General features: G+C 75.4%; 41 protein-coding genes. 17 read left to right on the top strand and 24 right to left on the bottom strand.

The genetic code is table 11. The features are described from left to right. Window positions 1-223: 223 nt before the first annotated feature. Window positions 224-667 carry an ASCH domain-containing protein gene (locus ACH4J0_RS25485; RefSeq protein WP_396242871.1) on the bottom strand — a complete coding sequence of 148 codons (444 nt, stop codon included), beginning with the start codon at window positions 665-667 and terminating at the stop codon, window positions 224-226. A gap of 571 nt (window positions 668-1238) precedes the next feature. On the opposite strand from ACH4J0_RS25485, the gene ACH4J0_RS25480 reads away from it, so the two are divergent. After that, window positions 1239-1769, top strand: coding sequence for a GNAT family N-acetyltransferase (locus tag ACH4J0_RS25480; protein WP_396242870.1), 531 nt, complete (start codon window positions 1239-1241; stop codon window positions 1767-1769). Here ACH4J0_RS25480 and ACH4J0_RS25475 read toward each other — a convergent pair. After that, window positions 1706-2284, bottom strand: a complete 579-nt coding sequence (locus ACH4J0_RS25475; RefSeq protein WP_396242869.1) for a hypothetical protein — start codon at window positions 2282-2284, stop codon at window positions 1706-1708. The genes ACH4J0_RS25480 and ACH4J0_RS25475 overlap by 64 nt on opposite strands. Window positions 2285-2810: 526 nt before the next feature. Here ACH4J0_RS25475 and tpx point away from each other — a divergent pair. From tpx to ACH4J0_RS25460, 3 genes are all read left to right on the top strand, one after another. Further along, window positions 2811-3311, top strand: a complete 501-nt coding sequence (tpx, locus tag ACH4J0_RS25470) for a thiol peroxidase (RefSeq protein ID WP_396242868.1) — start codon at window positions 2811-2813, stop codon at window positions 3309-3311. 190 nt (window positions 3312-3501) lie between these two features. Next, window positions 3502-3693 (top strand): hypothetical protein, encoded by a 192-nt coding sequence (locus ACH4J0_RS25465; protein WP_396242867.1) that lies wholly within the window; start codon window positions 3502-3504, stop codon window positions 3691-3693. Then, window positions 3660-3860 carry an anthrone oxygenase family protein gene (locus ACH4J0_RS25460; RefSeq protein ID WP_396242924.1) on the top strand — a complete coding sequence of 67 codons (201 nt, stop codon included), beginning with the start codon at window positions 3660-3662 and terminating at the stop codon, window positions 3858-3860. The genes ACH4J0_RS25465 and ACH4J0_RS25460 overlap by 34 nt, the downstream gene beginning before the upstream one ends. An 84-nt stretch (window positions 3861-3944) precedes the next feature. Here the strand turns inward: ACH4J0_RS25460 and ACH4J0_RS25455 are convergent, their stop codons facing one another. Continuing rightward, window positions 3945-4598, bottom strand: coding sequence for a polysaccharide deacetylase family protein (locus ACH4J0_RS25455; RefSeq protein ID WP_396242866.1), 654 nt, complete (start codon window positions 4596-4598; stop codon window positions 3945-3947). Between the two features lie 476 nt (window positions 4599-5074). Between ACH4J0_RS25455 and ACH4J0_RS25450 the strand changes: the two genes are divergently transcribed. The 3 genes from ACH4J0_RS25450 to ACH4J0_RS25440 are packed head-to-tail and all read left to right on the top strand — an operon-like array spanning window position 5075 to window position 9147. Next, on the top strand, window positions 5075-6481 hold the full coding sequence (locus ACH4J0_RS25450; protein ID WP_396242865.1) for a hypothetical protein: 1407 nt from the start codon (window positions 5075-5077) through the stop codon (window positions 6479-6481). A gap of 42 nt (window positions 6482-6523) precedes the next feature. Continuing rightward, window positions 6524-7759 carry an AAA family ATPase gene (locus ACH4J0_RS25445; protein ID WP_396242864.1) on the top strand — a complete coding sequence of 412 codons (1236 nt, stop codon included), beginning with the start codon at window positions 6524-6526 and terminating at the stop codon, window positions 7757-7759. Then, window positions 7756-9147: a VWA-like domain-containing protein gene (locus ACH4J0_RS25440; RefSeq protein ID WP_396242863.1), complete on the top strand. Its 1392-nt coding sequence runs from the start codon at window positions 7756-7758 to the stop codon at window positions 9145-9147. The genes ACH4J0_RS25445 and ACH4J0_RS25440 overlap by 4 nt, the downstream gene beginning before the upstream one ends. Before the next feature lie 90 nt (window positions 9148-9237). Here the strand turns inward: ACH4J0_RS25440 and ACH4J0_RS25435 are convergent, their stop codons facing one another. The 9 genes from ACH4J0_RS25435 to ACH4J0_RS25395 form a co-directional block, all read right to left on the bottom strand. After that, window positions 9238-12066 carry a condensation domain-containing protein gene (locus ACH4J0_RS25435; protein ID WP_396242862.1) on the bottom strand — a complete coding sequence of 943 codons (2829 nt, stop codon included), beginning with the start codon at window positions 12064-12066 and terminating at the stop codon, window positions 9238-9240. Further along, on the bottom strand, window positions 12063-13850 hold the full coding sequence (locus tag ACH4J0_RS25430; RefSeq protein ID WP_396242861.1) for an amino acid adenylation domain-containing protein: 1788 nt from the start codon (window positions 13848-13850) through the stop codon (window positions 12063-12065). Before ACH4J0_RS25430 ends, ACH4J0_RS25435 begins: the two co-directional genes overlap by 4 nt. A gap of 71 nt (window positions 13851-13921) precedes the next feature. Beyond that, window positions 13922-15727 (bottom strand): amino acid adenylation domain-containing protein, encoded by a 1806-nt coding sequence (locus tag ACH4J0_RS25425; RefSeq protein WP_396242860.1) that lies wholly within the window; start codon window positions 15725-15727, stop codon window positions 13922-13924. 14 nt (window positions 15728-15741) lie between these two features. Continuing rightward, a complete protein-coding gene (locus ACH4J0_RS25420) occupies window positions 15742-16917 on the bottom strand; it encodes an acyl-CoA dehydrogenase family protein (protein WP_396242859.1) in 1176 nt (391 codons plus the stop codon). 73 nt (window positions 16918-16990) lie between these two features. Further along, window positions 16991-20083, bottom strand: a complete 3093-nt coding sequence (locus ACH4J0_RS25415) for an amino acid adenylation domain-containing protein (RefSeq protein WP_396242857.1) — start codon at window positions 20081-20083, stop codon at window positions 16991-16993. Between the two features lie 168 nt (window positions 20084-20251). Continuing rightward, window positions 20252-21508, bottom strand: a complete 1257-nt coding sequence (locus ACH4J0_RS25410; RefSeq protein WP_396242856.1) for a non-ribosomal peptide synthetase — start codon at window positions 21506-21508, stop codon at window positions 20252-20254. A gap of 33 nt (window positions 21509-21541) precedes the next feature. Then, window positions 21542-23023: an MFS transporter gene (locus ACH4J0_RS25405; protein ID WP_396242855.1), complete on the bottom strand. Its 1482-nt coding sequence runs from the start codon at window positions 23021-23023 to the stop codon at window positions 21542-21544. Between the two features lie 465 nt (window positions 23024-23488). After that, the gene (locus tag ACH4J0_RS25400; protein ID WP_396242854.1) at window positions 23489-24652 is read right to left on the bottom strand and encodes a PP2C family protein-serine/threonine phosphatase; all 1164 of its coding nucleotides are present in this window, start codon (window positions 24650-24652) and stop codon (window positions 23489-23491) included. 205 nt (window positions 24653-24857) lie between these two features. Beyond that, window positions 24858-25505 (bottom strand): maleylpyruvate isomerase family mycothiol-dependent enzyme, encoded by a 648-nt coding sequence (locus ACH4J0_RS25395; RefSeq protein WP_396242853.1) that lies wholly within the window; start codon window positions 25503-25505, stop codon window positions 24858-24860. Window positions 25506-25577: 72 nt separating this feature from the next. On the opposite strand from ACH4J0_RS25395, the gene ACH4J0_RS25390 reads away from it, so the two are divergent. Next, on the top strand, window positions 25578-26522 hold the full coding sequence (locus ACH4J0_RS25390) for a LysR family transcriptional regulator (RefSeq protein WP_396242852.1): 945 nt from the start codon (window positions 25578-25580) through the stop codon (window positions 26520-26522). A gap of 22 nt (window positions 26523-26544) precedes the next feature. On the opposite strand, the gene ACH4J0_RS25385 is transcribed toward ACH4J0_RS25390, so the two are convergent. Then, window positions 26545-27693 carry an erythromycin esterase family protein gene (locus ACH4J0_RS25385; protein WP_396242851.1) on the bottom strand — a complete coding sequence of 383 codons (1149 nt, stop codon included), beginning with the start codon at window positions 27691-27693 and terminating at the stop codon, window positions 26545-26547. A gap of 54 nt (window positions 27694-27747) precedes the next feature. On the opposite strand from ACH4J0_RS25385, the gene ACH4J0_RS25380 reads away from it, so the two are divergent. Continuing rightward, complete coding sequence (locus ACH4J0_RS25380) at window positions 27748-28503, top strand: TioE family transcriptional regulator (protein WP_396242850.1); 756 nt, start codon at window positions 27748-27750, stop codon at window positions 28501-28503. 190 nt (window positions 28504-28693) lie between these two features. On the opposite strand, the gene ACH4J0_RS25375 is transcribed toward ACH4J0_RS25380, so the two are convergent. From ACH4J0_RS25375 to ACH4J0_RS25365, 3 genes are all read right to left on the bottom strand, one after another. Then, a complete protein-coding gene (locus tag ACH4J0_RS25375) occupies window positions 28694-28879 on the bottom strand; it encodes a hypothetical protein (RefSeq protein ID WP_396242849.1) in 186 nt (61 codons plus the stop codon). A 150-nt stretch (window positions 28880-29029) separates the two neighbouring features. Beyond that, on the bottom strand, window positions 29030-30457 hold the full coding sequence (locus ACH4J0_RS25370; RefSeq protein WP_396242848.1) for an MFS transporter: 1428 nt from the start codon (window positions 30455-30457) through the stop codon (window positions 29030-29032). Then, window positions 30454-30933, bottom strand: a complete 480-nt coding sequence (locus ACH4J0_RS25365; protein WP_396242923.1) for a MarR family winged helix-turn-helix transcriptional regulator — start codon at window positions 30931-30933, stop codon at window positions 30454-30456. The genes ACH4J0_RS25370 and ACH4J0_RS25365 overlap by 4 nt, the downstream gene beginning before the upstream one ends. 125 nt (window positions 30934-31058) lie before the next feature. Here ACH4J0_RS25365 and ACH4J0_RS25360 point away from each other — a divergent pair, with 125 nt between their 5' ends. Beyond that, the gene (locus ACH4J0_RS25360; protein ID WP_396242847.1) at window positions 31059-31724 is read left to right on the top strand and encodes a response regulator transcription factor; all 666 of its coding nucleotides are present in this window, start codon (window positions 31059-31061) and stop codon (window positions 31722-31724) included. Between the two features lie 163 nt (window positions 31725-31887). Here ACH4J0_RS25360 and ACH4J0_RS25355 read toward each other — a convergent pair whose 3' ends face one another. From ACH4J0_RS25355 to ACH4J0_RS25345, 3 genes are all read right to left on the bottom strand, one after another. After that, the gene (locus ACH4J0_RS25355) at window positions 31888-33195 is read right to left on the bottom strand and encodes a sensor histidine kinase (protein ID WP_396242846.1); all 1308 of its coding nucleotides are present in this window, start codon (window positions 33193-33195) and stop codon (window positions 31888-31890) included. A 129-nt stretch (window positions 33196-33324) separates the two neighbouring features. Then, the gene (locus ACH4J0_RS25350) at window positions 33325-34719 is read right to left on the bottom strand and encodes an FtsX-like permease family protein (protein WP_396242845.1); all 1395 of its coding nucleotides are present in this window, start codon (window positions 34717-34719) and stop codon (window positions 33325-33327) included. A gap of 2 nt (window positions 34720-34721) precedes the next feature. Then, window positions 34722-35495: an ABC transporter ATP-binding protein gene (locus ACH4J0_RS25345; RefSeq protein ID WP_396242844.1), complete on the bottom strand. Its 774-nt coding sequence runs from the start codon at window positions 35493-35495 to the stop codon at window positions 34722-34724. Between the two features lie 1579 nt (window positions 35496-37074). Between ACH4J0_RS25345 and ACH4J0_RS25340 the strand changes: the two genes are divergently transcribed. From ACH4J0_RS25340 to ACH4J0_RS25325, 4 genes are all read left to right on the top strand, one after another. After that, window positions 37075-37947, top strand: a complete 873-nt coding sequence (locus ACH4J0_RS25340; protein WP_396242843.1) for a ketopantoate reductase family protein — start codon at window positions 37075-37077, stop codon at window positions 37945-37947. Window positions 37948-38002: 55 nt separating this feature from the next. Then, the gene (locus ACH4J0_RS25335; RefSeq protein ID WP_396242842.1) at window positions 38003-38572 is read left to right on the top strand and encodes a DUF6817 domain-containing protein; all 570 of its coding nucleotides are present in this window, start codon (window positions 38003-38005) and stop codon (window positions 38570-38572) included. Between the two features lie 109 nt (window positions 38573-38681). Further along, window positions 38682-39080 carry a hypothetical protein gene (locus tag ACH4J0_RS25330; RefSeq protein ID WP_396242841.1) on the top strand — a complete coding sequence of 133 codons (399 nt, stop codon included), beginning with the start codon at window positions 38682-38684 and terminating at the stop codon, window positions 39078-39080. Between the two features lie 76 nt (window positions 39081-39156). Then, window positions 39157-39843 carry a transcriptional regulator gene (locus ACH4J0_RS25325; RefSeq protein WP_396242840.1) on the top strand — a complete coding sequence of 229 codons (687 nt, stop codon included), beginning with the start codon at window positions 39157-39159 and terminating at the stop codon, window positions 39841-39843. A 1-nt stretch (window position 39844) separates the two neighbouring features. On the opposite strand, the gene ACH4J0_RS25320 is transcribed toward ACH4J0_RS25325, so the two are convergent. Continuing rightward, the gene (locus tag ACH4J0_RS25320) at window positions 39845-40354 is read right to left on the bottom strand and encodes a hypothetical protein (RefSeq protein ID WP_396242839.1); all 510 of its coding nucleotides are present in this window, start codon (window positions 40352-40354) and stop codon (window positions 39845-39847) included. A 301-nt stretch (window positions 40355-40655) separates the two neighbouring features. On the opposite strand from ACH4J0_RS25320, the gene ACH4J0_RS25315 reads away from it, so the two are divergent. After that, complete coding sequence (locus tag ACH4J0_RS25315) at window positions 40656-41852, top strand: S1 family peptidase (RefSeq protein ID WP_396242838.1); 1197 nt, start codon at window positions 40656-40658, stop codon at window positions 41850-41852. Window positions 41853-41859: 7 nt separating this feature from the next. Here ACH4J0_RS25315 and ACH4J0_RS25310 read toward each other — a convergent pair whose 3' ends face one another. Together ACH4J0_RS25310 and ACH4J0_RS25305 are read right to left on the bottom strand one after the other, a co-directional pair. Next, the gene (locus ACH4J0_RS25310; RefSeq protein WP_396242837.1) at window positions 41860-43080 is read right to left on the bottom strand and encodes an ROK family protein; all 1221 of its coding nucleotides are present in this window, start codon (window positions 43078-43080) and stop codon (window positions 41860-41862) included. A gap of 195 nt (window positions 43081-43275) precedes the next feature. Then, a complete protein-coding gene (locus tag ACH4J0_RS25305; protein WP_396242836.1) occupies window positions 43276-44133 on the bottom strand; it encodes an SDR family oxidoreductase in 858 nt (285 codons plus the stop codon). A 186-nt stretch (window positions 44134-44319) separates the two neighbouring features. Here ACH4J0_RS25305 and ACH4J0_RS25300 point away from each other — a divergent pair, with 186 nt between their 5' ends. Then, complete coding sequence (locus tag ACH4J0_RS25300) at window positions 44320-46065, top strand: PP2C family protein-serine/threonine phosphatase (RefSeq protein WP_396242835.1); 1746 nt, start codon at window positions 44320-44322, stop codon at window positions 46063-46065. 303 nt (window positions 46066-46368) lie between these two features. Here ACH4J0_RS25300 and ACH4J0_RS25295 read toward each other — a convergent pair whose 3' ends face one another. Both ACH4J0_RS25295 and ACH4J0_RS25290 read right to left on the bottom strand, forming a co-directional pair. Continuing rightward, window positions 46369-46599, bottom strand: a complete 231-nt coding sequence (locus ACH4J0_RS25295) for a PLP-dependent transferase (protein WP_396242834.1) — start codon at window positions 46597-46599, stop codon at window positions 46369-46371. 83 nt (window positions 46600-46682) lie between these two features. Continuing rightward, entirely contained in the window at window positions 46683-47036 is a 354-nt protein-coding gene (locus ACH4J0_RS25290; RefSeq protein WP_396242833.1) for a hypothetical protein, read from the bottom strand. Window positions 47037-47280: 244 nt separating this feature from the next. Here ACH4J0_RS25290 and ACH4J0_RS25285 point away from each other — a divergent pair, with 244 nt between their 5' ends. Then, on the top strand, window positions 47281-48936 hold the full coding sequence (locus tag ACH4J0_RS25285) for an LCP family protein (RefSeq protein WP_396242832.1): 1656 nt from the start codon (window positions 47281-47283) through the stop codon (window positions 48934-48936). Window positions 48937-49127: the final 191 nt, after the last annotated feature.

The raw sequence follows: 49127 nt of genomic DNA, 5'->3' as shown, positions 1-49127 counted from the left end.
GGCGGTCGGGGGGGGGGGGGGGGGCGGGCGCGGGGGGGGGGGGGGGGCCCGGGGGGGGGGCGGGGGGGGGGGGGGGGGGGGGGGGCGGGGGGGGCCCCCCCCCCCCCACGCCCGGATGTCCGGCGTCGCAAGGGGTGTGCCGGTGCGAGGCGTTTGCGAACAGGGCCGGCTCCTTGGGGAGGAGGCCCGATCAGGAGGAGAAGTGGCGAGCGGGCCGCCAGGACTACTGAGGTCCTGCGGCGTTCGCGGTGGCGGCGTCGCTCACGCGGAAGCGTTGGGCGACGACGAGCGTGTCATCGCCGATGTCCGGAGTGTGGCCGAGGAAGTCGCTGACCCCCTCGCTGCGGAAGAACTCCTCATGGGCGGTGCGCCACTGCGCGGCGTCGGCGTAGCCGCGCCCCTCGGCGCGCGCGAAGTCGTCGTCGATCTCCTTCATGGCCACGACGCGTACCTCGAGGAGTTCGATCGTGACGGCCGCCCGGCCCGCGGAGTCGAGTACCGAGAACCGCTGCCCGGCCGTCGGCAGCGCCTCGCGGGCGTGCTCGTAGATCTCCAGCAGGCCCGTGAGCGCGGTCTTCTCGCCGCTCAGGATCGCCGCCACGCCCCGGTCGCGTTCCGGTCCGGGAAAGGCGAGTTCGAGTGTCGGAAGGTCGTCGTCATGCCCCATCCGGCGAGGGTACTCAACCAGGCCCGCGCTGATCAACACCGCGCCGCTCGGCACCGCGGCCGGGCCGGACCCCGGGCCCAGTCGCTGGGCAGGTGACGGCCGAACTCGCCTCTGCGCACGGTGGTGACAAAGGGCTGCCAGGCCTCGGGGGGAGGCGGAGAGAAGGACGGCTGCGGCCCGTGGGGGTTGGAGCCCCGGCCCCGGTCGGGATGGGCGCCGTCGACCTCGACACAGTGTTGCCATGGTTGCCTGCCGGTATGCGCCGGGGAACCTCTCGTTCTCGTCCGGCCGGCAGATGCGGGACGAGGGGCCGTCGGTGCCGAGCGCCGCGTCCAGTGCCCTGGGGAAGGTTCGGCGGGGAAGCATCGACTCGGCGCGGCCGATCCGCCCGGGGCGACCACTGGGAGATGTTCACGGGTCGTTCCCGCGCGGTGGTGGCGGGCGCGCGGCTGGGGGCTGCGGGCCGTGCCCTGTACGGCCCGACCGGGGGCAGCCGGGGCCGGACGGGAAGGGGCCCGGGCGGGGGAAATGCGGATGCGGGGTGGGGTTGGACGTGGTACGACAACGAGCCATGGACGACCTGGTCACCGAGCGCCTCATCCTCCGCCCACTGACTCCGCGCCAGGCCCGGCGCATCCTGGACGGCGACCCGGGCCACGACGGGCCGTGGGCCTCGGACTACCCCACCGACGGCGACCTCGCAGGCGCCCGCCGCTACCTGCGCGTGTGCGCGCAGGACGGCGACCCCCAGCCGTTCGGCGCCTACGAGATACGCCTGCGCGAGGACGGGCGGGCCATCGGCGGCGCCGGCTTCCACGCGGCCCCCGACCCGTCAGGCACCGTCACCGTCGGCTACGGCCTCGTCCCCGCGGCCCGGGGCCGCGGCTACGCCTCGGAGGCGCTGCGGGCCCTGCTGGAGTTGGCCCGGGCCCGCGGGGTGCGCGTCGTGGGCGACACCGACCTGGACAACACCGCCTCCCAGCACGTCATGACCGCCGCCGGCATGCGCCCCACCGGCCGGGACCAGCGCCTGGCGTACTACGAGAGCCCCTGGCCGCCCGACGACCCCGGGGCGTCGGCGCCCAGCACCCACGCCGGGTAGTGCCGCGCCTCGATCACCGGCGAGGGCGCCGCGCCCGGATGGAGCGCACCGGCGGGGAAGAACGCCGCCTGACAGGCCCGGCACCACCAACCGCGCCGCCAGCGGTCCACCAGATGCCGCCAGCGCTGGAGTTGCACCTCCAGGCGCTCACCCTCACGCCGCTCGCCGCGCCGTCGGGCCACGCGCCGCACCACCAGGGCCGCCGCCGTCAGCAGCGCGGGCCCGGCGACGGCGCCCAGCACGTAGCCCGCCCGGTAGGCCGCGCCCCCGTAGCCCTGCGGCTGCGGGCGCAGCAGGGACAACATCCCCACCAGCAGCCCCAGCGCGGCCAGCACCACCAACACGGCCGCCGCCGCGCTCGCCTCCACCGGCCGGGGCACGGGCCTGGGCGGTGGGGCCAGGTGGACGGCCACCGGCCCTGCCAGGACGGCCCCGGTCGATGCCGCGCCCTCCACGGCCTCGGGCACCGGCAGGGCGTGTTCCACGGCGGCGCAGCCCGGGCATACGGCGGTCATCGAACAGTCCACTCCCTGCGGCCAGTTGTGCGCGAACGACTACCAGGGATGCAGTAGACCACGGCGAGTTGACGTCACGTCACCTATTTTTTGCGGAGGCCGCCGCCCGCGCGGCGGCGCAGGCCGGTGCGGTGGGGCGGTGCCGGGCCTGCGCGCACGGCCGGGGCTGCGGCATCCCGGGTCCCGGGGAGGCTCGGCGGGTTCGTACGCGCGATCTGGCACCCGGACACGGGAGGGCTTAGGGGCACGATCTCGGCGGCGGGTCGCCCCGACAGCGTCGCGCAGGCCCCCACCCCGACGGCTCAGCGGGCGGACGGCGCCACCCGGGGCCGGGGGCGGGACGCGGCCGGGCGGCCGTACCGTGCGTCGTGCGTGTCCGCCCCGTCGTGCCGGGCCCGTACCCGGGCCGGGGTGGCCCAGCACGGGTGCCGACTGCCCGCTCCCCGGTCACCCGGCACCGGCGGTGGCGGGCGGGCAGTAGGATCGGCGGCGTTGTCACCCGTACACCGCTGGTAGGAGGCTTTTCATGGCTCAGGTCACGCTGAAGGGGAACCCGGTCGAGATCGGCGGCGCACTGCCGGCCGCGGGCAGCCAGGCCCCGGCGTTCACGCTGGTCGGCGAGGGCCTCGCGGACACCTCGCTCAAGGACTTCGCCGGGCGGCGCAAGGTCCTGAACATCTTCCCGAGCATCGACACCCCGACCTGTGCGACCTCGGTGCGCACCTTCAACGCCAAGGCCGGCGCGCTGGAGAACACCGTGGTGCTCTGCATCTCGGCGGACCTGCCGTTCGCGCAGGCCCGGTTCTGCGGTGCGGAGGGCCTGGAGAACGTCAAGACCCTCTCCACCCTGCGCGGACGCGACTTCCACGACGCCTACGGCGTGTCGATCCTCAACGGCCCGCTGGCCGGCCTGACCGCCCGCGCCGTGGTCGTCCTCGACGAGAACGACACCGTGCTGCACACCGAGCTGGTCTCCGAGATCGCCGAGGAACCGAACTACGAGGCCGCCCTCGCCGCTCTGAACTGAGCCCCGTCGGCACCCCGGCCGGCACCCCGCGGCCGGCACCCGGGCCACGGGTGCCGCCGCACCGCCGCAGCATCCGGACCCGCCTCGAACCCCCTCCCGGGGTGCGAGGCGGGTCCGCCGCGTTCCACGGCCCGGGCAAACACCACCGCCCGGACACCGGCACCGCGGCTGGTCCGCGAGAATCGAGGTGATGCGGCGCATCAACGTGGCGATCCTGAACGGCTGGTTCGTGCTCGGCTTCGTCGGCGCCCTGCTCACCACGGCGGCCGCGGTCGCCGTGCACCTGCCCCCGGAGGGGCATCTCGCGATGCCCGCGACGGTGGCCGCCGTGGTGCTGTACTCGCGGCGATCGGGGTCACCCGCTCCGTCAACATCCCGCTGAACGACGAGCTGGAGAAGGCGGGTTCGCCTCAGCGGATCGCCGGTCCGGCGGCGCTGCGCGGACGCTTCGAGGCGCGGTGGGTGCGGTTCAACGTGCTGCGCGCGCTGCTGTGCACGGCCGCGCTGGGGTGCCTGAGCCGGGCGCTGGTTCTCAACGGGCAGGGCTGACAGCAGCGTCGGAGCGACGGCCCGGGCACGCCGCCCGGACCGGCTCCTTGCCCGGTGCGCGCACCGTTCGGCCCCGGCAGTTGATCAGCACAGGGTCGCGAAGGTGTAGCCGCGGGCCTTGAGGGTGGACAGGATCGTGGGCAGCGCCGCGACGGTCTGGCTGCGGTCGCCACCGCCGTCGTGCAGCAGGATGACCGAACCCGGACGGACGTTCCGCAGCACCCGCGACTGGATCGCCTCCGTCCCCGGCCGGGACCAGTCGGCCGGGTCGACGGACCAGAGCACGACCTGCTTGCCGAGCGCCGCGGCCCGCGAACGCACGGTGCCGTTGACCGCGCCGTACGGCGGGCGCAGGCACTTCGGAGTGCGGCCGGTCTGCGCACGGATGGCCCGATCGGTGTCACCCACCTGGGAGCTGAAGGAGGAGGCGGAGAGCCGGCGCAGGTCCGGGTGCGACCACGAGTGGTTCTGCACGCTGTGGCCCTGGCGGGCGACCTGCGCGGTGAGCGAGGGGTGGGCGGCGACGTTCTCGCCGATCTCGAAGAAGGTCGCGCGCACCCCGTAGCGGTTGAGCATCGAGAGGACCTTCGGGGTGTAGGCGGGGCTGGGGCCGTCGTCGAAGGTGAGGTAGACGACCTGTCCACTCCTGGCCCCCGCCGCTTCCGCCGTCTCGGTGGGCACCGCGACCACCGCCCCGGCCGCCAACGCGACGGCGAGGGCGCCGATCGCGGCGCGCACCCTTCCGACTCCCCTGCGCCTCACGGGTCGTACGGCCATGCCTGCACCCCTGACGTCGGAACTAACGTGTACCGGCCAGTCTGCGCCGACGACCGCCGAGGTCGCGACCCGCTCGGGGCGAAAGGGGGTGAAACCGGCCAGTCGGGCGGCGGATCGACCGGAGCGGGACGGCGAGGGCGCCGCCGCCGGGTGGGCTCGTTCCGACGAAGGCCTCAAATAGGCAGTGGCGCGTAAGAGTTCCGCGCGCGTCGCGTCCGCGCGGGACCCGGGAGCGGGTGAGCGCGAGAGGCCCGCACGGGTGAGCGCACAGGCCTCCACCGCCGACTTCGACCTGCCCTGCGGCAGCCCTTGAGGGGGCCGACGGCCGCGCGGGGGAAAGGTGTGGCGGAGCGGCGACGGCCGGGGCTATGCTCCCCCGCGATGAACACTTTCGCTGATCTCGGATCGGAGGTCCCGCTCGCAATAGGTGAGTGCTGATGCTCACCCACATCGCGAGCGGGGACGACTCCCGCCTCTCCTTCTGGCGGCGCGTGCGCGAGTACGCCGTGCCGCCCTCCATGATCGAAGCCGCCACCGCGCGTCGGCTGTCCGGCGACTGGGCCGGGGCCTGCGCCGCCGCCAACGTCGAGATCGACTTCCGGCTACCGCGCGTCGCCCGTACCCGCGGCCGGGAGTTCGCCGACCGACTACGCGGTGATCTGCGCTGCCTGGCACCGGACTTGCTGCGCTGGCACCTGCCGAGGGCCGCTCCCGACGGGCTGCTGCGCCCCGGGCTGACCGTGCCGCTGGTCCACTATCCGGGCGAGCGGCCGGTGCATCTGGTGGTCCGCACACCGCCCGCCTGGGCCGAGTTCGGACAGCGGATCAGCCTGGCGCTCTGGGACGGCTCCGATGCCGGTCCCGCCCCGCATCCGCACCCCGGCCCCAGCCGCCGGTTCCGGCTCGACCTGCACCGGCACCTCTGGGACGCGGCCCGCAGCGGGGAGTTGGCACTGCGCGCCGGCCTCGGACCATCAACCGTCGGACCACCCACCGGCGGACCACCCACCAGCGGGCCGCAGGACGGGGATGACCGGTACGGGCCGCACCACGCCGTCGACCGCTGGGCCGCCGAGGCCGAGGTCCTGCTGCGCGCCGAGGGGCGCCCGCCCGGACCGGTCGCGGTCCGCCTGGAACACGGCCGGCGGCTGCTCCTCACCCCGAACGGCCCGAACCAGCCGTCCGGACCCGAACAGGCCGTCGGCGACCTCCGCCGTCTCCCGCTGCTGCCCGACGCCGCGACCTGGGTCCTGCCCGACGTCGAGCTGCTGCGCAGCGGGGCGATCGAACCCGACCGCTTGCACCCGCTGGTGGCGGCCGCGCTGGCGCCCGGCCACCGGGCGGACCGGCGCCCTCAGCCGCCCGCGGGTCAAAGGCTGGTGGAGTGCCGTGGCGCCAGGCACCGGATCGCGGTGGTCGACGGGGTGCTGACCGCGCTCGACCACGACCCGGCCCAGTTGCGTCGCGAGGAACTGCTGGCCGCGCTGTCCGGCACCCCGCTGCCGTGCCTGCGCGCGATCGACCAGGCGCACCGTGACCCGGCCGAACTGATCGGTGTGCGCGAGCGGTTGAACCACGGCGACACCGCCGGGGCGCTGGCCGTCGTGGAGGGCCTGCTCGGCCCGCAGGCGGCGCTGCGCGACGGTCCGCTCCGGGACGAGCTCGCGGCGGCGGCGGAACGCCGGCTCGCCTACGGCCTCTACCGGGCCGGTCTGACCGTCGACCAGCGAACCAAGGCCGTACAGAGCGGGGTCTCCTACGCCCTCTATCGGACGGCGAACCTGACCCGCTACGGGATCAGCGCCTTCCCGTTCCCCCGACGGCCTCGCAACGCCACCCGCTGAACCCCCTTGCCTCACGACTTCCCAAGGTGATCACCCGTGCCCATGCCCACACCCGTGCCCACGCACGCCCGGCTTGACGTCGCCCGCCAACTGCTCGACCTGCTCGGCGACACCCGCACCGAACCCCGCCCGGACGACCAGCTGGAGGCCCTCACCCTCGCCGTGGCCGCCGACCTGCCCGTCCTGCTCTGGGGCGAGCCGGGCATCGGCAAGACCGCGGCCCTCAACCAGCTCGCCGAGGCGCTGGAGCTGCCACTGACCACCGTCATCGCCAGCGTCCACGAGCCGTCGGACTTCTCCGGGCTGCCCATCGTGGGCGACGACCCGGCGCAACAGGGCGTCCCGCTGGCCCCGCCGGACTGGGCGGTGCGCCTGGTCCGGGCCGGGCGCGGACTGCTGTTCCTGGACGAGCTGTCCACCGCGCCACCCGCCGTCCAGGCCGCACTGCTCCGGCTGGTCCTGGAGCGGCGCATCGGGGCGCTCCAGCTGCCCCCGGGCGTGAGGATCGTGGCGGCTGCCAATCCGCGTTCCTCGGCGGCCGACGGGTGGGAGCTGAGCCCGCCGCTGGCCAACCGGTTCGTCCACCTGCAGTGGGTGCACGACCACGAGGTGGTGGTGCGCGGTCTCGGTGGGGTGTGGCCGGTCGCCACCCTTCCACGGCTCGATCCGGCGGAGCTGTCGGCGGCGGTCGCCTTCGCGCGCCGGGCGGTCTGCGAACTGCTCACCGTGCGACCTGAGTTGGTGCACCGACTGCCCACCAGCGAGACCAAGCGCGGCGGTGCCTGGCCTTCCCCGCGCAGCTGGGACATGACGTTGCGGCTGATCGCCTTCGCCACCGCGGCCGGCTCGTCGCGGGAGGTGCTGTCGCTGCTGGTCCGGGGAACGGTCGGGGACGGGCCGGGGCTGGAGCTGATGGCGAGCATGGACCGGATGGACCTGCCGGACCCGGAGCAGCTGCTCGCCGACCCGGCGGGCGCGGTGCTGCCCGAGCGCGGGGACCTCCGCCAGGTGGTGCTGGACGGGGTGGTGGCCGCGGTGCGCAACCGGCCGGAGCGGGCCAGGTGGGACGCCGCCTGGGCGGTGCTGGTACGGGCGATGGAGACCGGCGCGCCGGACGTGCTGGTCGTCCCGGCGACCACGCTGGCCTCGCTGCGCCGGGAGGACTGGGAGGTCCCGGCGGCCATCGAGCACCTCGCCTCGACGGTGGCCCTGTCCCGGCGGGCGGAGCGCGCCGCCGTCCGCGTCGCCGCCCGCACCGACGTGTCGGCCGGCCGATGAGCGCGGGCGCGACGCAGCCGGGCACCAGCGGGACGACCGGACCCGCCCCCACGCCACGGGACCTCGCCCGCAGGGCCAGGCCCGTCGGCCCCACGCCGCCGGACGCCGGCGGGTGCAGCAGTCCGAGGACCGACGCGCCGAACGCCGTCTTCCCCGGCCCCGGACGCGGCCCCGGCACGCTCGACCTCGACAAGCTGTACGCCGCCCGGCTGCAGGCCGTCCGGGCCCGCCCCTACCTGGCGACGGCGCTGTTCGCCCTGCACCTGGTGGAGTCCCGGCAGGTGCCGACCATGGGCGTGGACCGCTACTGGCGCTGCTACGCCTCGCCGGCCTTCGTCGACCGCACCCCCGTGGAGGAGCTCGCCTCGATCTGGGTGCACGAGGTGTCCCACCTGCTGCGCGACCACCACGGGCGCAGCGACCGCCTGGCGCGCGACCTCGGGTTGCGGGGCCCGGCCGACCGGCTGCGGATGAACATCGCCGCCGACTGCGAGATCAACGACGACGCGTTCGGGGACGGTCTGGTCGAACCGGTGGGCGTGCTGACGCCCAAGCGCCTCCAGCTGCCGGTGGGGAAGCTCATGGAGGACTACCTGCGCGGGTTCGCCTTCGACCTGCGCCGCCCGGGCCTGGCCTGGCTGGACTGCGGCAGCGGCGCCGACGGCGTGGACCGCCGGTGGGAGCTCGGTCCGGACGGCGCCCACGGGCTGACCGCCCAGGAGCGGGACGCCGTCCGCTTCCGGGTCGCCGAGGCCATCCGGGGCCGCCCCGGGAACACCCCGGCGGGCTGGCGGCGCTGGGCCGAGGAGGTGTTCCACCCGCCGCAGCCGTGGCGGCAGCTGCTGGGCGCGGCGATGCGCTCGGCGGTCTCGGGGCCGGGCGCGGGCGGGGACTACAGTTACGGCCGCCCGGCGCGGCGCTCGGTCGGGCTGCCCGGCGTGGTGCTGCCGAGCCTGCGGCGGCGCCCGCCCCGGGTCTCGGTGGTGGTCGACACCTCCGGGTCGGTCTCCGACCAGGAGCTGGGCAGCGCGCTGCTGGAGGTGACGGCGATCGGCCAGGCGGTCGGCGGCCGTCACGACCACGTCACCGTGCTGTCCTGCGACGCGGCCGCCCAGTCCGTCAGCGCGCTCTGCCGGGCGGCGGGCATCCCGCTGGTCGGCGGCGGGGGGACGGACCTGCGGACGGGCTTCGCGGCGGCGCTGCGCACCCGGCTGCGGCCGGACGTCGTGGTGGTGCTGACGGACGGGCAGACGCCGTGGCCGGCGGTGGCGCCGTCCTGCCGCACGGTGGTCGGCCTGTTCCGGCGGCCGAGCCGGTACGACGAGAACGAGGGCGAGTACCGCCCGGACGCGCCGCCGGACTGGGCGCGCGTGGTCACGATCGGCTGAGCGGCCGCCGTGCACGGCGGAGGGAGAACGGGGCGGAGGAAGAACGGGGCGGAGGAGCCCGGAGGACCCCTCCGCCCGGTCGCACGCGGCTCAGCCCACCATGGCCGCCAGCACGCTGCGCCAGTCCTCCCCCGGCTCGGGCTGCAGCGCGGCCGCCAGGGTCTGCGCCCGGTAGTGCCAGGGGCGTCGCAGCTCCGGGTCGGCGTCGGGGCTCAGCTCCACCGTGCTGCTCGACCCGAGCAGCCGGATCAGCTCGGCACTGAACTCCGCCCAGGAGACGTGCCCGTTGATCGCGTTGACGATCCGGCCCGAGGCGGGGCCGTCGGGCAGGGCGCAGGCGGCGAGGGCGCGGGCCAGGGCGGCGGAGTGCACCCAGGCGGCGCCGTTCCACTCGCTGTCACCGTCGACTCCCGCGGCCGGCAGGACGATCGGCCGACCGGCCAGGGCCGCCTGGTAGAGCTCGCCGGTGGAACCCCAGCGGAGCTGGTCGCGCAGGCGCTGGTGCGGGCCCCAGACGATCGGGGCGCGCACCACGGTGGCCGGGCCGCGCCCGGTGGCCGCGGCGGTCTCGAACAGCATCCGCTCGCAGTCCAGCTTGGCCTGCCCGTACGCGGTGACCGGCGCGCCGCTGGGCCCGCCCTCGGCGACGTCGGTGCCGGACGGCCGTCCGTACGCGTCGATGCTGCTGACGAAGACGAACGGGCCGCCGGACCAGCCGTCCAGCAGGGTCCGCATGGCGGCCAGGTCGACCTCGTGCTCGGTGAAGGTGCAGGCGGCGTGGATGACGGCGTCCACGCCCTTGACGGCGCGCTGGAGGCTGTCCAGGTCGGCGAGGTCGCCCTCGGCGATCTCGGCTCCGTGCAGGGCGGGCAGGTGGGCCGACTCCGGGCGGACCAGGACGCGCACCGGCCGCCCCTGGGCCATCAGTTCCTGCAGCACCGCGGCGCCGACCCCGCCGGTGGCGCCGGTGAGCAGCACGGTGCCGGTGCGGGGCTCGGCGGTCGTGCGGTCGCCGGCCCGGGCGATGGCGGCGCGGCGCTCCTCCTCGCGGGCGGCGAGCAGGGCGGCGAGGGCGCGCGGGGTGCGGTGTTCCAGGACGTCGAGGCCGGTGAGCGGCAGCCCGACACGGGTGCGCAGGCGTTCGGCGAGCTGGACGGCGACCAGCGAGTGGCCGCCGAGGGCGAAGAAGTCGCCGTCGGCGGGCGGGACGCTGCCGAGCAGTTCACCGAAGGCGGTGCGGACCAGCTCGAGCGGGCCGGCCTCCTTGACGACGGACGCGGCGACCAGGGCGCCGGGCAGCCGGCCGCGGTCGAGGCCGCCGTCCGCGCCGCGCGGGATCCGGTCCAGCAGGGTGACGGCGAGCGGCAGTTGGGTGGCGGCGACCGAGTGCCGGAGCCGGGAGCGCAGGTCGGTGCCGGTGGGGGCGACCGCGCCGCGCACCACCGCGTAGGCGAGCGGCGGGCCGTCGACGGCCTCGACGACCGCCGCGTCGACCACCCCGGGGTCCGCCAACAGCGCCTCCACCACGGGGTGTTGCTTCTCGGCGGACACCAGGAGTTCGCCGGGCAGTCCGGCGAGCGGCAGCTCCGCGTCCTCGGCCACCGCCCGAAGCACCGCGGCGAAGGCCTCGACCAGCCGGGCGGCCGTGGCCCCGTCCAGCGCGTCCTGGTCGTGCTGGACCAGGCAGCGCGGCCGCGGGCCGTCCTCCAGCACCAGGGTGAGGTCGAACTTGGCCAGCCCGAGGTCGAGTTCGACGTCCTCGGCGTCGAGTCCGGGCAGGGTCAGCGGCGCCGAGGGCTGGAGGAGGTCGCAGCTGGCCGACAGCAGCGGGGTGCCGTCGGCGCCGCGCGCCGCGGCGCCGAGTCGCTCGACCACCAGGTCGAAGGGCACCTGGTGGTGCTGCTGGGCCTCCAGCAGGGCGCCGCGCACCAGGGCGAGCGCGTCGGCGAAGGACTCGCCGCCGGTGAGTTCGGCCCGCACCGCGAGGGTGTTGACGCCCAGGCCGACCGTGCGGCGCAGCTCGGGCCGGGCCCGCTGGCCGCTGGCACAGCCGAGGGTGAGGTCGTCCTGGCCCGCGGCGGTGCGCAGGGTGGCGAAGGCCGCGGCGAGGACGACGGCGAACAGGGTGGCGCCGTGCCGGGCGCCGAGCTGCCGCAGGCCTTCGACGGTGGCGGCGTCGAGCGGGGCGGCGTGCAGGGCGGCACGGCGGTCGCGGGCGCCGGGCGCAACGGGCCGCAGCAACGGCAGCGGGCGGGCCCCGGCCAGGTGGGCGGCGCGGGCGTCGGCGGCGGCGGTGAGTTCGGCGTCGCGGGCGCGCTCCTGGCGGGCGTACTCGGCGTACGGCATGCCCGGCGGCGGGAGTTGGGGCTCGGAGCCGTCGCGGGCGGCGGCGTACAGTTCGGCGAGGTCGGCGGCGATGACGGGCAAGGACCCGCCGTCCACCGCGATGTGATGCATCGTCAGCAGCAGGGTGTGGTCCTCGGGCCCGTGCCGCAGCAGCAGGGCGCGCAGCACCGGGCCGGTGGTGAGGTCGAACGGCCGGGCGGCCTCCGCGGCGAGCTGCCCGGCGCCGTCGCCGTCGGCGTCCACGACCGGCAGCGGCACCGGCGCGGCCGGCTCGATGTGCTGGTACGGCTGCTCGCCCCGGCGCGGGTAGCGGGTGCGCAGGGCGGCGTGGCGCTCAGTGAGGCCGGTGAGCGCGGTGGCGAGGGCCTCCGGGTCGAGCGGCCCGCGCAGCCGGGTGGCGAGCGGGACGTTGTAGAGGGCGCCGCCCTGGCCGAGCTGCTCCATCAGCCACATCCGCTGCTGGGCGTGGGAGAGCGGGGCCGGGCCGGTGTCCGCGGCGCTCGTTCGCTCCGGCGCCGGTGCGGTGCGGCGGTTGCGGGCGCGGCGCAGCAGGTCGTTCTGGTCGCTGGTCATCGCTGGGCTGCTCCTGGGGTGTCGTCGGCGGCCCGCAGGGCGCGCTCCAGTAGTTCGGCCTGCCCGGCCACGGTGGGGTGGTCGAGGAAGTCGGCGAGGGAGAGTTCGATGCCGAGGTCCTCGCGCAGGTCGTCGACGACCCACATGGCGAGCAGGGAGTGGCCGCCTTCGGCGAGGAAGTCGGCGGCCGGGTCGGTGATCGGGCGTTCCAGGGCGCGGCTCCACGCCTCGGCCACGACCTGCTGGATCGGGGTGAGTTCGGCGTCGGCGGGGGCGGGTCCGGCGGCCAAGGGGTCGGGGGCGTCGGCGAGCGCCCGCCGGTCGACCTTGCCGCTGCCGGTGAGCGGCAGCTTGCCGAGGACGGTCCAGGCGGTGGGCACCAGGTGGGCGGGCAGCCGCTCGGCGAGCCGGGTGCGCAGCGTCTCGACGGCGGTGCCGGCGCCGTCGGCGAGGACGAGGCAGGCGGTGAGCGCGGCATCGGCCTGTCCGGCGCGGCGGACCACCACGGCGACTTCGGCGATCTCGGGGAACTGCAGCAGGGCGTGCTCGACCTCGCCGGGCTCGATCCGGAAGCCGCGGACCTTGACCTGGTCGTCGGTGCGTCCGTGGAACTCCAGGACACCGTCGGGCCGTTGGCGCACCAGGTCGCCGCTGCGGTAGGCACGGCCGTGGTCCGGGAGGTCGCGGAAGCGCTCGGCGGTCAGCTCGGGCCGGTTGAGGTAGCCGTGGGCGAGCCGCTCGCCGCCGATCCACAGTTCGCCGACCGTGCCGGGCTCCACCGGCGCGAGCTGCTCGTCCAGGACGAGGACGCGGGCGCCGCCGAACGGCCGTCCGATCGGAAGGGCCCCGGCCTCGCAGTCGGCGAGCGTGACCCGGTGGGTGGTGGTGAAGGTGGTGGCTTCGGTGGGCCCGTAGACGTTGAGCAGCTCCAGCCAGGGGAAGGCCCGCAGCACCGCGCCGGCGTGCTCGGGGGCGAGCGTCTCACCGCCGACGGCCACGGTGCGCAGCACGCCGAAGATCCGGGACTGCCGGGCGGCCAGGTGGTGGAAGAGCGCGGTGGTGAGGAGCAGGACGGTGACGCCGAAGCGCTCGACGTCGCGGACGAGTTCCTCGGCGGTGGGCCGGTCGGCCGGCGAGACGGCCACGGCGGCGCCCTGGACGAGCGGGGCCCACAGTTCGAAGGTGGCGGCGTCGAAGGACGGGGTGGCGTGGAGCAGCACCCGGTCGCGCGGGCCGACGGCGATCGCGTCGGGGGCGGTGACCAGGTCGGTCACGGCGCGGTGCGGGACGACGACGCCCTTGGGGCGGCCGGTGGAGCCGGAGGTGTAGTAGAGCAGGGCGGCCGCGTCCGGCTCGACGGCGTCGGGGACGGCGCCTCCGGTGGTCTCGGTGCCGCGCTCGGTCAGGACGAGGGTGCGCTCCGCAGGCAGTCCGGCCTCGGCGAGCAGCGCCTTGTCGCCGAGGACGAGCCGCACGTCGGCGTCGGCGGTCATCTCGGCGATGCGCGGGCGCGGGTACGTCGGGTCGAGCGGGAGGACGAGGGCGCCGGCCCGCCAGACCGCGAGCTGGGCGACGACGTGCCGGGTGGAGCGGGCGCAGAGCAGGCCGACGGCACTGCCGGGGCCGATCCCGCGCGCGGCCAGCACGGCGGCCAACCGGCCGGAGGCGTCGAGCAGTTCGCGGTAGGTGAGGTAGGTGTCGCCGTCTGTCACGGCGAGGGCGGTGGGGTGCTGCTCGGCCTGCCGGGCGATCAGGGCGGGGAGCGTGAGCGGGGCGGGCGTCATGGCGGGTTCCCTTCCGGGCGCCCCGGCGGTGAGGCCGGGGCGCCGCTGTTCAGGACAGGAGGTACTGCGGGTCAGCTGAGCGAGGCGCTGGGCATCCGCTCCTCGATCAACCGCGCGATCGCCCGCAGGTCGGGCTGGCGCAGCACCAGGGGGGCGCGCAGCCGCACGCCGTACTCCCCTTCCAGGGCCTCCAGCAGTCGGGCGGCGGCGAGCGAGTTGCCGCCCGAGTGGAGGAAGTTGTCCTCCGGGCCGAGGTCGGCGCGGCCGATCAGCTCGCGGCAGAGCTTCAGCACGGTGCGCTCGACCGGGGTGTCCCCGTCCTCGACCGCCGCCACCGGGGCCGGCGGCTCGGCGGCGAGCAGCGCCGCCCGGTCCACCTTGCCGTTGGCGTCCAGCGGGTAGTGCTCGACCAGCCGCACGGTGGAGGGCACGGCCTGCTCGGGCAGCCAGGGCCGGACGGCGTCCAGCAGGCTCGCCGGCTCGGCGTCCTCCTCGGTCTGCACGAAGGCGAGCAGCCGTACGCCGCCGGCGGCGGCCGTCTCGGCGGCGACCACGGCCCGGCGCACCCGGGGGTCGCGTTCGAAGGCGGCCTCGACCTCGGCCGGTTCGATCCGCACCCCGCTGACCTTGACCTGGTCGTCCAGGCGCCCGTGGAACTCCAGCGCGCCGTCGGCGCGCATCACCACCCGGTCACCGGTGCGGTAGACCCGGTCGGTGCCGTCCACGCCGGGCGGCGCCTCGACGAAACGGCGGGCGGTCAGCTCGGGGTCGAGGTACCCGGCGGCCAGGCCCCGGCCGCCGATGCGCAGTTCGCCGGCCGTCCCTCTGGGCACCGGGCGGCCCTGCTCGTCGGTGACCAGCAGGACGGCGCCGGGGATCGGCAGTCCGATCGGCGGCGCGCCAGCGCCGTGGTCGCCGCCGGGGGCCATGGTGTGCACGGTGGTGACGACGGTCGCCTCCGCCGGGCCGTAGCCGTTGTGGACGGTGGCCGTGACGTCCGGCCCGGCCGCGCGGCGCAGCCGGTCGCCGCCGATCAACAGGTGGCGCAGCGCCAGCCCGGCGGGCCAGGGGCGGGCCAGGATCGGCTCGCCCAGCGGGGTGGGCAGCAGGCAGGTCGTGATGGCGGCCTCGCGCCACCAGTCGGTGAGCGCGCCGGAGTCCCAGCGGACGGCCTCGGGGGCGACGACCAGCACGGCGCCCGAGGTGAGGGTGGCCCACAGCTCCAGGACGTGGGGGTCGAAGGACACCCCGATCAGCATGCTGTGCCGCTCGCCGGGGCCGAGGCCGGTCAGCTCGCGGTACCACTGGAGCAGCGCGCCGAGCGCCGGTTCGGTGACGGCGACGGCCTTGGGGGTGCCGGTGGAGCCGGAGGTGAGGACGGCGTAGTGGGTGCCGACGGGCACGCCGACCTGATCGCCGGGCGTCAGGACGGCGAGCACGCCGCCGGCGGGCAGGTCCAGCTCCAGCCGCTCGCCGCCGGACGGCAGCACGGCGGCCTCGCCGACCAGGCAGACCGGGCGCAGCTGCTCGGCGACGGCCTGGAGGCGCTTCTCGCCGGGGCGCGGGCCGAGCGGCAGGTGGACGGCGCCGAGCTTGGCTATCGCCAGGGTGACGGCGACCAGTTCCACGGAGTGGCCGAGGCAGACGCCGACCAGGTCGCCCTCGCCGACCTTGCCGCGCAGGGCCTCGGCGACGGTGTCGGCGAGGCGGTCGAGCTCGGCGTAGCTGTGGGTGTGCTCGCCGTCGATCAGGGCGGGCGCCTGCGGGGTGCGGTGCGCCCAGCCGGTGAACAGGTCGAGGACCGCGCCGTCCTGGTGCGGACGGCCGTACCCGATGCTCAGGGATTCCATCATCGTCTCCAGATGCGTGCGTGACACGTGCGTCACAACCGTCAGTTCAGGCCCATGGAACGGGCGATGATCACTTTTTGGACCTCGGAGGTGCCTTCGATGATCGTGGTCATCCGGACGTAGCGGTACAGGAATTCCAGCGGGTGGCCGCGCACCCAGCCGGTGGCGCCGTGCACCTGGAGCGAGCGGTCCACGGCGCGCACGGCGGTCTCGGAGGCGGTGAGCTTGGCGAGCGCCGCGTTCTCGGGCGACTCGGTGCCCTCGTCCACCAGACGGGCGCAGGCGAGGGTGAGGAGCTTGGAGGACTCCACCTCGGCGCGGGTGGTCACCAGGTGCTCCTGGACGTGCTGGTACTCGCCGATCACCTTGCCGAAGGCGCGCCGCTCACGGGCGTACTCGACGCCGGCCTTCAGCGCGTACTCGGCGATGCCGTTGCACATCGCGGCGACCACCAGGCGGCCGCGGGAGAGGCTGTCCATGGCGAGGGCGGTGGCCGCCCCGATGCCTTCCTCGCCGCCGATGACGGCCTCCGGGCCGACGGTGACCTGGTCGAGCAGCAGCTCGAACAGCGGCTCGCCGGACATCCCCTCGTACCGCTGGCCGATCCGCAGCCCGGGCTGGTCCATCGGCAGCACGAAGGCGGTGGCCCCGGCGGTCGGCCCGGCGCCCTCGCCGAGGTCGGTGGCGGCGACCACCAGGGCGATCCCGGCGTGTTCGGCGTTGCTGACGAAGGTCTTGCGTCCGTTCAGCACCCAGGTGTCGCCGGTGCGCACGGCGGTGGTGGTGAGGTGGAACGCGTCCGAGCCGGCCTGGGGCTCGGTGAGGGCCAGACAGCGGGTCTGCTCGCCGCGCACCAGCGGTACGAGGTGGCGCTCGACCTGCTCGGGGGTGCCGTGCCGTAGCAGCGGGCTGGGGCCGTCGGAGCCGGCGAGCGCGTACGGGGCGAGCACGCAGCCGCTGCGCCCGGCGGCGTGGTGCAGCAGCACGACCGCGGTGAACGGCATGTCGGCGCCGCCGAGTTCCTCCGGGTAGTCGCCGGCGTAGAAGCCGAGCGCGGCGGAGCGCTTGCGGACGTAGGCCCGCAGGTCGGTCGGGACCTGGTCGGCGGTCTCGGGCAACTCGGCCGCGAGCGGCACGAGTTCGCGGCGGATGAAGCTCTCGAAGGCGTCGACGAGTTCGCGGTGGCCGTCCTCGAAGACGGCGGAGGGGGCGCTCATGCGCTCACCCCGCTGCGCTCGGCAGGGGCGTTCACCCGTACGCGGCTCCTGATGGTTCGCTCGCTCCGCTCGTTCACTTGGTGCCTCCGGCGAGGACGCGGGCCTGGTCGGCGAGCACGGCGTGGCGGAACAGGGTCCGCAGCGGGGGGCGGCTGCCCAGGTGCGGTTCGAGGTAGGCGGCGAGCTGGGCGGCGAGCAGCGAGTGGCCGCCGACCTCGAAGAAGTGCGAGTCCGCGGTGAAGCGGTCGTGGCCGAGCACCTCGCGCCAGGCGGCGGCGATCAGCTCCTGGCCGGGGTCGGCGAAGGCGAAGGCGCCGGGCGCGCTCTCCGGCTCCTCCGGGGTCGCCTCGGCCAGCCGCGCGAGGGCGGCGCGGTCGGGCTTGCCGCCGGGCAGGGTGGGCATCGCGGCGACGGCCGTCCAGCTGGCCGGGACGAGTCCGCCGGGCAGCCGGCGGGCGAGCGCGGCGTGCAGGGCGGCCTGGTCGGGGCGCTCGGCGCCCTCCAGGAAGCCGAGCAGGCGGGGGCCGGTCTGCGGGTCGGTGTGCAGCACCACCGCGCAGGATCGGCCGCCGAGTTCGGCGGAGGCGGCGGCCTCGATCTCCTCCAGCTCGATCCGATGGCCGCGCAGCTTGACCTGGTTGTCGGCGCGGCCGAGGAAGCGCAGCCGGCCCTCGGTGTCGCGGTAGCCGCGGTCGCCGGTGCGGTAGACCCGCAGACCGCCGAGCGCGGGGACGGTGGTGAAGCGGGCCGCGGTGGGCTCCGGCAGACCGGCGTACCCCTCCGCCAACAGGTCTCCGCTGATGGCGAGTTCGCCGACGCAGCCGTACGGGAGCGGGCGCAGCGTCTCGTCCAGGACGTGCAGGCGCACGCCGTCGAGTTCGGTGCCGAGCGGGATCTCGCCGTCCTCGGTGACGTCGTCCGCGGTGACCTGGTGGACGGTGGAGGTGACGGTGGCCTCGGTGACGCCGTACGCGTTGAGCACGGTGGTGGCCTCGGTCAGTCCGGCCAGCGCCCGGGCGGGCAGCCGTTCGCCGCCGAGGACGAGCAGCCGCGGCGTCCAGCGGCCGTCGCGCAGCGCCTCGCGCAGGTCCTCGCGGACGGCGAGCAGGTAGCTGGTGGGCAGGTTGGCGACGGTGACGCCGCGGGCGGCGAGCACGGCCACCAGCTCCGGGCCGGTGGGCACCTCGCGCTGCGGCACGACCAGGGCGGCGCCGGCTGCGAGGGCGGGCAGCACCTCCTCCAGTGCCACGTCGAAGGACGGCCGGGCGAACAGCAGGACCCGGTCGGCGGAGGTGAGTTCGTAGCGCGCGGCGATCGCGGCGACGTACCCGGCGAGGGCCTCGCGGCCGACCAGGACGGGCTTGGGCACGCCGGTGGAGCCGGAGGTGTGGATGATGTACGCGGCGCCGTCCAGGACGGCGGCGGGCTCGGCCTTCGGGAAGGCCGGGCCGTCCAGCAGCGCCGGGCTGACGCCCTCGACGGGCAGCGCGAGCGCGCTCTGCCGGGTCGCGAGGACGAGCGCGGGGGCGAGCCGCTCCAGCAGCAGGCCGAGCCGGGCGGCCGGGTCCTCGGTGGACAGCGGCGCGTAGACGGCGCCGAGGCGCAGGCAGGCCAGCAGGGTGACCACGCTGTCGGTGCCGCGCGGCAGCACGGCGGCCACCGGCTGGCCCGCGGTGACCCCGGCGGCGCGCATCCGGTCGACCAGCTCACCGACGCGGCGGTCGAGTTCGCCGTAGCTGATCCGCTCGGTGCCGGCCAGCAGGGCGAGCGCGGTCGGGTCATGGGCGGCGGCCGGGTCGAGCCCGGCCGGGGTGATCGCCGCGGCCGGCTCGGCCTGCGGCGCGGGGGCCAGCTCGGCGAGCACCGCCTCGGGCCGGTCGAGGTAGCCGCGCAGCAGCTCCAGCAGGCGCTCGGAGAGCAGCACGGCCTCGGTCTCGCCGAACAGGTCGGCGTCGTAGTCCCAGATCAGGGTCATCCCGGCGGCGCCGTGCTTCTCGCCGACCACCCGGCGGTCGTCGGGCAGCAGCACGAGGTCGAGGTCGAAGCGGGTGGTGCCGGTGTTGAAGCCCTCGTACAGCGAGACGTCGAGGTCGGGCGCCTGGACGTCCGGCAGCGAGGCGTCGTGGGCGCTGAACATCACGTTGAACAGCGGGTTGTCGGCGCCGCCGGTGTGCAGCCCGAGCCGGCGGGTCAGCTCCTGCACCGGCAGGTCCTGGTACGGCAGGGCGCGCATCAGGACGTCGGTCACCTCGTCCACGGCGTCGGTGCCGGAGGCGGCCGGGTCGAGCCGCAGGCGCAGCGGCACGGTGTTCACGAACATACCGACGGTGCCCTCGTAGCCCTCCGGGCGGTTGCCGACGGCGGTGCCGACGGTCACCTCGCGGTGGCCGCTGTGCCGGCGCAGCAGCTCGGCGAACAGGGCGAGCAGGGTGCTGAACGGGGTGTGGCCGTCGGCCTTGCTGCGCTCGCGCAGCCGCTCGGCGAGGTCGGCGCCGATCGACTGGCGCAGCTGCCCGCCGCGGTGGCGGCGCTCCACGCCCGGCCGGGCCAGCCCGGGCAGGGTGACCTCGCGCGGGGCGTCGGCCAGCTCCTTGGTCCAGAAGGCGAGGGCGCGCTCGCGGGCCTGCGGGTCGGCCTCGGTGCGGGCGTGCTGCTCGTAGGAGGGGGCGGTGGCCAGCTCGTAGGGCTGGTCGAGGACGCGGGCGCGGTAGACGGTGAACAGGTCGCGCAGGAAGATCGCGAAGGAGTGGCCGTCGTGGACGAGGTGGTGCTCGACGTGGATCAGCCGGTGGTGGTCCTCGGCGAGCCGGACCAGGTGCCAGCGCAGCAGCGGCGCCCGCTCGGTGTCCAGCGGCTCCTCGGCCTCGGCGGCCAGCAGCCGGCGGAAGACGGCCTCCGGGTCCGACTCGGCGGTGAAGTCGCTGTGCCGCAGCACGGGCTGACAGTCCTCGGCGACCCGCTGTCCGGGCAGGCCCTCCGGGCGGGGCACCAACTCCAGCCGCAGGCCCGGGTGCTGGGCCAGGACGGCGGCGAGCCCGGTGTGCAGGGCGTCCCGGTCGAGGGTGCCCCACAGGTCGAGGACGCCGGTGAAGTTGTAGGCGCGGCTGCCCGGCTGCATCTGCTCGTGCAGCCAGACGATCTCCTGCGAGGGAGAGAGTGCGAACATGGATGTTTCCCTTGTGTGGTGGGCGTGTCGGCACTGCGGTGGCCGGGTGCGGGGGTGGGTTGGCCCCGGGTACGGCCGGTGGGAGCCGGGCGCACCGGGGTGGGGGTGCGACCCGGGGTCCTCGGGGAAGGGTGGTCTGAGGGGCCGGGGCCCTGGGCGGGCCGGGGTCTAGGCGAGGTGGCGGCGCAGCACGGCGAGCAGGTCGCCGAAGGCGGCCTCGGCGTCGGCGGCCGGGAAGCGCTCGCTGTCCCAGGCGAGGTGCACCGTCAGGTCGTCCCCGTGGGAGGCGGAGACGGCCAGCGGCGCGGCGAGCGGGCGCCCGGCGAGGTGGACCTCCCGGCCGGGCACGCCGCCGAGCACCAGGGTCGGGCGGCGTTGGAGGTCCTCGAAGGTGAGCATCGCGTCCAGCGCCCCCGACCAGGGGGACCCGGCGGCCCGGGCGGCCCGGACCACCTCGTCGAAGGGGGTGCCGGCGTGGTCGAGGTCGTCCCACCAGTCGTCGCAGAGTGCCTCCAGGTCGGCGGCGGCCCGCGGCGGGACGGCGTGCACCAGGGTGTTGAGGAAGCAGCCGAGCACGGCGGGCGCGCCGGGCGGGCGGCCGCCCCACGGGTAGCCGAGGGCGAGCGGGCCGTCCGTGCGGTGGAGCCGCCGGGCGGCGGCGCCGGCGGCGTCCAACAGGGCGGGGAAGAGGGCGCTGCGGGCGCCGCTGCCGACGGCGGGCAGCCGCTCGCTGAGCAGGCCGGCGGCCTTCGCGGCGCCGCCGCCCGCCCCGGTCAGGGCGCCGAGCCGGCGCCCCCAGTGGGCGCGCGCGGCGGGCCCGGCGGCGGCCTCCTCGGCGGCCAGCTGGAGTTCGACGGCCTCCCGGAAGGCCGCGACGGCCTGCGGGCCGGGGGCGGGCGCGGGCGGGTCGTCCCGCTGGTAGGCCTCGGTGAGCTCGCCGACGAGCGCCCCGATCGACTGCTCGTCGCAGGCCGCGTGGTCCAGTGCGAGGGCGAGCAACTCCTCCCCGCCGTCGGGCTCCTGGGCCACCAGCAGGCGCAGCGCGGGTCCGTCCAGGGGCCAGTCCAGCAGCGCTTCGCGCAGCGCGCCCCCGGCGCCGCCGGGGGCCGCGGCGACCCGGGCGACCTCGATCGAGGGGCCGCCGGTGCGCAGCACGGGCGTGCCACGGACGGTCGCGAAGGCGCCGCACAGCGCCGGGTGGCCGGCCGCGACGGCGGCGGCGGCCCGGCCCAGCCGGTCGAGGTCGAGGGTGCCGCCGGGGAAGGCGAAGAACAGCGGGGCGAGGTCGGAGCGGGTCTGCGGCGCGAGCCGGCGGGTGATCAGGAACCGCCGCTGGGCGCCGGTCAGCGGGAGCAGCTCCACCGGGGCTTCGGCGGCGGCGGCGCGGTACCGGGCGAGGTAGGCGGCGGTGATGCTGGCGTGCACGGAACGGTCTCCGGTTTCCGGTGTCGGCTCGGGTCAGGGGGTCAGGGCGGTGGGGCTCGCGGCGGGGTGCTCGGCGTCCCGGGCCTCCCGGCCGTTCTGGGTGTCCCGGGTGTTCTGGGCATCACGGGCGTTCTGGGCATCACGGGCGGCGTGCTGGGCGTCCTGGTGGGTGTCCCCGGAGTGCTGGGAGTGCTGGGCGCCCTGGCCGGCGTCGTGGGCGTCCGCGATGGGCCCGCCGGCCGCGGGGTCCACGACCCGGGGCTGCGCCGGCGCCTCGGGCAGCTCGCGCATCCCCCGCAGCGGCGACAGCAGCAGCGGCACGGGCACCAGCAGGAAGCCCGCCGCGCACAGCCACAGGGCGGCGCGCGGGCCGGCCCAGTCGGCGACGAGCCCGCCGCCGAGCGCGCCGATCGGCATGGTGCCCCACACCAGGAAGCGCATGGTGGCGTTCATCCGGCCGAGCAGTTCGGGCGGGCAGACGCTCTGCCGGAAGCTCACCTGCGCCACGTTGTAGGCCACCGCACCGAACAGCACCACACCCGAGGCGAGGCCGAAGAGCAGGGCGCCCGCGGCGCCGCCGGACAGCGGCCACAGCACCGCGAAGGGCGCGGTCACCACGGTGGCCAGCCAGATCAGCCGGGCCTGCCCGACCCAGCGCGACAGCTGCCCCGCGCAGAGCGCGCCCGCCAGCCCGCCGACGGCGGAGGCCGACAGCAGGGCACCGATGGCCCCGGGCGACAGGTCGAGCACCCGGACCCAGAACACCGTCTGGACGGCCATCAGCGCGGCGGCGAACAGGTTGGACGTGGCGGTGGCGGCGGCGATGGCCCGCAGCAGCCGGTGGCCGAGCACGAAGCGCACGCCCTCGGCCACCTCGGCGCGCAGCGAGCGCCCGGGCTCCGGCTCCGGCCGCGGCTCCTCGACCCGGATCCGGGCGAGCAGCAGGGCCGAGGCCAGGTAGCCGCAGGCGTCGGCCACGATGGCGACCGGCGCGCCGAGGAGCTGGACCAGTCCGCCGCCCAGACCCGGCCCGGCGATCTGCGCCGAGGAGCGGACCGTCTCCAGCGCACCGTTGCCGGCGACCAGCTGTTCCCGTGGCAGGACGGCGGGCAGGAAGGACTGGTGGGCCACGTCGAAGAAGACCGTGGCCACTCCGGTGACCAGCGCGACCAGGTAGAGCTGGGGCATGGTCAGCACCCCGAGCGCCGCCGCCGGCGGGATCGAGCCCACCGCGAGGCAGCGCACCACGTCGGCGCGGATCAGCACCGGGAGCTTGCGCATCCGGTCCAGCCAGGCGCCGGCCGGCAGGCCGACCAGCAGGAACGCGGCGGTCTCGGCGGCCGTGAGCAGCCCGACCTCGAACGGGGTGGCGTCGAGCACCACCACCGCCACCAGCGGCAGGGCGACCAGAGTGACCTGACTGCCCGTCTGGGCCGCCGCGGCTCCGGTCAGCAGGAGCCGGAAGTCGCGGTGGCCGAACAGACGGGCCTGGCGGGGGTGAGGCTTCTCGTTCATCGATGCGACTCTCGGTCACCCATTCGACACCGGGCAAGCACCAGGTCCGTTTCCGGACGAAGCGCGGGTCGGCCGGATCCCGCCACTGCCGTGACCCACCCTTGCGCCTCCCTTACGAGCCCTTATGCCCCCGGTACGATCCGGCGCGCGGCCGTCACCGCCCGTGGGCCAAGGCGTCACGGCCCGTCCGGGCGTCCTCAGGGGCCTCCGACCAGGGAGTCCATTTCGTCGTCCGATATCCGGACACCCGCTTTCCGGCCACCGGAGTTCGCCGCTCAACTTGGCTGGAATCCGTGGAGCAGGCACCTTCCGTAACCCCACCGTGATATCGGCGTGACCGTCCAGAGCCGTGACCGGCCGACCGAGGGCCGCGCTACCCGTCGGCTTCGGCGGCCCTCCCGGCCCCTGCCAGGACCTCCGGCTCGGTCTCTGCGCCGGTCTCTGCGCCGGTCTCTGCGCCGGTCCCTACACCGGCCTTCGCGTCGGCCTCTGTGTCGGCCCCGGGACGGCCCCTGTTCCGGTCCCTGTTCCGGCCCCCGTCCCGGCCCCGCGCCGGGTCACCGCGAGCAGCGCCATGTCGTCGTCTCGCGGCCCGCCCGTCCACCGGGCCACGTCCGCCACCAGCGCGTCCAACGCCTCCCGCGGCCCGGTGAACGGCCCGAGCGGGGCCAGCCCGTGCACCGGGTCGTAGAACTCCCCCGCCGCGTCCCGCGCCTCGGTCACCCCGTCGGTCACCAGCAGCAGCGTGCAGCCGGGCGGGAAGGTCCTGGTCTCCACCTCCGGCCGCGCCACCCCCAGCACGCCCATCCCCAGCGGCAGCCCCGGATCGGCCGCGTCCCACCGGCTCACCGTCGGCCCGCCGTGGCCCAGCAGGTACGGCCCGGGGTGACCGCAGTCCAGGGTCCGCGCGACGGCCTCCCCCGGCGGGAACTCCACCAGCAGCGCCGTGATGAATCCCTCCAACCGCAGTTCCTCGCCCAGCGTGACGCTCTCCCGGGCCAGCGTGCGCTCCAGCGCGTCCGCGAGTGCGGGGAGGTCCGGCTCCCGGTGAGCGTCCTCCCGGAACGCCCCCAGCAGCACCGACACCGCCCCCACCGCGTGCAGCCCCTTGCCCCGCACGTCCGCGATCAGCACCCGCACGCCGTACGGAGTGGCCTGCAGCGCGTACGCGTCCCCGCCGATGAGCGCCTCGTCCTGGGCCGCCCGGTAGCAGGCCGCGACCTCGAGCCCCGCCACCCGCCCAGGCGGCTCCGGCAGCACCGCCCGCTGCGCCGCCTCCGCCACCGACCGCACCCGCGCCAGCCTGCGCCCGTGCCGGGCCACCACCCGGTTCACGCCGATGCCGAGCAGGGCGGCGAAGGCTGTGTTCACCAGCTCCAGGTAGCCGTCCTGGGTCCCGACCGACCCGTCCCGCAGCGAGAGCACCAGGATCCCGGCCACGTTCGCCACCCCGACGGCGACGGTGTCGCGCAGGGTCAGCAGGGCCCCGGACAGCACGGCGGCAGCCGCCAACAGCGGATCGCCCCAGTAGTCGGTCGGATCCAGCGAGTTCCACACCAGCCCGCCGACGATCAGCAACCACGGCGCGACCCGCACGTACGGCGGCCACTGCGCGGACATCGGGGCCATCGGCCACCTGGCTTCCGTTTCGTGCGCCCAGCGGGAGGCTCTTCCGATCGTAGGCGCGGGCGTCGGCGCGGCGCAGGCGGAACGGGCCCCGTCGTCACCCCGGGACGGCCGGCTCGGCGTCCTTCGGCCGGAGCGGGCGCTCCCGGGCCCCGGCGGGGCCCGGGCCGGTGAGGACGGAACGGGCGGGGCCGCGGATGCGGTCGCGTCAGCGCGTGAACCGCTCCGCCCCCGCCCCGGACAGCAGCCCCGCCGGCAGCCGCCGTCCGTACGTCACCAGCAGCAGGTGCTCGGCCCGCCCCTCCACCGGCAGCGTCCCCTGCCCGTACGACCAGTCCACGTCCGTCGCCCGCAGCCGCACGCCCTCCAGTCGGGCGCCGAAGAAGCGCAGGCTGCGGCCCGAGACGGTGCCCAGCAGGGCGGCGGCCCGGGGCAGCGGGAGGCGAGCGGGCAGGCCGAGGGCGACGGTGACGTCGAGGCCGTGGACGGCGTCGTGGGCGAGGGCGGCGATCCGGCCGCCGACCGGGGGCCGCCAGGGGTGGTCGGCGTGCTCGGCCAGGGCCGCGGCGAGGCGGGCTCCGGCGAGGGCCGCGGCGTCGCGGCGGGCGATCCGGTCAGCCATCCGGTGGACGTTGCCACCGGATCGGGCGAGCTCCCAGAACGTCCGGGCGGTGGAGTGCCGGAATCCGGTGCTCATGTGCGCGACCACCTCACGGACCCGCCAACCCGCACACAGCGAGGGCGAGTTCCACTGCTCGGCGGTGAGACCGGCGAACACCCCGGCGAGTTCCCGTCGTTCCGCCGCGATCTGCTCGCGGATCCACCCGACGCCATGCTCCTGCTGCGCACTGTTCATGCCTCCCAGCCTGCGGCCGGCGGCGTGCGCCCGTCCAAGACCGGATGGTTCTGCCTTCTATGATCAACAGTTATGGAACTCCGGCAGCTCCAGTACTTCGTCACCGTCGCCCAGCACGGCAGCTTCACCCGCGCCGCCGAGCTGCTGCACCTCAGCCAGCCCGGAGTGAGCGCCCAGATCCGCCGGCTGGAGCGGGAGTTGGGCCACCAGCTGCTCGACCGTTCGGGCCGGGCGGTGCGGCTGACCAGCGTCGGCGAGGCCGTGCTGCCGCACGCGCGGGCCGCACTCGCCGCGGCGGCGACCGCCCGCCGGACGGCGCAGGAGTTCGACGGGGTGCGGCGCGGGCGCGTGCGGCTCGGCATGGTCGCGGGCGCAGCCCTCAGCCCGCCGGCCGCCCTGGGCACCTTCCCGGGGCTGGCCACCACGCTCGCCGCCTTCCGCCAGGAACACCCCGGCATCGACTTCTCGCTCGCCGAGGACACCACCACCCGGATGCTCGGCGGCCTGCGCGAGGGGCGGCTGGACCTCGCCGTGATCGGCCTGCCGACCGCCGCCAGCGGGCGGGAGGGCGACGACGGCTGGACGGAACTGTCCGGGCTCGCCGTGCACCCCGTGCTGGAGGTCCCACTCGTCGCCCTCTGCCCACCGGACCATCCGCTCGCCGCCGCGAACGGCCCGCTGCCGGTCGCCGCGCTCGGCGGGCACGCGCTGGTGAGCACACCGCGCGGCACCGGTCTGCGGACGGCGCTGGAACGCGCCCTCGCCGAAGCGGGGGCGGCGGCCACGACCGTGGCCGTCGAGGCCGCCGCACCACCGCAGTTGGCCGAACTCACCGCGCACGGGCTGGGCGTGGCAGTACTACCGGACCCGGGCCCCTCCGCCGGCCTGCCGGTCCGGCGGCTGACCGACCCCGTCCCCCGGGTGCGGATCGCACTGGCCTGGCCCACCGGACGGCCGCCGGCACCGCCGACCGCCGCCCTGCTGGCCCACCTGCGCTCCGCCTACCCGGGGCCGTGACGAGCAGCTGACCAGGCCCTGGCTAGCCGGCCACCGCCGCACCGTCGCCGATGTGCAGCACCGCGGACGCCCCTTCGAAGCTCGCCCGGTCGAAGGAGTACCCCTGCTGGGGGGCCGTGTCCGAACGGGCCCGGCCCTCGCCGGGGGTCGGCGGCTGCACCAGCGCCCAGGAGGCGTCCGACCGCCGTCCCATCAGCGCCTCGTACGTCCCCGGAGCGGGCTCGGCCAGGCCCAGCACCTCGCTGCGCCCGAGGCTGCCGGCGACGAACAGGTACCGCTCCCCCAGCAGTGGACCGACGATGCGGCCCGCGCCGTTCCAGCGGCAGTCCATTTCGCCCCCGGCCCAGGCGCTCGGGGCCTGCTGGAGGTGCAGGTTGTGGGCGAACACCAGGGTCGGACCGCGCTCGCCCTCGACCGCCCGGACGTCCAGCAGGTTCTGCGCCATCAGCGCGTCCCGCAGCCCGAGCAGGCCGGACACCCGGTCGCTCAGCCCGAGGCCCTGGACCGCCGCCTGCGCGTGGTAGCGCAGCAGTCCGAGTCCGGCCTGTAGTTGCGTCCGGGCCCGGAGCCACTCGGCGCGCGATCCGGACGCGATCAACTCCGGTGCCCGAAGGTAGAGTTGTGTCAGCAGATCGTCGGCGATGCGGCGGAGCCGGGCAGCCTCCGGGGACTCCCCGGGTGAGCTCGCCGCGTCCAGCACCGCCTGTTCGCCGCTCCAGCGCTCGTCCTCTCCGGTCAAGGCGGCGATGTCGACGTCGAGTTGGAGGTAGTCGCGGGCGTGCTCGAGGTAGCCGCGCGGACTGGGGGCCATGGTGTTCTCGGTCGGGGTGTCGAAGCCGTGGAAGGCCAGCCGTTCGGCGGGTTGCCGGTCGCGGTTGAACTCGCGCATCCAGGCGACGAGTTCGCGGTTGCCCGGCTGAGCGCCGAAACCGTGCGTGAAGCCCTCCTCCAGGACCGCGTCGAGGGTGCCCGCGCCGTGCCGGACGTAGTCGTCCACGGCGAGCGCGGCCACCCGGTCGGTCTCCAGCGCGATGGAGCGGAAGCCCCGCTCGACCAGTTGGGCGAACAGGTGGTTGCGGACCCGCCCGAAGGCCGGTTCCTGGTGCGTCGGCTCGCCGAGCGCCAGCAGTTCGCAGGAGGGGGTGAGGAAATCTCGAATGTCCTGGCTCATGGACCTCAAGCGTATCCTTGAAGGATCGGTTGAGACTTTCGCCGGATTCACCCGGTGATCGTCGTCGAAACCCTCAAATCGAAGGACACCGCCGTGCGCCCCACCGACCTCGCCCGCGAGCACGGCATCTCCACCCAGGCCGTGCGCAACTACGAGCGCGACGGCTTCCTCCCGCCCGCCCAGCGCACCCCCAGCGGCTACCGGATCTACACCGCGCTGCACGCCGCCGCCCTGCGCGCGTTCCTCACCCTCGTCCCCGCGTACGGGCACGCGACCGCGGGCCTGGTCATGACCGCCGTGCACGCCGACCGCCCGGACGAGGCGCTGGCCGCCCTCGACCGGGGCCACGCCGAGCTGCTGCGCGACCGGGAGACGCTCGCCGCCGTCCGCCGGGCCGTCGACCACCTCTCCGCCGAACAGGCGCCCGCCGTGATCCGTGGCGCGCTCCGCGGCCCGCTCGGCATCGGCGAACTCGCCCACCGTCTCGGCCTCACCCCCGCCACCCTGCGCACCTGGGAGGCCGCCGGCATCCTCGCCCCGCTCCGCGACCGCGCCACCGGCCACCGCCTCTACCACCCCGACGACACCCGCGACGCCGAACTCGCCCACCTGCTCCGCCGTGGCGGCCACCCGCTGGCCCACATCGCCACCGTCATCCAGCAGATCCGCACGGCGGGCGGGACGGACAGCCTCGCCGAGGCCCTCGACGGCTGGCAGCGCCGCCTCACCGCCCGCGGCCGGTCGATGCTCACCGCCGCCGCCCGGCTGGACGCCTACCTGTCGCTGTCCACCGATCCGCCGGGCCGGTAGAGAAGCGGAAGCGAAGCGCAGCCGAGGCGTTCTTCAGTCGGAAGCGCGCCGCTGTCACCACCTGTGGCATGGCAGCCCATGACTGACAGCGCCTGGCGGAGCGCGACGGCGTCCGCTTCCACGACCTCACGCCGGCCGCACCTGGTGCCTGGCTGCCTCAGGTGCCTGGCTGCCTCACATGAGGCACCCGTCAGCCGAGGCAGGCCTCCTGGTACGGGGCACCGAAGTCACAGGGCGGGGCGGGATCGGGCGGTTGCCTGTTGGTGGCCGTACCGGGCCTGGTCAGCGCCGTCTGCGCGGCCATCTGGCCCTGGCTGTGACCGCTGAGCCGGTCCGGGTGACCGTCTGCGATGCCGAGGAGCCCGGCGTCCCCCACCGGGCCTCGTCCTTCCCCACGGCCTGCCGGCTGGACGAGCAGCGCACCCCGCTCCAGCGCACCCGCGACGCCTGCCCGTCCGAGGTGGCCGAGATCGCCCCCGGCATCCGCGCCTGGCCCGGACAGCCGGTGACGGTCTCCACCCAGCAGTCACTTCCCTTGCGCGGCGGTTCTTCCCACCCGGCCGAGCGAGCGGTCGGGAAGGGTGAGGAGGAAGAGCAGGGCGGCGCCGGCGAGCATGAACAGCGCGAGGTGGTGCAGCCCGCCCGTGGTGGCGCCGTGCGGGAAGAAGGCGGCGTTGGCGGCCGAGGCCGCCATCGCCCCGAGGTACATGAAGGTCCGCAACAGTCCGGCCGCCGAAGCGATGGCGGTCGGGTCGGCCTGGTGGTAGAGCGCGGTCTGGTTGCCCAGCCCGATCAGGCCCTGCGGAATGCCCGCCAACACTCCGACCGCGATCAGCAGGACCAGCGGACTGGCCGACCCGGCCGGCAACAGGGCGGCACAGGCGGCCATTTGGACCGCCGCCCCGACCACCAGTTTCCCGCGCACCGCCGGACTGCGTCCGGTCAGGCTGGACACCGCGAGCGCGGTGAGCGAGAGCGGCAGCAGCACCAGCCCGGCGGAGGCGGCGCTCAGCCCGCGCCCCTCCTCCAGCCACTGGGTGTAGCCGTAGAGGAAGGCGTAGACGGCCGTGTAGCCGAGCAGCTGGCGCAGATAGGTGGCGACCAGCGGACGGTTGCGGACGAGTGCCCGCAGGTCGATGAACGGGTTGCGGGTCCTGGTCTCCCGCACCGCGAAGCCGACCCCGGCCAGGACGGCCAGTACCGGCAGGCACCACAGCGCCGAGCTCGGCTTCGTCACGAACAGCATCAACGCCAGCAGGAGGACGGCGAACAGCGCGATCCCGGCGTGGTCGAGCCGCTCCCCACGCTCCCGGCGCGGCGCCGCGGTCGGCAGGCGGACGGCCCCGAGCGCCAGACAGGCCAGCGACAGCGGGACGTTGACCGCGAAGATCGTCCGCCAGCCGCCCAGCCCGATCAGCAGACCCCCGAGCGTCGGCCCGATCACGGCGATGGTCTGGTTGGCGACGGCGAGCACCGTCAGCACCCCGGTGGGGCTGCTCCGACCGGTGCGCTCGGCCTCGCTGCGGGTCAGGTGCATCGCGGCGGGGTAGGCGGCGGAGGTGCCGATCCCGAGCAGCACCCGGGCGACGATCAGCAGTCCGAAGGAGGGCGCGAGCGCGCCGATCAGGCCGGCAAGACCGACCAGGGCCGTCCCGGCCAGATAGAGCCGCCGCGGCCCGTGGCCGTCCACCAGCCGCCCGATCACCGGCTGGCCGACGGCGGTGGCGAGGTAGAGCGCGGTCACCAGCCAGGCGGTCTCAGCGGGCGGCGCGCCGAAGGCGGTGCCGATGGGCACCAGGGCCACCGCGATCATCGAGGAGTTGACCGGGTTGAGCACCGAAGCCAGCACCATGGGGGCGAGCAGTCTGCGGTTGAACCCGCCCTCGCCAGCGGGCTTCTGCGACTCCTGGCGGCGGGACCGGAGCCGCGCCAGCCGTATCGAAGGCCCGGTCATCGCCGGTTCAGCCGATCCATCAGGGGCAACGCCGCCAGCACGGTGGCGCGTTCGGCCTCGGTGAGCTCCTCCTGGAACGCCCGGGCCAGCCACTCCTCACGCGCCCGACGGCTGTCCGCGATCCACGCCAGACCGGTGTCGCTCAGGTCGACCAGCTGACGGCGCCCGTCCTCGGGGTCGGAGCGGCGGGCAACCAGCCCGCGCCCCTCCAGCACGGCCAGGGTCGCCGCCATCGACTGCGGGCGGACCCGCTCGGCAGCGGCCAGCGCACTCGCGGAGGCCGGCCCGTCCGTGATCAGGCGGCTGAGCACGGCGGTCTGGGAAGGGGTGAGGCCGCTGGCACCCTGCCCCTTCTCCTGGAGGGTCCGGCGCAGTCGGCTGAAGACGGCGCGGAGCTCCCGGGCGGCCAACGCGGCGGAATCGGAGGGGCCGGCCGGGCCGGCGACGTCAGCGGGACCGGCCGGGGTTTCGGGGATCACTGAGGCGGTTCGCTTCTCGGTCACGGGTTCAACGGTAATTTCATCAGTACAAACTGTCCAGTCTTGCTGTATAGATCGGCCTACCGAACCATGCCGTCTCCCCACACCCCGATAATGGCGCCATGATCGACAAGCAGCTCCGCGTCGTCCTCGCCGAGGACTCCGTGATCCTCCGCGACGGGATGGTCGAACTCCTGACCGCCCGTGGCTGCGCGGTGGTCGCCACCGCCGGAACCGCTCCCGAACTGGTCGCCGCCGTCACCGAACACCGGCCCGACGTGGCCGTGGTGGACATCCGGATGCCGCCCACCCACACCGACGAGGGCATCCGGGCCGCGGTCGAGATCCGGGCCACCGTGCCCGGGGTCGGGATCCTGGTCTTCTCCCAGCACGTCGAGGCCGCCTGGGCGGCCCGGCTGCTGGCCGGTGGTGCCGCCGGCATCGGCTACCTGCTCAAGGAACGGGTCGCCCGCACCTCCGAACTCGTGGACGCGCTGCAACGGGTCGCCACGGGCGGCACGGTGCTCGACCCCGAGATCGTCAACGGGCTGATGCACGGCGGACGACGCAGCCGGGTGGACTCGCTCACCGCCCGCGAGCGCGAGGTGCTGGAACTGATGGCCCAGGGCCACTCCAACCGCTCGATCGCCGCTCTGCTGGTGGTGTCGGAGCGGGCGGTGGAGAAGCACGTCGCGGCCGTGTTCACCAAATTCGACCTGCCCGCGACGGAAGCCGACAACCGGCGGGTCAAGGCCGTCCTCGCCTACCTCGCGGAGACCGGAGCCTGAGATCCGGGCCAGAGGCGTGGGGCCCGAGTTCCCGACCTGAGATCCGGGCAGAGGCGTGGGGCCTGAGATCCGGGCAGAGGCGGATCCCGGCCTGAGATCTGAGCCTCAGATCTGGGGCCCCGCCGGCCGGCCCTGAGGCATCCGCACCGCCCAGGGCGAGGCGTCACAGCCTGCTCGGCAGCTCGGCGGTGACGACCGTCGGCCCGCCGGGTGGGCTGTCCACCCGCAGCAGCCCGTCCACCGCCGCCAGCCGCTCGGCCAGCCCCGCCAGTCCGCTGCCCGCGCCGATCGCGGCGCCACCGCGCCCGTCGTCGCGAACCGTCAGCCGGACCCGCCCGCCGACGGCGCTCGCGGTCAACTCGACCGTCCGCGCGCCGCTGTGCTTGGCGACATTGGTGAGCAGTTCGGCCGCGCAGAAGTAGACCGCCCGCTCGATCACCTCCTCCGGCCGCTCCCGCAGGTCCAGCCGGACCGTCACCGGCACCGGCGAGGTCCCGGTCAGCCCGGGCAGGGCCTCGGCCAGCCCGGCGTCCAGTGCCACCGGGTGGATGCCCCGGGTCAGCCGGCGCAGCGCCGCGATGGTGTCGTCGGTCTGCCCGCGCGCCCGGTCGACCAGGGTGCGCAGCCGCCCGAGGTCGGGGCCGGACGCCTGCCCGGGCCCGCAGGTGCGGGCACGGCCGGGTGGCACGTTGCCACCGCCGGCTCCGGACGCGTCCGGGTCGCCGAGGGCGTCGTCGGCCAGGGAGAGGGTGATGGCGAGCGCGACCAGCTGCGCCTGGGTGCCGTCGTGCAGGTCGCGTTCGAGCCGCCGCAGCCGGTCCGTGCTCTCGGCGAGCAGCGTGGCGCGGGCGTTCTCCAGCTCGCGCACCCGCTGCTGAGAGCGCACCGGTCCGAGCAGCCCCCGGGCCAGCGCCCGGTTGGCCCGGCTCAGGGCCCGCAGCGCGGCTGGTACGGAGACGAGCACCACGAGTCCGGCCGGTGGTCCGGCCACGTCCAGCCAGTCGACCGGCCGTGCGCCCGGCTCCAGCAGCCGCACCCAGAGCGGGAAGCCCGCCAGCCACACCGCGCTGAGCGGCAGCCCGACGGCGGCCAGGAAGCCGAGCACCCCGAGCGGCAGCCGGAGGAGGAGGTAGAGGAGGGCCCGCCAGGCCACCGGGTCGGTCAGTACCACCCGGCCCCGGGCCAGCACCCCCGAGGGCCGCGCCAACGGCGGTGGCGTGGCGAACCGTTCGCCCAGCAGCCGCCCGACCAGCCGTCGGTGCAGCCCGCCGATCCCCCGCGCCCCGAGCAGGGCGGCCGCGACGAAGGGCAGCCCCAGGACGGTGAGCGAGAGCAGCGCCCCCGCATAGAGCACGGCCACGGCGTAGACCGCGCCCAGCACCCCGAGCGGCAATCCGAGGACGGCGAAGGCCACCTCACCGCCCCGCACCGACAGTCCCCGCCGCCACCGAGTCACCACACGCCTCACCATTCACCGCTCAACCGGCCCCCAGCATCCCCCAGGCGTCACCCGAACCACCGCACGCCCGGACCAACCGTCAGCTCATCACTGCCTCCCTTCCGGTCTCCGGCACCCTCCCCACCGGGCACGTCCACCTCCTCACCCCCGCTCCCCTCCCACCTGCTCCACGGCGCGCCCACCGATCGCCCAGAGCCCCGTGCCCACGATCCCCGGCACGGTCAGCACCGCCGCACCGGCCACCACCCAGCCGCAGGCCGCGCCGGGCACCACCGGGAGCACCGAGCCGGTGACCGCCCGGCTGAACGCCCCGGTCGCCGCGCCCGCCACGGCCGCCCCCAGCAGCACGCCCACCACCGTGGTCAGCGCGGCCTCGACGGAGAGCATCCGCAGCAGCTGCCGCCGCGTCGCCCCGACCAGCCGGAGCAGCGCGAACTCGCGGCGCCGGTCGGCGGTCAGCGCGACCAGGGTGTTGACCGTGGAGACCGCCGCGAAGCAGACCAGCAGGCCGAGTTCCGCCTGCCGCAGCCAGACGTCGCTCTCCTTGGTGACACTGGTGGCGGCCCCCGTAACCCGGGCCGCCCGCTCCGCGGTGCTGGTCATGATCAGCATGGTGGCCGCGAGTCCGACCAGCAGCGCGACCGGGACCACCGCCGAGGAGAGCCGGGCCGCGTAGCCGCGCAGGTTGGCGTCCGCCAGCCAGCCGGCCCGTGGCAGGAGCAACCGGGCCGGAGCGCCGAGCACCGTCGCCAGCAGCCGAGCCGCGACCGGCCCCAGCAGCGCGACCGCGACCAGCAGCACCAGTGAACCGAGCATGGCCGCCTGCCCCGCCTTGTCCAGCTCTCCGGCCGGTCTGCCGGCGGCCAGCCGCAGCAGCAGGACGCCGCCCGCCAGCACCACTGCGCCGGCCAGCAACCGCACCGCACCCGTCCGGCGCTGTCCGGCGGTGCTGTCGGTCAGCGCGGCCGCCGGGGCGGGCCGGGTGATCCGCCGGGCCGTGAGCGCGGTGGCCGCCAGGCCGACCAGCAGCGCCACCGCGAGCGCGATCAGCATCGGCACCGGCGTCCCGGGTATCCGCAGGCCTGGCGCCGCCATCCCGCGCTGCTGCAGCGCGGCGAGGAAGGCCCGGGCTGCCAGCAGACCGCCCGCGCAGCCGGGGACGGCCGCCAGTAGTACGGTCGCCGTGACCTGGGCCCGCACCAGCCGCCGAATCTGCCGGGGCGTGGCCGCGACCGTCCTCAGCATGGCAAGGTCCCGGTGCTGCTGGCGGAGGGTGAAACCGAGCGCGTTGACCACCACGAACAGCGCCACCAGCACGGCGATCTCGCCGAACGCCCCCGCGATCACCACCAGGCCGGGCCCCGCCACGGCCACCCGCGCCACGGCGCGCGGTGCCGTGACCTGCGCGGCGACCAGCGAGGCGAACAGCGTCACCGCCCCCATCGCCAGCAGCAGCGCCACCGCCAGCCCGGCGAAAGCCGCCGGGCGGCGCCGGATCTGGCCGACCGCCAGGGTCGGCACGGTACCGCTCATCATCCTCACCCTCCCAACCTGCTCAGCCGCTCGCCCACCTGCGCCGCCGTCGGCCGGACCAGTTCGTCGACCAGAACGCCGTCGGCCAGCAACAGCACCCGGTCCGCGTACCCGGCGGCCACCGGATCGTGGGTGACCATCACGCACGTCTGCCCGTCCACGTCCACCCCCGCGCGCAGCAGGTCGAGGATGGCGTGCCCGGTCGCCCGGTCCAGCGCGCCGGTGGGCTCGTCGGCGAACAGCACCTCGGGCCGGGCGACCAGCGCACGCGCGATCGCCACGCGCTGCTGCTGTCCGCCCGAGAGCCCGCCGGGCCGGTGGCGCTCCCGCCCGGCCAGGCCGACGCGGGCGAGCGCCTCCCGCACCCGGGCCCGATCCGGTGGGTACCCGGCCAACCGTCCGGGCAGTTCGACGTTCTGCGCGACCGTCATGGCGGGCATCAGGTTGAAGGCCTGGAAGACGAAACCCACCCTGGTGCGCCGCAGTTCGGCCAGCCGCCGCTCGGGCAGGCCGGACACCTCCGTGTCGCCCCAGCGGACGGTGCCCCGGCTGGGGCGGTCCATCCCGGCCAGGCAGTGCAGCAGGGTGGTCTTGCCCGAACCGGAGGGCCCCATCACCGCCGTGAAGGTGCCAGGTGCGAAGGCCACGGACACCCCGCGCAGCGCCCGGACGGCGGCCGTACCCCGCCCGTACTCGCGGTGCAGCCCCTCGCCGCTGAGTGCCGCACCCGCCACCCCGTCCTGCGCCGCGCCGACGGCGGCTGTCGTCATCCCGTTCATGCCCCCATCCTGGGCATCCGGGACCGTCGGATCGATTGTGCTGGCACCCCGATTCGGGGTTCGGAAAACCGAACCCCGCAGGTGGTGCTACGTCCCCTCGGGCCGGCTCCGTGCCCGCAGCCGCCACACGCGGTCCGCCCGGTGGTCGTACTGGCACTCGTCGGGGCCCGGAACTCGAACGCCCCGGCCACGTCCGGGTGGTCCCGGTGCCCCGGCGCAGCGCCCTCCCGACCGGGACGGTCGCGCTCCGACAGCGCCCGGAGCACCTCCACCAGCACGTCCGTCCCGGGCGGACCGGGCCGCGGCGAGCAGCCTGCTCCCGCTCGGCCGGTGCCGGCCGCAGCCGGGGCTCCTTGCCGAGGACGCCCGGAAGACCGCCGACGAGGCGAGGTCGACGGCCCGCAGCAGCGGCGTCCTCCCCTCCGGCAGCGCGGAGTCGGGGTCGGCGCCGCCCTGGACCGGCGCCTCGGCCACCGCGTGGTCGACCCGGCCACCGCCGCGCACAGCACGGGCAGCCCGTCCGCACCCACGCGTCCGGTGTGATCCGCTACCCCTCCCACTCCCCACCGCGCCCGACCCTAGCCCGCCCGTCCGACGATTCGGGCCCGTTCTTTCCCGCCGTGAAAAACGGGCTCCCGAACGAGCGCCGGAGGAGGAATCATGATCAGGTGACCGTAGACCTGTTGCCCGGCCGCGGCGTTCGCCTGCCCGCCCCGCACGGCGAGCTGTCGCCGGGCGGGGTGCGCCCGGCCTTCACCTGCGGCTCCCGGCGGCCCCTGGTCTTCCGGCTCCCCGAGGTGAGCGTCACGCTCTCCTCCATCGACGGCAACGGCGACGGACATGGCGACCGCGACCGCGCCGCCGACGGCCTGGCCGCTGTCGGAGTGAGCCGGAACCCCAACGACGACCGCCCCGCCTGCCCGGTCGGCTACCTCGGGATCGACGTCTTCCGCTGGCCGGCCCGCGAGTTGGCCGAGGCGCTGCGCGCCGAGGGCCTCCCGCTGCCCGATCCGGACCACGGCACCCCGCGCCGCACCCCCTCCCCCTCCCTCCGCCTCCGCCTCCGCCTCCGCCTCCGCCGGAGCGTGGGACGCCCCACTCGCCCGGGTGCCGGCCGGAAACCACGCCACGGGCCCCCTACTACTTCGACCACGTCTCCCTCCACCGAACCGCGCCCGAGGCCGCCGCATGATCCCGCACCCGACCGGCAGCGCCCCCGGCCCGCACAACGCCGCGTTCAGCCCCCGCCCGAAGCCCTTCGCGCGTGCGGCCGAGCGGCGCCCGCGCGCGCACGCTCTGGCGCCGCGACGGCTACACGAACCCGGCCGCGGCGATCCCGGCCGCGACGGGACGGCCCCGGTCGAGGCGCCCTCGACCTGCTGCCGTTGTCCGCCGATGCCACCCCGCCGATGGACCAACGGGCCTCGCATCCGTACGTCCTGACCTCCGGCTACACGTCGGCTTCGGCTCCCCCGATCCGGACGGCCGAGAAGGCAGCCTCCTCCGGGGCCCCTGCCCGGAGCCTCCTGATCGCCGCTCCACCTGCCCCGAACACCCCGCACACCCTCAAGGAGTCACCATGACGACCACCCCCCTCACCGTCGCCGTCCTCGGACCGGGCGGCGTCGGCGGCCTGATCGGCGGCCTGCTCGCGCGCGACGGCCATCGCGTCGTCTGCCTGGCCGGAGAGCAGACGGCGGACGTCCTCGCCCGGGACGGACTGCACGTGCACAGCAGCCAGTTCGGCGAGTTCACCGCCCGGGTCGAGGCCGCCACCGAGCTGCGCGAACCGGTCGACGCCGCATTCGTGACCGTCAAGGAGACCGCCCTGACGGCCGCGCTCGACCGTATGCCGCCGCAGGCCCTCGGCTCCGGGATCGTGGTGCCGCTGCTCAACGGCCTGGACCACATGGCGCTGCTGCGCGAGCGCTACCCGGCCGGGCGGGTGGTGGCCGGGACGATCCGGGTCGAGGCCACCCGTACCGCCCCCGGCCGGATCGAGCACACCAGCCCGTTCGCGGCCGTCGAACTGGCGGCTCCCGTCGAGGAGTTCGCCGCGCAGTTGCGACACACCGGCCTGGACGTCACGCTGCGCGAGGACGAGACGGCGATGCTCTGGAGCAAGCTGTCCTTCCTTGCTCCCTTCGCTCTGCTGACCACCCGGCACGCCGACGGCATCGGCGTCGTGCGCACCGAACACCGGGGTGAACTCCTGGCCGTGCTGGACGAGATCACCGCCGTCGCCGAGGCGGTCGGCGCCCCGGCCGATGCCCGGACGCTGCTCGCCGCCTTCGACCGGATTCCCGGGGCGATGAAGTCCTCGATGCAGCGCGACGTCGAGGCGGGCCGGCCGACCGAACTCGACGCCATCGGCGGCGCCGTACTGCGGGCCGCCGCCGCGCACTCCGTCCCCACCCCGACCATCACCCGTCTGGTGCGCGAACTGTCGTAGCGGAGTGGCGAAACGCGGTTGCGGGTCGGCGGGCAACAGGAGTAGAACTCCTCGGGTGACGCCAGCCGACCACCGCAGCGCTCCCGCGTGGAGCCACGTCGAGGAGTTCCTCCGCGCCCACGACGCCGACCGGATCCCGCACCCGGGCGGCACCCTGTTGGAGCACCTGGCCAGGGTGGCGGACCTGTTGGCGGCCTGGGGAACCGACTCCGCCGTCCAGGCCGCCGGGCTCTGCCACGCCGCGTACGGGACCGACGGGTTCGACGGCGCCCTGCTGGCGCTCGACGAACGAGAGGTCCTGGTCGAACTCGTGGGCGGCCGCGCCGAGGCGCTCGTCTACCTCTACGCCAGCTGCGGCCGGGCCGCCGTCTACCCGCGCCTGGGCCGGGACGAAGTGCCGCTGTTCCACGACCGGTTCACCGGACAGGACCACACTCCGCCGGAGGAGGACCTGCGCGCCTTCCTGGCCATCACGGCCGCCAACGAACTCGACGTGTTCACCCACAACGCCGAGCTCGCCGACCGCTACGGCTCCGCCCTCTACGAATTCCTGTCCCGCAACCGGGCGTTGCTTCCGGCCGCCGCCTGGGACGCCTGGCACCGGAAGTTCGGGCAAGTGGGCTGACAGCAAATCAGCGTCCGCTGGGAACGGCATCGTTCGCCGACCGTTCACGCGTCATGTCGGAACCACCGCACGAGGACGAGACGTTCTCGAAGGCGGGAGGGATAAAGACATGACAAAGAATCCGTACCGACTTGCAGCCGCCGCGACCGCACTGCTCCTGGCGGCCCCCTTGTTCACCGCGTGCAAGAGCGCCGACCAGGCCCTCGACTGCGGAAAGCGGGCGATCAGCCTCACCGGCGATGTCCAGGACCTCACCGACTCGGCGATCAACGTCGGCCAGATCACCGACGAGAGCCGGCGCAAACACACCGTGGACGCCCTGAAGAAGATCGTCGACGACGTCAAGAAGATCCGCAAGGACGGTGACGGCAAGCTCGACGCAGCCGCCGACAAGCTGTCCAAGGCCGTCGACAAGGCCCAGGACGCCGTCTCCCAGGGCAAGGAACCCGACTTCGCGCCGATCGGCGACGCCGCAGGCGAGCTGACCAAGGCCTGCGCCGGAGCCTGACCCAGCGACCGGGAGCGCCGACCAGTCCGGCGCTCCCGGCCTGTCGCCACCGCCCGACCACCGCAAGGCGGTAGGAATGGGCACCGGACCGAACCGCACCCCGGAGGCACCGGTGAACCACCCGATCCTCGACCAGATCCAGCGGCTGCGCGCCGAACTGGCCCCCGGCGACTCCGCTCCCGCCCTGGTCACGGCACTCGCCGACGGCAGCGCCCCGCTCACGGCGGTGGCCGAACTCGCCGCCCAGCAGCGGCGGATCATCACCTCCGACCGGCGCAGCCTGCTGCTGCTCGCCACCCGCTGCGCCGACCGGCCGCTCGGCGCCTGGTTCGCCACCCTCGCCGAGGGCGAGAGCGCCGCGCTGCGCACCCTGCCCGCGCTGGCCGCCGCCTGCGGCCCGGACGGCCGGGCGGTGGCCGCCCGGCCGCCGCTGCCCGGCTGCCAGGCCTACCCGGCCTACCTGGCCTGGCTCGCGCTGAACAGCGTCCCGCCCGCCGCGGCCGCCGCCCTGGTGGCCAACTTCGCGGCCTGGGGCGGTTATTGCGCCACCATCGCCCAGGGCCTGCGTCGCCACCACGGCTTCTCCGACGAGGCCTGCGCGTTCTTCGACTTCTTCGCGCAACCGGCGACCGAACTGGAGCAGCAGGCCGCCGACGCCCTCGGGCCGGACCCGCTGGACGGCCACACCCTGGCCACCGCAGGGGAGTACGGTCTGCTGCTCCAGGCCTACGAGCACCTGTTCTGGTCCACCCTGGGCGGGTGACTCACGCCTGCCAGTGCGGCTTGCCGCTGACCATCCGGCAGTAGATCACCTGTCCGTTGGCGTCGTGGGTGCTCCGGCCCAGGTCGTCGTTGCGGCAGAACTGCCCGACCGCGTAGCAGTTGCCCGCGCTGGAGCGGATCTCGCACCCCGAACCGCCGGCCGCCGCCTGGGTGTGCTCCGGCTCGGTCGGCGGCTGCGCCGTGGTCACCTTGGGCTGCGGCTTGGCGGCGGGCGTCTGCGGGTGGGCGGCGGACGGGGCCGAGGACGGCGGGGCTGCCGGTGAGGGCGGCGGCGTCGACGGCGTGACCACCGGCGGGGCGGGGACCGTCGCCACGGGCGCGCTCGGCGCGGTGGCGACGGTCGAAGCGGCCGTGGTGGTCGGCGCGGCGGACGCCTTGCCGTCCACCGCCGACGGGTCGCAACCGGTCAGCACCAGGCCGACGGTGAGGACGAGTCCGGCGAATCCGGCCAGGCCGGCCGCGCGGCGGCGCCCGGGTATCCGTGAAGTCATGGGGGGGAGAACGCTCCGTTCCGTATGGGCGAGGCGTGCGAGTCAAGCAGAACCCGCACACGCGGCGGCCACGGTTTCCCCACTCGTTGGCAGATCGAGACATTCCGGCCACCGGACGCGACGGACGCCACCTCGGCCGATGACCGCCGGAGCACCTCGCCGCCCTCTCCTGGGATATAGCGCAGGAGCGCGGGGCGTTATGACATGTTCCAGCCAGCACAGGCGGATCGCTACGGTTCCGGCAACCCCCACGCCGAACCCCCACGCCGAACGACACCCCCACGCCGAACGAGGAGACCCCATGCTCCGGATCCGTGCGCTCGCCGTCGCCGCCGCCTTCGCGACCGTCGCGCTCACCGCAGCACCGGCCGTCAGCGCTCCCGCTGACGACCCGTCCATAGCCGCCGCCCTGGCCGCCCCCGTCCCCGCCGCCGCCCGCACCGCCGCCGTACCGCCCGCCGTACCGCCCGCCGTGCTGCACGCGATGCAGCGCGACCTCGGGCTCGCCCCGCAGGCCGCCGCCGACCGGATCGACCGGGAGAGCCGGGCCGCCGCCGTCCAGCAGGCGCTCACCCGGGCGCTCGGCGACCGCTGGGCCGGCGCCTGGATCGACGGGCCGCGGGCCGAGTTGGTGGTCGCCACCACGGACGCCTCCGCCGCCCGTACCATCACCGCCCACGGGGGCCGGGCGACCGTCGTCCAGCACCCGCTGTGGGCACTGGACCAGGCCAAGGACGCGCTCGACCAGGCCTCCCGGGCGGCCGCGCCCGAGGCCACCCCACTCTGGTACGTCGACGTCCGGTCCAACACCGTCGTGGTGCAGTCCGCCGACGACGCCCGCACCGAGGCCTTCCTCGACCAGTCCGGAGTGGACCGCGCGCTGGTCCGGGCCGAGCGGGCCACCGCCACGCCCCGTCCGCTCGCCGACCTGCACGGCGGGGACGCGTACTACATCGACGACGCCGCCCGCTGCTCGATCGGCTTCCCGGTCACCCAGGGCGGCCGGCCCGGCTTCGTCAGCGCCGGCCACTGCGGCCAGCCCGGCTCCAACGCGACTGCTTCCGACGGCAGTTCGATCGGCACCTTCCAGGGCTCGACCTTCCCGGGCAACGACTGGTCCTGGGTGGCGGCCGGCCCGGAGTGGACCGCCCAGCCGCAGGTGAACGACTACGCGGGCGGTGCGGTGACGGTGGGCGGCTCGTCCGAGCAGCCGGTCGGCGGCTCGGTGTGCCGATCCGGCTCCACCACCGGCTGGCACTGCGGCAGTGTCGAGGAGCAGAACGCCACCGTCAACTACCAGGAGGGCAGCGTCTACGGCGTCACCCGTACCGACGTGTGCGCCGAACCGGGGGACTCCGGCGGCTCGTTCATCTCCGGCGACCAGGCGCAGGGTGTGACCTCGGGCGGCTCCGGCGACTGCACCTCGGGCGGTGAGACCTACTTCCAGCCGGTCAACCCGATCCTCAGCGCCTACGGCCTGACCCTGGCCACCGGCTGACGCCCGGTCACAGCTCCGCCGTCCGGCGCTCGAACACCTCGGGGCGGGCGGTCTCCAGCGCCGTGGAGACCGCGCCGAGGAGCACCGCCTCCTTCCCCAGGAGGCTCGCTGCGAGCGTCGGACGCATCGGGGCGAAGCGGCGCAGGGCCTGCTCCAGCGGTTCCAGCAGCAGGTCCGCGCTGCTGCCGATGCCGCCGCCGAGCACCAGCAGGTCCGGGTCGAGCACCGCGGACAGCACGGCGACGGCGTAGGCGAGCCGCTCCGCCTCCCACCGCACCGCCCGGAGCGCCGCGCCGTCACCGGCCCGGGCCCGCTCGAAGACCCGCTTGGCGGTCAACTGCCGCCCGCCCGCGCCCTCCAGCCCGAACCCCCGGGCGGCCCGCACCACCGCGTCCGCCGCGGCCTCCTGTTCCAGCGTCGTCCCGGCCCGCTCGCCCGCGGGGGCGGGCAGCGGCACCAGGCCGATCTCGCCCAGCGCGCCGTGCGCGCCGAGCAGCAGCTCGCCGTCCTTGACCACGCCCAGTCCCAGCCCGGTGCCGACCAGCAGGTAGGCGAACATCCGGCTGCCCCGCCCGGCGCCGAGGGTGTACTCGCCGAGCGCGGCCAGGTTGGCGTCGTTGGCCACCGTGACAGCCGTGCCCAGCCCCTCGCCGATCCGGTCGAACAGCCCCGGCCGTCCCCAGCCGGGCAGGCTGGTGGCGTACCGGACGCCGCGCTGCTCCTCGTCCCACACCCCGGGCGTGCCGATCACCGCGTGCACGACGTCCGCGGCGCTCAGACCGGCTTCGGCGGTCGCCTCGTGCGCGGCGGCGACCACGGCGTCCGCGACGGCGTCCGCCGTCCTCCCCCGGTTGGCCACGTCCCGCCGGGCGACCACGGTCCCGGCGAGGTCCGCCACGGCGACCCGCAGCCGGGCCCGGCCGATGTCCACGCCCAGCACGTGGCCGGCGGTCGGGTCGACCTCGTACAGCACCGCGGTGCGGCCGCGCTCGGGGGAGACCCGCCCGGCCTCGCGGACCAGCCCGGCCCGCTCCAGGTCGGCCAGCGCGGCGGATACGGTGGGCTTGGACAGACCGGTGTCCCGGGCCAGTTGGGCCCGGGAGGTGCCACCGCCGGTGCGCAGCAGCTCCAGCAGCAGCCACTCGTTGTTGCTGCGCAGCCGCTGCCGGTTCCACGGCACCCCCGGGGCCCCTGCCGCCGGTCGACTGGTCGGCTGGTGGGGGCTCATCGGTTCCTCCGGTCTGGGCTGCTGACGGGCCGCCACGGGTGGACCGTGACGGGCGGTCCACGACGGACCTTCCGGTGCCGACGGGCGGTGGCCCTGACACCGCCCGTGGCGCCCGGTGCCGGGCGCCGCCGCCCAAGTATGACCGGTGATCACCCGGCGCCGACCGCGCGCACCCTCCCCGGCCGTGCCCCGGCGTCAGGCGCCGGCGGACCCGACCCAGCCGCCCGTCATCCCCAGCACCGCCGAACCGTCCCGGTCGGCCAGCTTGACCCCGACGAACGCCCGGGCCGTCTCAGAGGTCTGCAAGCGCAGCGGCGGCCGCTCGGCGGTCAGCGCCGCGACGATCGGGGCGGCCGCCTCCTCCGGGGTCTGGGCGCTGTCGAAGGCCTGCCGCGCCCGGTCGACGTACGCCCGCAGGGCCGGGCCGTACGGGCCGGCGGCGGTGATCAGCGCGGGCACGTCGAGGTTCTGGTTGCCGACGAACTCGCTGGCCACCGCGCCGGGTTCGACCAGAGTGACGGCCACCCCGACGGTGGCCGCGACCGGGGCCAGCGACTCCATGAAGCCCTCGACGGCGAACTTGGCCGCGCAGTAGGCCTCGTTGAAGGGCTGTCCGACCAGGCCGCCGACGCTGGTCACGGTGACCACCCGGCCACCGCTGGCCCGCAGGTGCGGCATCGCGGCCCGGGTCACCTCGACCACGCCGAAGTAGTTGACCTCCATGGCGGCGCGCACCGGCGCCATCCCGTCCTGCTCGATCGTGCCGAGGAAGCCCGCGCCCGCGTTGTTGACGACGGCGTCCAGCCGCCCGTGGCGGTCGAGGACGGTGTCCAGGCAGTCCGCGACGGAGGCCGGGTCGGTGACGTCCAGCCGCTCGACCTCGATCCGGTCGGCGACGCCCGCCGTCTCCGCCGCGCGGAGCAGGTTCCCGGCCCGTCCGGTGTCACGCATGGTCGCGATCACGCGGTAGTCGGCGCCGGCGGCGGCCACGGCCGCGGCGAGGCCGATCCCCGAGGAGGTGCCGGTGATCAGAACGGTGCGGTGGGTTGCCATGCGGGGGTCCTCCTCCCGGCCTCCGGGGTGGCTCCCGGACGCCGACGACTGTGTGCGTGCACACGCACCCTACAAGTGTGTGCACGCGCACGCAACCCGCCTGGGCCCGGCAGGACAAGGTCTCCGGCCAGTCAAGGTTTCACCCAGTCGTGGGCGCGCCGCACCCCGGCGCGTGATCATGGATTCATGCAGCACCGGCACGGCAACCGGGCACAGGGCGCGCCGCCCCCGCCCCCGGACGCCCGTTCCCTGGCGGCGACCGCGGCGGCCCTCGCCGCGAGCCTCGGCTCGGTCACCGACAGTGGCCGGATCCATACCGATCCGGACGAGCTGCGCGACGTGCTCGCCGCCGCCCCCGTCGCCGTCGCCCTGCTCGACGAACACCTGCGCTGGCGCCACCTCAACGCCGCCTTCACCGCCGTCACCGGACTGTGTCGCGCCGACCTGATCGGCCGCACCGCCGAGACCACCGCCTTCGGCGGCGCCGTCGGCCCGCTGCGCCGCGTCCTCGCCGACGGACACGACCACGAACACGTCACCGGCGGCCCGGAGAGCGCCGGCTCCCCCGTCCCGCCCGGCCTTCGGGTGCGCTACCGGGCGCTGCGGCAGGCCGGGCGGACCACCGGCGTCATCGTCGTCGTCCTGGACGACCCCGACCCGGCCCGCGAGCACCTGCGCGAACTCCACCGGGCCCGCGCCCGGCTCGCCCTGCTGGACGCCGCCGCAGAACGGATCGGCACCACCCTCGACGCCACCACCACCTGCGCCGAACTCGCCGCCTTCACCGTGCCCGGCCTCGCCGACCTCGCCACCGTCGACGTACTGCCCCTCGAAGCCGACGCCGCCCGCCCCGGCCGGACCGGCGCCCAGCGACTGCACCGCGCCGCCGTACGGGCCGTGCCCGCGATGGACGCCGCCCTCGCCGAGCTGCCCCGTCCCGGCGAGTCCGTCCGCCACCGGGAGGGCACGGCGGTCGCCCGGTGCCTGGTGACCGGCGCCGCCGTCCTCACCGAGCCCGGCCCGGCGGACGCCTGCCCGGCCGGCACCGCCTCCCTGCTCGTCCTGCCGCTCGTCACCCGCGGCCACCTGGTCGGGGTGCTCACCCTCGGCCGCACCGCCACCGCGCCGGCCTTCACCCCCGAGGAGGCCGACCTGCTCGGCGGCCTCACCGCCCGCGCCGCCACCGCCATCGACCACGCCCGCCGCTACACCCGCTCCCAGGGCATCGCGCTCGAACTCCAGCGCGCACTGTTGAGCGAGCCCGGCAACCCGCACCAGAACCTCGCCCTCGCCTCCCGCTACCTGCCCTCCGGCAGCAGCTCGGTGGTCGGCGGCGACTGGTACGAGACGGTCCGCCTGCCCTTCGGCCGCACCCTGCTGGCGATGGGCGACGTCATGGGGCACGGCGTCGAGGCCGCCGTCGACATGAGCCACTACCGCTCGGCGCTGCGCGACATCGCCGGCACGGACCTGCCCCCGCACCGCATCCTGCGCCAGCTCGACACCGTCATCTCAGCCGACGACACCGCCCGCCCCGCCACCTGCCTGCTGGCCCTCGCCGACCCCGGCCGCGCCCGCTGGACCCTCTCCAGCGCCGGCCACCTGCCGCCCGCCCTGATCACTCCGGACCGCCCCACGGAACTGCTGCGCGTCCCCACCGGACCACCGCTGGGCACCGGCCTCGGCGGCTACGAGCAGGCCACCCATCCGCTCGACCCCGGACAGACCCTGCTCCTCTACACCGACGGCCTGGTCGAACGCCGCCACGAGGACATCGACACCTCACTGGAACGCCTCGCCGCCCTCCGCCTCCCCGCCGCCGGCGACCTCGACGACCTCCTCGACGCCGTCCTCCACTCACTCGCCCCACCCCCGGCCCCCGCCGCCGAGGACGACGTCGCCCTCCTCGCCGCCCGCCCCAGACCCCGCTGACGGCCGCACCCGAACTCCTTCGGTCCGAAGCCCCGGACGGCTTTCGGGCAGCCGCCGGTACCGGGCGGTCCTGGTCGCCCTGGGGATCGCCGGCCCGGCCCGGTCCACGGCGAGCACCTCCTCCCGGCCCGGCCAGGTGGCGTCGAACGCCGACCCCAGGAGGCGTGCCCGGCACGGGCGGTCCCCGTGGTCGAGGCGGGTCCACGGTGCGGCATTCCACGGAACCTCGGAGGTCCGTTCCCACGGGCCGGATCATGCCCGGGGGAACGGCTCCGCCGCACTGCGGTCACCGCCCAGCCGGCGTCAGACCTTCGCGAGGGCCTGTTCGACGTCCGCCCACAGGTCTTCCGGGTGCTCGATGCCCACCGACACCCCGACCGTGCCGGCGCCGATGCCGGCCGCCGCCAACTCCTCGTCCGACTGCTGCCGGTGGGAGGTGCTCGCCGGGTGGAGCACCAGGGTGTGGACGCCGCCGGAGCGAGGGTGCCAGCGCGGGTGCCGGCGCGGCCAGGCACACGGACTCGGTGAAGGCACGGGCCGCCTCGCGGCCGCCGGCCAGGTCGAAGGCGTCATCAGCGGCGACTCGCCGATCGGCTCGCCGACGGCTCAGCGGCGGCTCAGCGGCGGCGGAAGAGCCGTCGCACGAAGTGGACGATGCCCCAGATCAGCAGGACGACGACCAGGATGATCAGGATGACCACCACCAGCAGGAACTTGCCGAGCTTGGCGAAGAAGCCGGACTTCTTCTTCTCCTGCTTGGCCGCGACGTGCGTGACCTGGGTGACCTGGGTGACCTGCCGCCCCTGCGCCGCCCGCGAAACCTGCGTGACATGCGCCACACCCACAGGCGCCGCGCCCGGCGTGACGGCCGCGCTCCCCGCGGCGGTTCGAGTGGCGGCCACCGCCGTCGCGCTCGACGCCGCGGCGCTGAGACCGACGGCGGCCAGCAGCGCCACCAGGGCGCCGGCCATCGAACGTACGATCCGGTGAGTCATCGTGCTCCTCGTGCGGGTACGGAGCCACGGAGATGAGACCCGGCCGACCTTCTCTCATGGTCTGACCAGTGTTTTTCTCATCTACGCTTAGTATGCTCCTCTGAAAGTTCTACAGCGGTGTAAAAGTTTAGCGAAGGGCCGGCCCGGATCCGCTCCGACCCAGGACCACGCAAGCCACCGCTTCGACGGGGGTTCCGTGGCAACTGTGGAGGATGACGCCGTGTCGGGTCGCAGGGGTTCCACCGAGACCGAGAATTCGCCGCACCGGGCCGGCGGACGCAGAGCCGCCGGCCGTACAGCCGACCCGGGCAAGGGCGGTACGGACAAGGACATATCCGACAGCCGCCCCGCCAGTCGGGCCAAGCCGAAGCGCAAACGCAGCACCAAGCAGAAGGTGCTCTGGGTCACCGCCGGCTGCACCGCCCTCCTGGTGCTCGCCGGCGGCGCCGTCTACTACCGCCTGAACAGCAACATCAGCACCTTCGACGGCGACGCCCTCAGCAAGGACCGCCCGGAGGCCGCCGCGCCGGACGCCCAGGGCCGCACCCCGGTGAACGTCCTGCTGATCGGCTCGGACAGCCGCGGCAACGGCAACAGCGACCTGGGTGGCGGCGGGGACGACGGCGCCCGCTCGGACACCGCGATCCTCTTGCACATCTACGCCGACCACAAGCACGCCGTCGGCATCTCGATCCCCCGTGACTCCCTGGTCAACATCCCGCCGTGCAAGCTCCCCAACGGCAAGTGGACCAAGGAGCAGACCAATGTGATGTTCAACAGCGCCTTCTCGGTGGGCAACACCGACCAGGGCAACCCGGCGTGCACCCAGAACGCCGTCGAGAAGCTCACCAACCTGCGCGTCGACCACACCATCGTGGTCGACTTCAGCGGCTTCGCCGCGATGACCTCCGCGGTCGGCGGCGTCGAGGTCTGCCTGCCCAACAACATCTACGAGGGGGACCTCAACCCCAACCTGGGCCACAAGGGCAAGCTGGTCTTCGCCAAGGGCAAGCAGAAGGTCGAGGGCCAGGCCGCACTGGACTACGTCCGGGTCCGCCACGGCATCGGCGACGGCTCCGACATCGGCCGCACCAAGCGCCAGCAGGCGTTCCTCTCCTCCCTCATCAAGGAGGTCAAGTCGCGCGGCATGGACCCGACCACCCTGCTGCCGCTCGCCGACGCGGCGACCAAGTCGCTGACCGTCGACCCCGACCTCGGCTCGGCCGCCAAGCTGATGTCCTTCGCCATGTCGATCAAGGACGTCAACCTGCACGACGTCAAGTTCCTGACCGCGCCCTGGCGTTACGAGGGCCCCCGGGTCGCCCTGGTGCACCCCGACGTGGACGAGCTCTGGGCCGCGCTCAAGGCCGACCGCACCATCGACGGCCAGGACGCCAGCGCCCAGAGCCCGGCCGCCACCGACTCCGCCGCCCCCAGCGCCCCGCCCACCGCCGAGGCCACGCCCACCCCCACCGCGGACGCCAGGAACGCCGAGATCAAGGTCGCCGTGCTCAACAGCACCGGCGAGAGCGGTATCGGCAGCAAGGGGGCCGAGGCCGTCAAGGGCGCCGGCTACACCGTCACGACCGTCGGCAACGCGGCCGGAAAGCCGCGCAGCACCACCGTGGTCGAGTACGGCACGGGCGAGCGCGGCGCCGCCGAGTCGGTCGCGAAGCTGTTCCCGGGCGCGACCGTCCAGCCCGGCGGCCGCGGGCTGAGCGTGGTGCTCGGCCACGACTTCGCCGCCGCCAACCCGCCTTCCGCCGCCACCTCGGCACCCGGTGCGCCCAGCGCCCCGGCCCCTCTGCCGACCAGTGTCAGCGGCACCGCCCGCTCGGCGGACGACGACCCGTGCGCCAACGTGTCGTACGGCTGAGCCGCCTCGCGGCACCGAAGGAACGGGCGGGGGGGGGGGGGGGCCCCCCGGGGGGGGGGGGCCCCCCCCCGCGGGGGGGCCGCCCCCCCCCCCCCCCGCCCCCCCGCGGCCCCCGCCCCCCCCCCCCCCCCCCGCGGGGGCGGGAGGGGCGGGGGTTGCTGCTGTGGGGGTGGTGGCCGTGGTGGTGGTCC

Source organism: Kitasatospora sp. NPDC017646 (assembly GCF_044329365.1).
Taxonomy (GTDB): domain Bacteria; phylum Actinomycetota; class Actinomycetes; order Streptomycetales; family Streptomycetaceae; genus Kitasatospora.
The sequence above is the reverse complement of the archived record's forward strand: the minus strand, read 5'-3'. Positions and strand labels throughout refer to the sequence as shown.

What these genes read in the sequence shown, in the direction of transcription:
- ACH4J0_RS25485 (WP_396242871.1), bottom strand. Translation starts at nt 667, where the DNA reads ATGGGGCATGACGACGACCTTCCGACACTCGAACTCGCCTTTCCCGGA.
- ACH4J0_RS25480 (WP_396242870.1), top strand. Translation starts at nt 1,239, where the DNA reads ATGGACGACCTGGTCACCGAGCGCCTCATCCTCCGCCCACTGACTCCG.
- ACH4J0_RS25475 (WP_396242869.1), bottom strand. Translation starts at nt 2,284, where the DNA reads ATGACCGCCGTATGCCCGGGCTGCGCCGCCGTGGAACACGCCCTGCCG.
- tpx (WP_396242868.1), top strand. Translation starts at nt 2,811, where the DNA reads ATGGCTCAGGTCACGCTGAAGGGGAACCCGGTCGAGATCGGCGGCGCA.
- ACH4J0_RS25465 (WP_396242867.1), top strand. Translation starts at nt 3,502, where the DNA reads ATGCGGCGCATCAACGTGGCGATCCTGAACGGCTGGTTCGTGCTCGGC.
- ACH4J0_RS25450 (WP_396242865.1), top strand. Translation starts at nt 5,075, where the DNA reads ATGCTCACCCACATCGCGAGCGGGGACGACTCCCGCCTCTCCTTCTGG.
- ACH4J0_RS25445 (WP_396242864.1), top strand. Translation starts at nt 6,524, where the DNA reads ATGCCCACACCCGTGCCCACGCACGCCCGGCTTGACGTCGCCCGCCAA.
- ACH4J0_RS25440 (WP_396242863.1), top strand. Translation starts at nt 7,756, where the DNA reads ATGAGCGCGGGCGCGACGCAGCCGGGCACCAGCGGGACGACCGGACCC.
- ACH4J0_RS25435 (WP_396242862.1), bottom strand. Translation starts at nt 12,066, where the DNA reads ATGACCAGCGACCAGAACGACCTGCTGCGCCGCGCCCGCAACCGCCGC.
- ACH4J0_RS25430 (WP_396242861.1), bottom strand. Translation starts at nt 13,850, where the DNA reads ATGACGCCCGCCCCGCTCACGCTCCCCGCCCTGATCGCCCGGCAGGCC.
- ACH4J0_RS25420 (WP_396242859.1), bottom strand. Translation starts at nt 16,917, where the DNA reads ATGAGCGCCCCCTCCGCCGTCTTCGAGGACGGCCACCGCGAACTCGTC.
- ACH4J0_RS25415 (WP_396242857.1), bottom strand. Translation starts at nt 20,083, where the DNA reads ATGTTCGCACTCTCTCCCTCGCAGGAGATCGTCTGGCTGCACGAGCAG.
- ACH4J0_RS25405 (WP_396242855.1), bottom strand. Translation starts at nt 23,023, where the DNA reads ATGAACGAGAAGCCTCACCCCCGCCAGGCCCGTCTGTTCGGCCACCGC.
- ACH4J0_RS25400 (WP_396242854.1), bottom strand. Translation starts at nt 24,652, where the DNA reads ATGGCCCCGATGTCCGCGCAGTGGCCGCCGTACGTGCGGGTCGCGCCG.
- ACH4J0_RS25395 (WP_396242853.1), bottom strand. Translation starts at nt 25,505, where the DNA reads ATGAACAGTGCGCAGCAGGAGCATGGCGTCGGGTGGATCCGCGAGCAG.
- ACH4J0_RS25390 (WP_396242852.1), top strand. Translation starts at nt 25,578, where the DNA reads ATGGAACTCCGGCAGCTCCAGTACTTCGTCACCGTCGCCCAGCACGGC.
- ACH4J0_RS25385 (WP_396242851.1), bottom strand. Translation starts at nt 27,693, where the DNA reads ATGAGCCAGGACATTCGAGATTTCCTCACCCCCTCCTGCGAACTGCTG.
- ACH4J0_RS25370 (WP_396242848.1), bottom strand. Translation starts at nt 30,457, where the DNA reads ATGACCGGGCCTTCGATACGGCTGGCGCGGCTCCGGTCCCGCCGCCAG.
- ACH4J0_RS25360 (WP_396242847.1), top strand. Translation starts at nt 31,059, where the DNA reads ATGATCGACAAGCAGCTCCGCGTCGTCCTCGCCGAGGACTCCGTGATC.
- ACH4J0_RS25355 (WP_396242846.1), bottom strand. Translation starts at nt 33,195, where the DNA reads ATGGTGAGGCGTGTGGTGACTCGGTGGCGGCGGGGACTGTCGGTGCGG.
- ACH4J0_RS25350 (WP_396242845.1), bottom strand. Translation starts at nt 34,719, where the DNA reads ATGATGAGCGGTACCGTGCCGACCCTGGCGGTCGGCCAGATCCGGCGC.
- ACH4J0_RS25345 (WP_396242844.1), bottom strand. Translation starts at nt 35,495, where the DNA reads ATGAACGGGATGACGACAGCCGCCGTCGGCGCGGCGCAGGACGGGGTG.
- ACH4J0_RS25340 (WP_396242843.1), top strand. Translation starts at nt 37,075, where the DNA reads ATGACGACCACCCCCCTCACCGTCGCCGTCCTCGGACCGGGCGGCGTC.
- ACH4J0_RS25330 (WP_396242841.1), top strand. Translation starts at nt 38,682, where the DNA reads ATGACAAAGAATCCGTACCGACTTGCAGCCGCCGCGACCGCACTGCTC.
- ACH4J0_RS25325 (WP_396242840.1), top strand. Translation starts at nt 39,157, where the DNA reads ATGGGCACCGGACCGAACCGCACCCCGGAGGCACCGGTGAACCACCCG.
- ACH4J0_RS25320 (WP_396242839.1), bottom strand. Translation starts at nt 40,354, where the DNA reads ATGACTTCACGGATACCCGGGCGCCGCCGCGCGGCCGGCCTGGCCGGA.
- ACH4J0_RS25315 (WP_396242838.1), top strand. Translation starts at nt 40,656, where the DNA reads ATGCTCCGGATCCGTGCGCTCGCCGTCGCCGCCGCCTTCGCGACCGTC.
- ACH4J0_RS25310 (WP_396242837.1), bottom strand. Translation starts at nt 43,080, where the DNA reads ATGAGCCCCCACCAGCCGACCAGTCGACCGGCGGCAGGGGCCCCGGGG.
- ACH4J0_RS25305 (WP_396242836.1), bottom strand. Translation starts at nt 44,133, where the DNA reads ATGGCAACCCACCGCACCGTTCTGATCACCGGCACCTCCTCGGGGATC.
- ACH4J0_RS25300 (WP_396242835.1), top strand. Translation starts at nt 44,320, where the DNA reads ATGCAGCACCGGCACGGCAACCGGGCACAGGGCGCGCCGCCCCCGCCC.
- ACH4J0_RS25290 (WP_396242833.1), bottom strand. Translation starts at nt 47,036, where the DNA reads ATGGCCGGCGCCCTGGTGGCGCTGCTGGCCGCCGTCGGTCTCAGCGCC.